The sequence below is a fragment of the Spirillospora albida genome (assembly GCF_000718255.1).
GTDB classification, from domain to species: Bacteria; Actinomycetota; Actinomycetes; order Streptosporangiales; family Streptosporangiaceae; genus Spirillospora; species Spirillospora albida.
Genome location: NZ_JOFJ01000008.1, coordinates 54946 through 112237 on the forward strand (window position 1 = coordinate 54946; position 57292 = coordinate 112237).

Consider the following 57292-nt stretch of genomic DNA (forward strand, 5'->3'; position numbering starts at 1 on the left):
GCGGCGACCCCGCACTGGCGTACGCGAGCCCCGCCTTCTACCAGGACGGGGACGTGATCGTCCCGCAGTTCATGGCGGGCCTGCCGCTCGTCCTCGCCCTCGGCGGCTGGCTCGGCGGCACGTACGGGCTTCTGCTGATGGCGCCGCTGCTCGGCGCCTGCTGCGTGCTCGCCTTCGGCGGCCTGGTCGCGCGCCTCGCCGGACCGCGCTGGGCACCCGCCGGCGCGCTGCTGCTCGCGCTGACGTTCCCGATGCTGTGGGCGTCGCGATCCACGTTCAGCGAGCTGCCCGCGCTCGTGCTGCTGCTCGGCGGGCTGTCACTGATGCACGACGTCCGGGAGGAGAAGGGACGCGCCGCCCCCCGTTCGACGATCGCGAAGGCGTTCCTGGCCGGGCTCGCGTTCGGGCTGATCGTCCTCGTCCGGATCGACGGGCTCCGCGACGTCCTGCCCGTGTTCGTCTTCGCCGGGTACCTCGTCGCGCGCGGACGCCCGACGGGGTACACGCTCGGCGGGGGGCTGCTGCTCGGCGCGGGCGCCGGCCTCGTCGAGGGCTACACGCTGTCGCGCCCCTACCTGGACTACCTCGGCGGCTCGCTCGTCCCGCTCCTCTACATCAGCGGCGCGGTCGTGGCGGCGACCGTCGTGACGGTGGCCCTGGTGCGCTGGGAGCCGACCGGGAGCAGGCTGCGGCGAGCCGCCGCGGCGGTCGCGCGGGGGCGCCTGCCGGACGCCGCGGCCGTCCTCACCGTCCTGGTCATGGCGGGGTTCACGGCGCGGCCGCTGTTCCAGACCGTTCGCCGCGTCCCGGACAACCCCGACGACGTGCTCAACGCGGGCTTCATCGAGCAGGTCCAGCGGATCAACGGCCTCGCGATCGACGGCACCCGGCAGTACACCGAACTGTCCCTCCACTGGGTGATCTGGTACATCGGCGTCCCCGCGCTGATCCTGGCCGTGCTCGGCGCCGCGCTGCTCGTCCGGCGGCTGATGCGCGGCCGCTCGCCCGAGTGGCTGCTCCCGTACGGCGTCGTCGTCTGGACGACCACCCAGGTGCTGCTGCGTCCCGGCATCACGCCCGACCACCCGTGGGCGGCGCGGCGGCTGATCGGGCTCGTCATCCCGGGCCTGCTGCTGCTCACCCTGTTCGCGGCGGCGTGGGCGGCGCGGCGCGTCCGGCGGTCCGGGTACGGGCCGCGCGTCGTGCGCCCGGCGGCGGTCGCGGCCGTCGCGCTGCTGGTGGCGCCGGTCGTGGTCGTGTCGGGGCCGTTCCTCGGCCGCGAGACCGAGCAGGGCGAGGTCGCGGCCGTCCGGAGGCTGTGCGCCGACCTCGGCCCCGGCCGCTCGGTGATCGTCGTCGAACGGGCCACCGCCGACCGGTTCCTCCAGGTGGTGCGGGGCATGTGCGGGCTGCCCGCGGCGCGGCTCGCCGACGGGGCCGGACCGGGCGACGTGCGCCGCGTCCTGCGCAAGGTCCACGACGCCGGCCGCCGTCCCGTGATCATGGGGGCGACGCGGGCGCAGGCCGAGCGCTACGGCGGCACTCCGGTGCACTCCGTCGAGCTGCGGACACGGCAGGACGGGCGCACCCTGACCCGCCCGCCCGGCGGCACGTGGGGCCTGTCCGTCGACGTGTGGATCGCGGAGCCGGCGAGGCCGTGACCTCCGGGTCAGCCACGATCACCGTCGAGGGCGAGTATTCTCGCCCTGCGTGAGCACCCAGCCAGCCGTCGAGTCCGCCGTCGTACCCGCCCCGAGCGAGGCCGACCCCGCCGAGGACAGCGTGCACGTCACGATCGTCCTGCCCTGCTACAACGAGCAGGACCACGTCATCGACGAGGTCGAGCGCATCAGCAAGGCGATGGACAACAGCGGCATGACGTACGAGCTGCTGGCCGTCGACGACTGCTCGACCGACGAGACCCTCGCCCGCCTTCGCGACGCGGCCCCCCGCTTCCCGGCGATGCGGGTCGTCGCGTTCCAGCACAACAGCGGCTCCGGGACGGTCCGGCGCATCGGCTCCCAGCAGGCGCGCGGCGACATCGTCGTGTGGACGGACGCCGACATGTCGTACCCGAACGAGCGCATCCCCGAACTCGTCCGGATGCTCGACGACGACCCGTCCATCGACCAGGTCGTCGGGGCCCGCACCAGCGAGGAGGGCACGCACAAGGCGCTGCGCGTGCCCGCCAAGTGGTTCATCCGCAAGGTCGCCGAGCGGCTCACCAACACGAAGATCCCCGACCTGAACTCGGGGCTGCGGGCGTTCCGCCGCGACGTGTCCGGGCCCTACCTGCGGCTGCTGCCGCCCGGGTTCTCCTGCGTCACGACGATCACGATCGCGTTCCTGTCGAACCAGCACCCCGTCCGGTACGTCCCGATCGACTACGCGAAGCGGGCCGGCAAGTCGAAGTTCCACTTCACCAAGGACGCCTACCGCTACATCCTCCAGGTGCTGCGGATGGTCATGTACTTCAACCCGCTCAAGGTGCTGATGCCGCCCGCGCTGTGGCTGATCGGGATCGGCCTGGCCAAGGGCGTGTTCGACATGGTCGTGCACCCCGTGCGGTTCGCCAACAACACCGTGATGATCTTCATTACCGGCTTGATCATCGCGTCGATGGCGCTGCTCGCCGACCTGATCGTCCGGTCCCGCGGCGACGTCTAGTGCGGATCTCCATCGTCGGGCCGGCGTTCCCGTACAAGGGCGGGGGCGCGCACCACACCACCGAGCTCGCCCACCGGTTCGCCGCGGCCGGGCACGACGTCGTCATCGAGTCGTGGCGGGCCCAGTACCCGGGGTTCCTGTACCCGGGGCAGCAGACGATCTCCGAGCCGGAGGGGGAGCCGTTCCCCGCGACGCGGCGCGTCCTCGACTGGCGGCGGCCCGACGGCTGGTTCCGGACGGGCCGCGCGCTGCGCGACCGCGACCTGGTCGTCCTGGCGGTGCTGAGCCCCGTGCAGGTCCCGGCCTACCTCGGGATCCTGCGCGGCGTCGGCCGCCGGACGCGGGTCGTCGCGCTGTGCCACAACGTGCTGCCGCACGAGCGCAAAACGTACGACGTGCCGCTGATGAAGGCGCTGCTGCGGAGGGTGGACGGCGTGCTCGTCCACACGGCGGCGCAGGCGGAACTGGCGCGGGGGCTGACGGGGAGCCCGGTCCGGGTCGCGGAGATGCCCGCGCACCTGCCGGTCCCGCACGCCGCGAGGGCGGACGACGCCCGGGTGCGCCGCCGGCTGCTGTTCTTCGGGATCGTCCGCCCGTACAAGGGGCTGGACGTCCTGCTCCGCGCCCTCGCCAAGGGGCCGGACGATGTCGCGCTGACCGTGGCGGGCGAGTTCTGGGGCGGCCTGGACGACACCCGCGCGCTCATCACCGAGCTGGGCCTGGACGGACGGGTGGACCTGCGTCCGGGCTACGTGCCCGCCGCCGACGTGCCCGGCCTGTTCGCCGACGCCGACGCGCTCGTCCTCCCGTACCGGACGGCCACCGCCTCGCAGAACGTGTGGATGGCCTACGAGTACGGCATCCCGGTCATCGCGACCGATGTCGGCGGCTTCGCGTCCCAGGTCCGCGACGGCGTCGACGGGCTCGTCTGCGCCCCGGACGACGTCGCGTCCCTCGCGGACGCCCTCACCCGCTTCTACGCGGACGGGACGCCGGAACGTCTCCGCTCCGGCGTCCGCCCGGTCGACCACACGCCCGTCTGGGACGCCTACCTGGACGAGCTCACAGGTGCGGCTCGATGACCTTCAGCAGGGCCCGCTTCGGCTTCGCGCCGGTGACCTGCTCGACGACCTCGCCGTTCTTGAACAGCAGCAGGGTCGGCAGGCCCATCACCCCGTACTTCTGCGGGGTCTGCGGGTTGGCGTCGTAGTCGAGCTTCGCGATCCGGATCCGGCCGTCCTCCTCCGCCGCGATCTGGTCCAGCACCGGCGCGATCATGCGGCAGGGGCCGCACCACGCCGCCCAGAAGTCGACCAGGACCGGGGTGTCGCTCTTGAGGACCTCGGCGTCGAACGTCGCGTCGGTCACGGTGATGGGGGCCGTCACGGTGTCTCCTTCGTCGGCTGCGTACCGGTGACAAGCTCCGGCTCGCCGTCTTCATTCCCGTCCGGCCGGGCCTCTTGCGCGGACCCGCGCCCCATGACCGCGGCCACGGCCGCGATCAGCAGGTCGGCGAGGGTGAGGATCACCCGGGACGCGATCGCCACGACGACGGGGGCGCCCGCCGGCAGCACCGGCGTCAGCACCACCGTCAGCGCCGCCTCGCGCCCCCCGACGCCCGCCGGCGCGACGAAGAACAGCAGGCCCGCCACGAACGCCAGCGCGTAGGCGCCGGTCGCGAGGAACGGCAGCCCGGCGCCGTCGCCGCCGACCGCCGCGCACAGCAGCCACGTGTGGACGCCGAACAGCGCCCAGCCGAGGACCGTCCAGCCGATCGCCCGCAGCGTCACCCCGATGCTCACCGGGCGCTCCAGCGGAGGCCGCCGGATGAGCCGCAGCATCGTGTCCAGCGCCCACGTCACCAGCCGGGGGTGCAACCCCACCAGCAGGACGGGCGCCAGCAGGAACGCCCACCAGTACTGCTCGCGCGCCGTCACGGACGTCAGCGGCAGCGTCACCGCGGCGACCGCCAGGCCGCACGCCGTCGAGCACGCCACCGCCAGCAGCGTCGAACCGAAGCTCCGCTCCGCCGGCACCTTGTGCTCGCGCGTCATCTCGATCTGCGTGACCAGCGCCCACACCTTGCCCGGGACGTACTTGCCGAGCTGCGAGATCGCCGAGATCCGGAACACCGTCCGCAGCGGCAGCGGGGAGCCCAGCCCCGCCAGGAACGCCCGCCAGCCGAGCATCCACGCGATCAGGCCCGCGACCCCGGCGGCCAGCGCCCCGGCGAGGGTCGCCCACGACATGTCCCGGAACGCGCGGGTCGTCGCGTCCCACTGCGAGGCCACGCTGTACGCGCAGAACCCGAGCGCGAGCAGCACGAGCAGGACCCGCAGGACGCGCATGGCGACGGTCTTGGATTTCACGCGCACAGCGTAGGCGAACAGCGCGGTACGGACGCCCCGGCCGCCGCGGCGCCCTATGGTTGGGGGCGATGAAACTCTCCGATGTGGTCGCCTTCATGGGCCACCAGGTGCACGTGTGCCGCTACCGCGAGGCCGGGACCCTCCTCGGCTGGATGGGGCGCGACCTGCGCGGCAGGCGCGTCCTCGACGTGGCCGGCGGCGACGGCTACTGGGCCGGGCAGGCGCGCAGGCGCGGCGCCGAGGCCGTGTCGATCGACCTCGCCCGCAAGAAGATGCTGTACGGGCGGACCCTCGCCCACCCGCCCGCGCTGATCGAATGCGACGCGCTCCGGCTCCCGTTCGGGGACGGCTCGTTCGACGCGGTCCTGTCCGTCTGCGCGATCGAGCACTTCGCCGACGGCGGGACGTCGCTGGACGAGATGGCGCGCGTGCTCAAGCCCGGCGGTGAGATCTTCATGTCCGCCGACGTGCTGTCGCGCGCCGACGCCTGGCCGAAGCTGCGGGACGCGCACAAGGCCAAGTACCACGTCCAGCACACCTACACCCATGACAGCCTCCGGCGGCTCATGGACGAGCGCGGCCTCGACCTGGTCCGGCATTCGTACCAGTTCCGGACCGCCGCGGCGGAACGCCTCTACCTGTCGCTTTCCACCTACGGCGGCAAGGTCGGCTTCAACGCCGCGGCGCCCCTCGCGCCGCTGGTCGCGCTGGGCGACCGGCGTGCCCCGAACGAGCGCGGCAGCATCGTCCTGATCCACGCGCGCAAGAGAGCGGCCTGAGGTCGCACGGATCACCCCCGTCCGGGCGTAGGCTCTCCCGTAAAGGGTGATCTACGCCACGTGCGGTCCGATGGGCCGGGATGGGGGAGTGGACCGTGGCGCCGCGGATACTGCTCGACGCGACGACCGTGCCCGCCGACCGGGGCGGGCTCGGCCGGTACGTCGACGGGCTCCTCGTCGCCCTGCACGCGCTGGGCGCCGACCTCGCCGTCGCGTGCCAGCGCGCCGACGAGGAGCGCTACGCGCTGCTCGTCCCGGGGGCCCGGGTCATCGCGGGCCCGGCCGCGCTCACGCACCGCGCCAGCCGGCTCGCCTGGGAGCAGTCCGGCCTGCCCTATGTCGCCGAGAGCGTCGGCGCGGACGTCATCCACCTGCCGACCTACACCATTCCGGTCAGCGCGCACCTGCCGACCGTGGTCACGATCCACGACGTCATCCACTTCGCCGAGCCGGAGCTGCACGACCCGGTCCGGACGACGTACATCAAGTCGGCGACCCGCACCGCGGCCCGCCGCGCGACCCGGCTGATCGCGCCGTCCAGGGCGACCCGCGACGAGCTCGTGCGGCTCCTGTCGGCCGACCCCGCGCACATCGACATCGCCTACCACGGCGTCGACCACGGCGTCTTCCGCCGTCCGGCCGAGGCGGACGTGCGGCGCGTCTCCGACCGCCTCGGCCTCCACGGCCACCCCTACGTCGCCTATCTGGGCGCCCTCGAGCCGCGCAAGAACGTCCCGAGCCTCATCCGCGGCTGGGTGAAGGCGTGCGCGGACCGCCCGGACCCGCCCGCGCTCGTCCTCGCCGGAGGCGGCGGCTGGGACGACGACGTCGACGCCGCCCTGGCGACCGTCCCGCTGTCGCTGCGCGTCGTCCGCCCCGGGTACCTGCCGTGGGCGTCGCTGCCCGGCTTCTTCGGCGGCGCGCTCGTCGTCGCGCTCCCCAGCCGCGGCGAGGGGTTCGGCCTGCCCGTCCTGGAGGCCATGGCGTGCGGGGCGCCCGTCCTCACGACCCGCCGGGGCGCCCTCCCCGAGGTCGGCGGCGACGCGGTCGCCTACACCGACCCCGACCCGTCGGGCATCGGCCGCATCCTGTCGTCGCTGTTCGACGACGACGGCCGCCGCGCCGCCCTCGCCGAGGCCGCCCACGCCCGCTCGCAGCAGTTCTCCTGGACGGTGTCCGCCGAGGCGCACATGGCGTCCTACCAGAAGGCCGTGGACCAGTACGAAAGCAGTCGAACCTCCCGCACCCACTAGGCTCCTGCCACGACGCCCGAGGTGGAGAAAGGAACCGAGTGGAAGCGATCCTGCTGGTCGGAGGCCAGGGCAGCCGCCTGCGCCCGCTGACCATCTCCACCCCCAAGCCGCTGCTTCCCACGGCCGGGGTGGCGTTCCTCGCGCACCAGCTCGCGCGCGCCCGCGCCGCCGGCGTCGAGCGCATCGTGTTCGCCACGTCCTACCGCGCCGAGATGTTCGAGGCCGCGTTCGGCTCGCACGCCCACGGCGTCGAGCTCGTCTACGTCAGCGAGGACGAGCCGCTCGGCACCGGAGGCGCCATCCGCAACGCCTCCCGCGAGCTGACCTGCGGCCCCGACGAGCCCGTCCTGATCCTGAACGGCGACATCCTGTCGGGCCACGACGTCCGGTCGCAGGTGAAGGTGCACGAGGAGGCGGGAGCCGCCGTCACCCTCCATCTCACGACGGTCGACGACCCGTCCCGCTTCGGCTGCGTCCCGACCGACGGCGCCGGCCGCGTCACCGCGTTCCTGGAGAAGACCTCCCACCCGGTCACGAACCAGATCAACGCGGGCTGCTACGTCTTCCGCCGCTCCGCGATCGACACGATCGCCGAGGGCGAGGTCGTGTCGGTGGAGCGGGAGACGTTCCCGTCCCTGATCGCGTCCGGCTCCGTCGTGATGGGCCATGTCGAGGCGGGCTACTGGCTGGACGTCGGCACGCCCGAGGCGTTCGTGCGCGGCTCCTGCGACCTCGTGCTGGGCAGGCTGGAGTCGGCGGCGATGCCGGGCGACCCGGGCGAGCGGCTGGCCCTGGACGGCTCCCGCGTCTCCCCGGGCGCCGTCGTCCGCGGCGGCACGGCCGTCGGCCGGGGCGCGACGGTCGAGGCGGGCGCCACCGTGATCGGCAGCGTCCTGCTGGACGACGCGTTCGTCGCCGAGGGCGCCACCGTCCGCGACTCGGTGCTGAGCCGGGGCGCCCGCGTCGGTCCCGGCGCCGTCCTGGACGGCGTCATCCTGGGCGACGGCGCGGTGGTCGGCCCCGGCAACGAGCTGCGCGGCGGCCTGCGCGTCTGGCCGGGCATCGAGCTGCCGCCGACGGCCGTCCGCTTCTCCACCGACACCTGATCGGCGGATATCGTCACTCTGTCCAGCAGGGCTGAGGAGCCGGTGGCGTGAGCGTGGTGCAGACGCGGGTGTGGCGGCCGCCGTGGCCGGTGGATCTGCTCGGTACGCTGCGGCCGCACCGGCGGGGCCACCACGATCCGGCGTTCCGGGCCGAGCCGGACGGGACCGTCTGGCGGGCGTCGTTCACGCCGGACGGGCCGGGCACGCTCCGGGTGCGGCTCGCCGCCGGCGCCGTCGAGGCCGCCGCCTGGGGGCCGGGGGCAGGATGGCTGCTGGCCGGCGTGCCGGACCTGCTCGGCGCCGCCGACTCGCCCGAGGGGTTCGAGGCGCGGCACGACGTCGTCCGGGAGCAGATGCGGAAGCGGCCGGGCCTGCGGATCGGGCGGACGAACAGGGTGTTCGAGGCGCTCGTGCCCGCGGTCATGGAGCAGAAGGTGCTCGCCGAGGAGGCGTGGCGCGGCTGGGGCTACCTGCTGCGGCGGTTCGGTGAGCCCGCGCCGGGCGCGCCCGAGGGGATGCGGGTGCCGCCGCCGCCCGCCGTCTGGATCCGGATCCCGTCATGGGAGTGGCACCGGTCGGGACTGGAGGCCGTCCGGGCCCGGACGATCATCGGGGCCGCCCGGGTGGCGGCGCGGCTGGAGGAGGACCCGGCCGAGCGGCGGCTGCGGTCGCTGCCCGGCATCGGCGTGTGGACGGCGGCGGAGGTCCGGCAGCGCGCGGCCGGTGATCCCGACGCCGTCTCCGTCGGCGACTACCACCTGCCCGGCCTGGTCGGCTGGGCGCTCGCCGGGCGGAAGGTCGACGACGCCGGGATGCTGGAGCTGCTGGAGCCCTACGCCGGGCACCGGCACCGGGTCACCCGGCTGCTGCTGGCGTCCGGCCGGCGTCCGCCGCGCCGCGGCCCCCGGCTGCCGGTGCGCGACTACCGGTCGTTCTGATCAGACCGCGCCGCCGATCACACCGCGCCGCCGATCAGGCCCAGGCCGCCGCACAGGGAGGCGCCGAGGACGGCGGTGCGCAGCACGCGGGCGGGCATCCGGCGGCCGAGGGACAGTCCGGCGGCGGTGCCCCCGGCCAGCGCGGCGAAATGGAAGGGCTCGGGCAGGACGAACCCCAGGAAGGCGAGCGTCACCGCGTTCTGCACCAGGAAGTACAGGCAGAGGTTGCCCCGGGTGGCGGCCGGGCCCCACTCCGCGTTGGCCGCGTACAGGCCGATCGGTGGGCCGCCCACGCCGCCGACGACGTTCAGCAGGGCGCTGCTCGCTCCGGCCGCCACGGCGCCCTCCGGGCGGCGCAGCCACGGCCAGCGGACGCCGGACGCCAGCAGTCCCACGGCGAGCACGACGCACCCGCCCGAGGCGAGAGCGAGCAGGTGGGCGTCCACCGACTTCAGGGCCAGGGCGTAGACGGGCGTGCACAGCAGCGTCGGGACGAGGAGGCGGGTCACCTGGCCCGCGTCCGCGTCCCGGCCGTCGCGCAGCAGCGCGACGGCCGAGCAGAGCACGGCGAGGACGAGCGTGACGGAGACCCCCTCGCGCGGGCCCAGATGCAGGACGAGGACGGGTGCCGCCAGGAGCGAGAACCCCATGCCCGTCGCCGACTGGGCCGTCGCCCCCAGCAGGATGCCGAGCAGCGCGAGGGCCTCGGTCAACGCGTGTTCCGGTCGAGACGGCAGCGCGCCTGGAACACCATGGCCACCAGCATGACGACCGCAGGGACGACGGTGAAGCCGACGAGCACGGCGGTGAGCGCGGCGTCCGACTGGGCCACCGACTCCCCGGCGGTCACGGACACGAAGCCCCCGGCGGCGAGGACGGCCGAGTAGATGTAGGGGCCGATCGCCGTGCCGGTGGCCTCCGTCGCCGTCCACACGCCGGTGTAGGCGCCGGCGCGGGCCCCGGCGGCGGCGACCGCGTCCGGGACCATCGAGAAGGCGAACAGCTGGAGCCCCGCGAAGGCCGTGCCGAGCAGGACGGTCACGCCGACGGACGCGGCCACGCCGAGCATCTCGCCGAGCAGCAGGGCCAGCGACCCCGCGACGAAGACCGCCTGGCAGAGCAGCAGGCCCTTCTGCTTGCCGATGCGCTTCGAGAACCACATCCATGCCGGGCCCGCGATGACGGCCGGGCCGAGGAAGGCGCCCATGAACACGGCGGTGAGCTTGCCGTCGTCGAAGACGTACTCGGTGTAGAACGGCACCGCCGCGAGGAACAGGTGCGTGGTCGTCCCCGTGAACAGGTACGACAGGACGAGGGCGCGGAAGTCGCGGTCCCGCATCGCGACGCGGACGTCCTCGACGAACGAGTGGCCCTCGCCGTCCGGCATCCGGAAGCCGAGGTGGCGGGTGAGGCCCCGCACCCCGGTGATGGCGACGGCCCCCGACACGACCATGACGACGGACAGGAGCAGCGCCATCCGGGCGTAGTCGCCGCGGCCGCCCGCCTCGACCAGCGCCGGTGCCGCGACGCCCGCGCCGAGGAGCCCGACGGTCAGGAACAGCATGCGGAACATGAACACGCGGGTGCGCTCGTGGTAGCCGACCTCCAGGTCGGACGGCGTGGTCAGGTACGGCACCTGGAAGCACGCGAAGAGCAGGTTGCCGACGATGAACCAGAAACCGACCCACAGCGCGGCCGTCCCGCCGGACAGGGCGGGCGGGACGCTGAACATCGCGGTCATGGCGATGCCGAGCAGCAGCCCGAAGGCGAGCATGCCGCGCCGGTGCCCGGTCCTGCGCGCCCGGCGGTCGGACAGTGTGCCGAGCCACGGGTGCACCACCGCGTCGACGATCTTGGGGAGGAGCAGGGTGAGCCCGGCCAGGAAGGACGGGACGCCCAGCGTGTGGGTGAGGAAGTAGAGCAGCAGCAGGCCGGGGACGGTGACCCACACGCCCATCCCGAGCGAGCCGGTGGCGTACCTGCCGAGGTCGCCGCCGCGCGCGCGGCCCGCGGCCGGTGCCGCCGCCGTGTCGAGCGCGCTCACTCGCCCGCCCCGTGCCGGCGCACGACGCCCGCGGCCAGCTCGGCGCCCTGGAAGGCGCCCGAGCGGACGCGTCCGGCGAGCGTCTTGGCGACGATCCGGTCGGTGACCCGGGGAAGGTGGCGGGCCAGGAAGAACTCGACGGCACCGCGCCGGGTGGTGGGCATGTCGCGGCGGGGCCGCCGGCCCAGCGCGGCGCGCAGGACGGTGTCGATCACGCCTTCGAGGGGCTCGTACTGGCTCATCCCCTCCAGGGACAGCCCGGCGGCCGCCGTGGAGTCGTGGATGGGGCTCCGCACCGCCGACGGGTAGACGCACGTGACGTCCACGTGGGTGCCGAGCTCCAGGCGGAGCGCGTCGGCGTACGCGACGAGCGCCCGCTTGGACGCGCCGTACGCGGCGGCGAGCGGCAGCTGCATGACGGCCATCCGGGATGTCAGCATGATCACCCGGCCGCGCCGCTCCGACGCGACGAGGGCGTCGACGCAGGCGGCGGTGACGCGCCAGGTGCCGAGCAGGTTGATGTCGAGCTGGCGGCGGACCTCCGCGCCCGGCGGCAGCTCGGCCGGGGCGGGACCGCCGATCCCCGCGTTGTTGACCAGCAGGTCCAGCCCGCCGAGCCGGGAGACCGCCTCGGCCACCGCGGCGGGGACGGCCGCGTCGTCGGTGATGTCGCAGGCGATGACCTCGACCGGGTCGTCCGCGCGGGGCGCCACGTCCAGCCCGACGACGCGGGCGCCGAGGCCGCTGAGCCGCTCGCACAGCGCCCGGCCGAAGGTGCCGGACGCTCCGGTGACGATGACGCGCAGGTCGCGGGCTTCTCGGCGGTTCACGGGGCGATCTCCTCGTGCTCGGCGGGGGTGAAGGGCAGGCCGGCGCCGCGGCGGCGCCGGGTGCGCCCGGCCGCGATCTCCGTGGGCAGGTCGGCCACGTACCGGTCGAAGTCGATGCGCATGTGGGGCCGCGCGTCCGGGCCCCACCGGTCGACGGCGTCCCGCAGGGCGCGGGCGACGGCGCGCCGCTGGTCGGCGGCGGGAGGCAGAGCATAGGCGCCGGAGAAGAACGCGGCGGCCAGCTTCGCCTGCGCCTCCACGACGGGGAGCGCCGCGCCGGTGGACTGCATCAGCCCGACGAAGGCGAGGCTCGGGTCGTCCAGGTGGAAGACGCGCTTGTAGAGCGGCAGCCTCTCCGGGTCGGGGCCCAGCCGGTCTTCGGGCAGGAACGGGATGGTCACGCGGTAGCCGGTGGCCCAGACGATCACGTCGACGGGGTCGGCGGTGCCGTCGGCGAAGACGACGCGCCCGCCGTCCAGGCGCTCGACGCCGGGACGCGCGGCGACCTCGCCGTGGGTGAGGCGGTGCAGGATCGTGTCGCTGATCGTCGGGTGGTTCTGGAAGAGGCCCCCCGCGGGCGCGGGCAGCCCGTAGCTCTGCGGCGTGCCGACCGCGAGGCGCAGCAGGGTCTGCGCGATCCGCTGGCGCAGCCGCCACGGCAGCGCGGCGAGGGCGCCGCCGGTCGCGTCCGCGGGCCGTCCGAACAGGTACTTCGGGACGATGTGGACGCCGCGCCGGGCCGACAGCAGGACGGGGCCGCGCGACACGTGGGAGGCGTCGACGGCGATGTCCATGGCGGAGTTGCCCATCCCGACCACCAGCACCCGCCTGCCCGCGAAGACGTCCGGTGTGCGGTAGTCGTGGGCGTGCATCTGGTCGCCGGAGAAGTCGCCGGGGTAGGCGGGGTCGGGCAGTCGGGGGTCCCAGTTGTGGCCGTTCGCGACGATCACGGCGTCGTACCGTCCGGTGTCGCCGGCCTCGGTCGTCACCGTCCACGTGTCGCCGGCCTTCTCCACGGAGCCGACGGCGCGGCCGTAGCGGATGTGCGGGACGACGCCGAACCGCTCGGCGTAGTCGGCGAGGTAGCCGGCGACGGCGTCGGCGGACGGGTAGTCCGGCCAGTGCGCGGGCATGGGGAGGTCGGCGAACTGCGTGCGGCCCTTGCTCGTGTTGAGGTGCAGCGAGGCGTAGGCGGGGGACAGGCCGCTCGCGTTGCCGCGGGCCCACAGGCCGCCGGGCCGGTCGCCCTTCTCGTACACGACGGTCTCGAGCCCCGCGTCGAGCAGCGCCTTGGCGGCGGCGAGCCCGGACGCCCCGGCGCCGATCACCGCGATCCGGCGGGTGGTGGTCATGCTTCACCTTCGGACGTGATTGTGTGGACGTCCAAAGAGTAGGGACAGGTCGCGGCGAAACAGGTGGCCTGGATCACCCGATTCGCGGCTTCGCTTGTTCATTCTCACAAGGACCGCCATGATGGCCGGATGCATGGCAGCGCCGCCTGGGGTCCGGTGACCGAACTGATCGAGCGGGTCGTCGCCGATCCCGACGTGCTGGCGTCGGCGGTGTCGGGTGTGCGGAGCACCGTGCCGGGGATCTCGGCGCTGCCGCCCGCCGACGTGGCCGGGCACACCCGCGCGCTGCTCGTCGCCGCGACCCGGGCGCTGGCGGACCGCCGCGGACCGACCGAGGCGGAGCTGTCGTTCGTCCAGGAACTGGCGATCACGCGGGCCCGGCAGGGAATCCCGATCGAGGCGGTGCTCGGCGCGATCCACGTCGCCGAGCGCGCGATCTGGTCGCGGGCGCGTGAGCTGGCGGGCGCCGAGGGCGTGGACCCCGGCCGCCTGCTGGACGCGCGGGAGCTCTACGACGACTGGGCCGACGCCGTCCGGGAGCGTCTGATCACCGCTCATCGCGACGCGGGCCTGGACCGCGATCCCCGGCCCGGCGGCCGGGACCAGGCGATCCTGCGGCGGCTGCTGGAAGGGGGGTCGGCCGCCGCGCTGGCCGCGGCCGAGGCGGGCCTGCCGTCGTCCGGCGGGCTGCGCGTGCTGGCCGCGCGGCCGGCGATGGCGGTGGCGCTGGAACGGACGCTGCGCGACCAGCCGCCGGTGGTGGTCGCGGTGGTGGACGATCTGCTCATCGGTGTCCTGGCGCGGCCCCCCGCCGCGCGCGTCACCGGTGGTGATGTGCCCGCCGGGCTGGCGGGACCGGCGGGGCCGGAGGACCTGGCGACCGCCCGCCGGCTGGCGGTCGCGGCCCTGGCCGCGGCGGAGTCCGCCGGGCGAACCGGCGTGGTCCACATCGCGGAGGTGGCCGCCCTCGCGGCGATGGCCGAGCGCGCGGACCTGTCGGCGGCCCTCTTCGACCACCATCGGGAGGCGTGGGAGGCGCTGGGGCCCGGTGCCGCGCCGCTGGCCCATGCGGTGCGGGCCTGGCTGGAGGGGGACAGGGACTACGCGTCGGCCGCGGCACGCCTCTTCGTGCACCCCAACACGGTGCGCAACCGCGTCCAGCGCTTCACCGACGTCACCGGGATCGATCCGATGGGCACCTTCGGCGCGGTGGACGCCTGGTGGCTGTGCCGTGCCTGGCAGGCGCGGGAACCGGGCTGACCGGCCCGCGCCCGCCGGAGATCAGCCCGCGGCCGGAATCGTCCGGCAGGCGTCGGCCTGGGCGCGGCCCGCGGGGGCCGGGACGGACGCGGCGGCCTTCGCGGCCTTCGACGGGCCGGCCGTCCGGCGGAGCCAGAAGTGGTGGCGTGCCCAGTCGAGGCCGTCCCGGCTGTCGGAGCCGAGCAGCGGGCCGAGCACGGCCAGCAGGACGAACAAAGCGAATACGTACAACATTGGAAGTGTCCTTCCGAAGAGAACCGGAGACCTTCCCGCGCGGGGCGATTCGGGCCGGCGGGGTGGCCGCCGTTTCCGTCGCATCTCCAGTGTGGAGTCCGAAATCGTTCAGGTCCAGCGACCATTACTGCAGGGATTGTGTAAGAATCGCTTCACGATGTTGGATCTCGGCCGGCTGCGCGTCCTGCGCGAACTCAAGCTGCGCGGGACGGTCGGCGCGGTCGCCGAGTCCCTCGGCTACAGCCCCTCGGCGGTGTCCCAGCAGCTCGCCCAGCTGCAGAGGGAGTCGGGCGTCCGGCTCGTCGAGCGGGTGGGTCGGCGGCTCCGCCTGACCGAGTCCGGCGAGGTCCTCGCCGAGCACGCCGAGCAGCTGCTGTCCGCGGCCCACCGCGCGCAGGAGGCGGCGGTCGCGGCGAGCGGGCGCGTCGCGGGCGTCGTGAAGGTCGTGGGGTTCCAGACCGCCCTGCTCCACGTTCTGGCGCCCGCCCTGCCCCGGCTCGCGGCCCAGTACCCGGAACTGGCCGTGGACGTCCTGGACGAGGAGTTCTCGCGCGTCCTGCAGGCGCTCGTGCTGCAGGAGATCGACGTCGTCCTGACGGACGAGTACTCCCATCTGCCGCGTCCGAAGCGCCCGGAGCTGAGGGCCGAGGTGCTGATCACCGAGAAGATGCGGCTGGCGCTGCCGGAGGCGCACCCGCGCGCGGCCGGCGACGGCCCGCTGCGCATGGCCGATCTCGCGGACTGCGCCTGGGCGACCGGTCATGTCGGCACGAACCACGCCGATCTCCTGGAGCGGACGTGCGTGGAGCTCGGCGGCTTCCGGCCCGATGTCCGCTACCGCACGAACGACCTCCTGGTCATCTTCGCGATGATCGCGCGCGGCGACGCGATCGGCGTCATCCCCGACCTGGCGCTGGCGGAGCAGCAGCAGGGCATCGTCGTCCGCGACATCGCGGAGGCGCGCGTGGACCGGCGGATGGTCCTGTGGACGCGGGTCGGCGCCGACGTGCGGCCCTCGGTCCGGGCCGTCCTGGAGGAGCTGCGCCGGTCGGCCGACGAGCTGGCCGCCCACCGTCCCAGCCTGACCCGCGGAATCCTCCAGCCCGGCGGGGAATAGAACCGGCCCGCGCGTCGCTGCGATCGATATCCCGGCCCCCGGCGCGGCACAAATTATGACGTTTGGCATAGAGTGCCCGCATGGAGGTCACCGAGAACTCGCTCCGCAGGGCCCTCGCCCGTGCGCGCGACGGTAAGACACTTGACCGTTCCGAGGCCGCCACGCTGCTGCACGCCCGGGGTGCGCGGCTCGACGAACTCCTCGCCCACGCCGCCCGCACCCGGGACGCCGGCCTCGACGCGGCCGGCCGCCCCGGCGTCATCACCTACAGCCGCAAGGTCTTCATCCCGCTGACCCGGCTCTGCCGCGACCGCTGCGGCTACTGCACCTTCGCGACCGTCCCCCACAAGCTGGACGCGCCCTACCTCAGCCCCGACGAGGTCCTGGAGATCGCGCGCCAGGGCGCCGCCATGGGCTGCAAGGAGGCCCTGTTCACGCTCGGCGACCGCCCCGAGGACCGCTGGAAGGCCGCCCGCGAGTGGCTGGACGCCCACGGCTACGACGACACCCTCTCCTACGTCCGCGCCATGGCCATCCGGGTGCTGGAGGAGACGGGCCTGCTTCCGCACCTCAACCCCGGCGTGCTCGGCTGGCGCGACTTCCAGCGGCTCAAGCCGGTCGCGCCGTCCATGGGCATGATGCTGGAGACCACCGCGACCCGCCTGTTCACCGAGCGCGGCGGCCCCCATTTCGGATCCCCGGACAAGGACCCCGCCGTCCGGCTCCGCGTCCTGGAGGACGCCGGACGCACGAACGTGCCGTTCACCACCGGCATCCTCATCGGCATCGGCGAGACGATCGAAGAGCGCGCCGACGCGATCTTCGAGATCCGCCGGACGATGCGGGAGTACGGGGCGATCCAGGAGGTGATCGTCCAGAACTTCCGCGCGAAGCCGGACACGAAGATGCGCGCCACCCCCGACGCGGAGCTCGAGGAGCTGGCCGCGACGATCGCGGTGACCCGGCTCGTCCTCGGCCCGAAGGCGCGCATCCAGGCGCCGCCGAACCTCGTCGCCGAGGAGTTCGCGCTCATGCTGCGCGCCGGGATCGACGACTGGGGCGGCGTGTCCCCGCTGACGCCCGACCACGTGAACCCCGAGCGGCCCTGGCCGCAGATCGACGAGCTGGCGGCGCGGACGGCCGAGTCCGGCTTCACCCTGCGCGAGCGCCTCACGATCTACCCCGAGTACGTCCGGCGCGGCGAGCCGTGGCTCGACCCCCGCCTGGTCGGCCACGTCTCCGCGCTGGCCGACCCGGCGACGGGCCTGGCCCGCGAGGACGCCGTCCTGGAGGGCCGCCCCTGGCAGGAGCCCGACGGCGGGTTCGCCGCCTCGGGACGCACCGACCTGCACACCGAGATCGACACCCTCGGACGCGCGAGCGACCGCCGCGACGACTTCGACGAGGTCTACGGCGACTGGGACGCCCTCAGGGAGCGCATGAGCGCCCCCCAGCGGTTCGACGCCGACGTCAAGGCCGCCCTGGCGAAGGCGGAGCGCGACCCCGCCGGACTCTCCGACGACGAGGCCCTCGCCCTCCTGCACGCGGACGGCCCCGAACTCGACGCGCTCACCGGACTGGCCGACGACCTGCGCCGCGACACCGTCGGCGACGACGTCACCTACGTCGTCACCCGCAACATCAACTTCACCAACGTCTGCTACACCGGCTGCCGGTTCTGCGCGTTCGCCCAGCGCCGGACCGACGCCGACGCCTACACCCTGTCGCTCCAGCAGGTCGGCGACCGCGTCGACGAGGCGTGGGCGGCCGGCGCCACCGAGATCTGCATGCAGGGCGGCATCCACCCCGACCTGCCCGGCACCGCCTACTTCGACCTCGCCCGCGAGGTGAAGCGCCGCGCCCCCGACATCCACCTGCACTCCTACAGCCCGATGGAGGTCGTGAACGGCGCGTCCCGGACGGACATGTCGATCCGCGAGTGGCTCCAGGCGGCCAAGGAGGCGGGCGTCGACTCGCTGCCCGGCACCGCCGCCGAGATCCTGGACGACGACGTCCGGTGGGTGCTGACCAAGGGCAAGCTGCCCACCGACCAGTGGGTGGAGGTCGTCACCACCGCGCACGAGATCGGCATCCCGACGACGTCCACGATGATGTACGGCCACGTCGACACCCCGTCGCACTGGGTCGCGCACATCAAGTTGCTGCGCTCGATCCAGGAGCGGACGGGCGGGTTCAGCGAGTTCGTGCTCCTCCCGTTCGTCCACCACAACTCGCCCATCTACCTGGCGGGTCTGGCGCGTCCGGGGCCGACCGTCCGGGAGAACGTCGCCGTGCACGCGCTCGCGCGCATCCTGCTGCACGGCGCGATCCGCAACATCCAGACGTCCTGGGTGAAGCTGGGGGACGAGCTCTGCACGCGCGTCCTGCGCGGCGGCGTCAACGACCTCGGCGGGACGCTCATGGAGGAGACCATCAGCCGCATGGCCGGGTCGGAGAACGGCTCCTTCAAGGCCATCAGCGAACTGGAGGCGATCGCGGCGCGCGCGGGCCGCCCCGCGAAGCAGCGCACCACCCTCTACGGCGAGGTCCCGGCGGAACGCCTGGAGGCGTCCCGCCGCACCGACGGCATCGGCCACTTCGGCCGCAAGGCCCTCCCCCTGCAGCCCGTCGTCTAGCGGTCCGCCTAGCGCACCTCGATGAACGCGTCCGGCCGCCGCGGCGGCCGGACGCGGGGCGGCGCCGCCGCGTGGCCGACGCCGACCGCGCCCATCGGGTCCCAGGCGTCCGGCAGGCCGAGCGTCCGGCGGACGACGTCGCGGCAGAACATCGTGCTCGACACCCAGCAGGACCCGAGGCCCTCGACCGCGAGCTGCACGAGGAGGTTCTGCACGCCCGCGCCCGTCGCGACGACGAACATCTCGCGCTCGGCACGGGACCGCCGCTCGTCCGGGTAGTCGTGCGAGCCCTCCATGACCAGGCACGGGACGACGAGGTAGGGCGCGCGGCGCAGCACGTCGCCGCGCCGCAGCCGCTTGGCGATCGACTCCTCGGAGAAGCCGTCACGGCGGAGGTCGGCCTCCCACGCGTCCCGCATCGCGTCCAGCAGCCGGACCCGCGACCCGGCGGACTCCAGCAGGACGAACCGCCACGGTGTGGTGTGGTGCGGAGCCGGAGCGGTGATCGCGGCGGCGACCGCGCGCCGGACCGCCTCCGGGTCGACGGGCTGGTCGGTGAACTCGCGGATCGTCCGGCGGGCGTGCAGGACGTCGGCGGAGCCGTACCGGAACATGTCCTCCTCGGGCGGGCGGACCAGCGCCCGCGCGCCCGGCCCGTCCTCCGGGGTGACGAGCGGCGCCAGGCCCCGGACGACCGCGATCGGGACGCCCTCCAGCTTGCCCTTGACCAGCTCGCCCGCCGCCGCGATCTCGTCCGCGACGGCCGTGATCGTGGCCTCGAGGCGGTTGCCGTGCGCGTCGTCCCGGCCGCGCAGGTCGGCGAGCGGCTCCAGGCCCGCGACACCGATGGCCGCGTCCGTCAGGCCGTTGCGCCAGGGCCGCCCGAGCGTGTCGGACACGATGACGGCGACGTCCGCGCCGAGCCGCTCGCGCAGGCCCGCGCGGATCCGCCGCGCCGACGCGTCGGGGTCCTCCGGGAGCAGCAGGACGGTTCCGGCCGCCGTGTTGGACGCGTCCACCCCGGCGGCGGCCAGGACGAGCCCCTGCCGGGTCTCCACGATCCGGGTCTCGCCGCGGGCGTGCGCCCGCCGCGCCACGACCCGGACGGTCTCGGCGTCGATGGCCTTCTCCCGGTCGGCCGCGACCAGGACCCGGCCCTCCGCCTTGCTGACGATCTTCGAGGTGACGACGAGGACGTCCCCGTCCCGCACCGCGTCCGCCGGCACCAGCGCCGCGATGTCGTCGCCCTCGGCGACCTCCGGCAGCCCGGTGATCCCGAAGATGTCCAGCCTCATCGCTTCAGCTCCAGGGCGAGGTCGAGCGCCGCGCGGGCGAGTTCCTCGGTGGCCTCCGGGTCGCTCATCAGCAGCGGCCGCGAGCGCACCTCGACGCCGTCGACGCGCACGTCCGCGTCCGCCTCCGCGACGAGCCAGCCGTCCAGCAGGCCCGGCCCGTAGAGCGCGCCGACCGCGGCGGCCGAGGTCTCCACGCCGATCGCGGTCAGGCACGCGTCGGCCATCCCGCGCACCGGCGCGCCGCCGATGATGGGGGAGACGCCGACGACGGTGTTGGCCGCGACGGCGTCCCGGATGCCGGGGACCGCCAGGATCGTCCCGATGCTCACCACGGGGTTCGACGGGGGGAACAGCACCACGTCCGCCTCGTCGAGGGCCGCGAGGACGCCCGGCGCGGGCTTCGCGTCGTCCGCGCCGACCGCCCCGATCGACTCCGCCGGCACCGACGCCCGCAGCCGCACCCACCACTCCTGGAAGTGGATCGCGCGCCGCCCCTTCTCCGGGTCGGTCACCACGACGTGCGTCTCGACCTGGTCGTCGGTCATCGGCAGCAGCCGGACGCCCGGCCTCCACCGGGCGCACAGCGCCTCCGTGACCGCCGACAGCTTGTAGCCCGCCGCGAGCATCTGCGTCCGGACGATGTGGGTCGCGAAGTCGCGGTCGCCCAGACCGAACCACGACGGCCCCACGCCGTACGCGGCGAGCTCGTCCTTCACGGCGAACGTCTCGCCGCTCCGGCCCCAGCCCTGCTCCTCGTCGATGCCGCCGCCGAGCGTGTACATGACGGTGTCCAGGTCGGGACAGACCCGAAGCCCGAAAAGGGAGATGTCATCGCCGGTGTTGCCGATGACGGTGATCTCGGCCTCAGGGGCCGCCGCGCGCAGTCCGCGCAGGAAGCGGGCACCTCCGATGCCGCCCGCCAGCGCCACGATCTTCATACTGCTCACCCTATGGCGCGCGGAGTGCCGGTCCCGACGGCGGTGCCGCGCCTCCGGCGGTATGGCGGAGCGGACGAGGACGGGCGGGATGTGCAAAGCTTTGCCGTAGAACCGATTGCCTTCGTCTGGAGAAGTCGCCGTGAACAAGGAAGCCGTCCAGCGCCTGCGGGAACCGGCCGCCTGGGTATTGCTCGCCGCGGCGGGCGTCCATCTGCTGGCAGGGCTCATCATGCTCCTGGGCGGCAAGGGAGAGTTCACCCAGCGCGCCCTCAGTGAGACCACCGACGGGTCGTTCACGCAGCTCTCCGTCATCGGCCTGCTCGTGGTCGCCGTCCTGCTGGCCGCGTGGGGCGACACCCCCACCGGGCAGGCGAAGACGATCACGATGGGGGCGCTCGGCGTCCTCGGCGGCGTCATGCTGTTCGGCGTCATCTGCTGGCTCGGCGGGATGCTCGCCGGCAACGAGGTGATCGACTACGGGATGGCCCTGAAGCTGGCGGCGTTCCTCGTCGGCGCGGCGAAGCTCGCGGTGGCCGCCGCGGCCGGCTGGTTCCTGTTCACCGTCTTCCAGAAGCTCCAGCCCGCCCGCCCGAAGCCGCAGCAGATGCAGCAGGGCTACCCGGACTACGGCTACCAGCAGGGCCAGGCCGGGCAGCAGTACGGCCAGCAGCCCGGCTACGAGCAGCAGCAGGGCCAGCAGCAGTACGGCCAGCAGCAGTTCGGCCAGCAGGACTACCAGCAGGGGCAGGCCGGGCAGCAGCAGTACGGCACCGGCCCGCAGGGCCAGCCGGGTCACCACCAGCAGCAGTTCGGCCAGCAGGACTACCAGCAGCAGGGCCAGGCCGGGCAGCAGTACGGCCAGCCGGGGTACGGCCAGCCCGGCTACGAGCAGCAGCAGGGCCAGCAGGGGCAGCAGCAGTACGGCCAGCAGCAGCCCGCCGAGAACGAGGAGATCGGCGAGTGGACGCGGGCGTACGGAGGCGGCGACCAGAACCCGCAGGGCACCCAGCCGCGGCAGGGCGAGCAGGGCGGGGACTGGTACCGCGACAACCGTCCGCCGCAGTGATCCCCGCCGTTTAACGGATCTTCAACCAAAGGTCATCCCGCGCATCACCACATAACCGTCCATGCCTCCCGGCAAACCCGTTCCGCTTGACGGAGCGCCCCTTACACCCGTGTAATTTCGTGGTTGTAGTTTCAGCGCCATCTCGGGGGAAGTAACACGAGAGAAGGTGCTGACCAGGGGGTTACACGGGCAGGAGGTGCGCTGTGAGCGAGGTGGTCATCCCGCTGGCGCACGGCACAGACGACGAAGAGCTGGGCTGGCAGGAACGCGCACTGTGCGCGCAGACCGACCCGGAGGCGTTCTTTCCGGAGAAGGGCGGATCCACGCGCGAGGCGAAGAAGGTGTGCCGGGCCTGCGAGGTCCGGACGGAGTGCCTCGAGTACGCGCTTCAGCACGACGAACGCTTCGGCATCTGGGGCGGCCTCTCCGAACGGGAGCGCCGCAAACTGAAGCGCCAGGCCGTCTAGACCGCGACGTCCGGGGGGATCGCGGGCGGCGGCGCCGCGTCGTACAGTGGTCAGCCGTGCCGGCCCGCGTGGTCGGCACGGCTGCCGAACGTCGTCCCACAGATCGAGGGACCCCCCTTGTCGCCCACTCTCGATCGCCACGTCGTCACGGCCGTCCTCGTCGCCCACGACGGCGCGCGGTGGCTGCCCGAGACGCTCAAGGCGCTGCTCACCCAGGCACGGCCGGTGCAGCGCCTCGTCGCCGTCGACACCGGGAGCCGCGACCGCGGCCCGGCCGTCCTCGCCGAGGTCGTCGGCACCGGCACCGTCCTCACCCTGCCGCGCACGACCGGGTACGGCGAGGCCGTCGCGGAGGCCCTCCGGCACGACGCGGCGCACCGCCCCGTCCCCGACGACGACCCCGGCGTGCCCCGCACCGAGTGGCTCTGGCTGCTGCACGACGACTCGATGCCCGCCCACGACGCCCTCGCGCACCTGCTGAGGGCCGCCGAGGGCGACCCGAGCATCGCCGTCCTCGGCCCCAAGGTCCGCGACTTCGGCGACCGGCGCGTCCTGCGCGAGGCGGGCGTCTCCATCGACGGCGCGGGCCGCCGCTGGACGGGCCTGGACCGCCTCGAGTTCGACCAGGGCCAGCACGACGGCGTCCGCGACGTCCTCGCCGTCGGCAGCGCCGGGATGCTCGTCCGCCGCGACGTGTGGGACCGGCTCGGCGGCTTCGACGTCACCTACGGCATGTTCCGCGAGGACGTCGACTTCTGCTGGCGGGCGCACGCCGCCGGCCACCGCGTCGTCGTCGCGACCGACGCCGTCGTCCACCACGCGGAGGCGGCCCGGCGCGGGCTCCGCGAGATCGGCATGACGGCGGACGCCCCGGCCCGCCTCGACCGCCGCAACGCGCTGCGCACCCTGCTCGCCAACCAGCCCTCCGGCGCCGCCGCGCGGACCCTGCTCCGCAACATCTGGTCGTCGCTCGTCCACGCGCTGCGCCTGCTGCTCGTCAAGCGGCCGGACGCGGCGCGCGAGGAGCTCCGCGCGCTCGCCGACGTGCTGCGCGACCCCGGCGGGCTGCGGCGGGCGCGTCAGGTCCGCGCGGCGGGGCGGGCGCGGGTGCACCGCAGCGTCCGCCGGTTCCAGCCGCGCCGGGTCGCGCTCCGCCGGCTCGCGGAGGCCGTCCACGAGTTCATCGCGGCCCGCGAACGCGACGACGGCGACGAACCGACCGCCGACGAGCCCGGCCCGGTCCGGCGGCTGCTCGCGCGGCCCGGCGTGCTGCTCGTCCTCGGCCTCACCGCCGTCGCCGTCGCCGCCGAACGCACCCTCGTCACCGCCGGCGGGCGGCTCGGCGGCGGCGCGCTCGTCCCCGCGTGGGGCGGGGCGAGCGACCTGTGGGAGCTGTACCTGTCCGGCTGGCAGCCCGTCGGGCTCGGCACGGACGCGGGCAGCCCCCCATACGTCGGCGTCCTCGCCGTGCTGTCCACGCTCCTGTTCGGGAAGCCGTGGCTGGTCGTGTCGCTGCTGCTGCTCGGCAGCGTCCCGCTCGCCGGGCTGACCGCGTACCGCGCCTCCCGGACGCTGATCCGCGAACCGGCCCGGACCGGGCGGCGGGCCGCCCGCGCGACGGGCCGCCGCGTCCCCGTCACCGCCGTCCGCGCCTGGTTCGCCGCGACGTACGCGCTGCTGCCCGCCGCCACCGGCGCGATCGCGGGCGGCCGGCTCGGCACCGCCGTCGTCCTGGTCCTGCTCCCGCTCATCGCGACGCGGGCCACCATCGTCTACCGGCCGACGGCCCCCGACGCCCGGACGCGCCGCAAGCGGGCGGGCTGCGCCGCGTGGGCGACCGGGCTGCTGCTGACGGTCGCGATGGCGTTCGTGCCGCTGGTGTGGCCGCTGGCCCTCGCGGGCGCCGGGGCCGCGTGGGCGCTGTATCACCGGCCCGCCCGCCGTGACCTCGCGGTCGCGCTCGCCGTCCCGCCGCTCCTGCTGCTCCCCTGGACGGTGGGGCTGCTGCTCCACCCGTCCCGTTTCCTGCTGGAGGCGGGCCTGCACCGCGCCACGGCGCCGCCGGACGCCGCCGAACTGATCGCGCTCGTCCCCGGCGGCCCCGGCACGCCCGCCTGGTGGGCGACGGCGGGGCTGCTCGGCGCCGCCGCCTGCGCGCTGGTGCTCCGCGCCCGCCGCGGCACCGTCCTCGCCGGCTGGCTGATCGCGGTCGGCGGCCTGCTCGTCGCGGTGCTGACGTCCGCGATGACCGTCCCGAAGGGCGCGGACGAGGCGCACGCCTGGCCCGGACCGGCGCTGCTCGTCGCGGGCGCCGGACTCCTGGTCGCCGCGTCCGCGGCCGTCCAGCGCGGCGCCGCCGCGCTCGCCGACCGGCACCTCGTCTACCGCGCGGGCGGGGCCGTCGTGGTCGCCGCCGCGCTGACCGCGCCCCTGGCCGCCGCCGGGTCCTGGGTGGCGCGCGGCGCGTCCGGGCCGCTCGACCGCCTCGACCCCGACGCGGTGCCCGCGTTCGTGCGGGGCGCCGAGGGGCCGCGGACGCTCGTCCTGCGCCGGGAGCCGTCCGGGCGCGTCGCCTACACGGTGCTGCGGGGCGACCGGCCCCGGCTGGGCGAGGCCGAGACGCCGGCCGACGGGCCCGTCCGCCGCCGCCTCGACGGCCTCGTCGCCGCGCTGGCCACCGGGCGCGAGGGCGACGACGGGCACGCGCTGACCCGTATGGGCGTCCAGTACGTGCTGGTTCCGAACCCCGCCTCCGACCCCGTCACGCGGGTGCTCGACGCCTCGCCCGAGCTGACCCGCCTCAGCCGCACCGGCACGTTCGCCGCGTGGCGCCTCCAGGCCCCCGCCGGACGCCTGCTGCTGCTCGACGGCGCCACCATGACGCCGCTCCCGGCCGGAGAGGTCGACGCCCGGGTCCTCATCCCGGCGGGCGGCGCGAACCGCACGCTGCTGCTCACCGAGCCGTCCGACGGCGGCTGGCGCGCCACCCTGAACGGCGCCGAGCTCAAGGGCCGGGTCGTGGACGGCTGGGCGCAGGGCTACGACGTGCCCGCCCAGGGCGGTGACCTGACCCTGTCCCGGGGCGAGCGGCTCCGCCATACCTGGCTGGTCGTCCAGGGCGCCGCGGCGGTGCTCGTCGCGATCCTCGCGCTGCCGGGGGCCCAGCCGGGCCATCTGATGCCGACGGGCGAGCGCGCCCCGTCACGCCGCCGCCGCGGGCCGAACCTTCTCCACCGCGCCCACCGCGCCCACCGCGCCCGGCGTGCCGGCCAGGAGACGCCGCCGGCGGAGACACCCGTCCTCACCGAGGAGCGCTCGTGACCATGGACCGGGTGATCAGGCTGCTGGGGACGCGGTACGCCGCCGCCGGGCTGATGGTCGTGGCGGTGGCGGCGCTCTACGGCGCCGCGACGTTCTCGCGCCCGGACGGGCGGGCGGCGGCGGTGGAGAGCCGGGTGCCGGTCACCGCGGCGGTCCTGGTGTGCCCCGGACGCGAGGACGCCCGCATCGGCGTCCAGACCCTCGAGCAGGACGGCCGCACCGGCGGGCGCGTCGACATCGCGGAGATCGGCGGCGGCGCGGTCGGCGCCATGAGCGGCCCCGGCCAGGCATGGGCGCGCGACGTCGGAGCGGCCGCGAAGGCGGTCGCCGTCCGGGCGGGCGGCACCCCCGCCGCCGGGCTCGCGGCCGAGCAGAGCGCCCACCGGCCCGACGGCGGCGACCGGGGCCTCGCCGCCGTCCGCTGCGCCGCGCCGGGCACCGACCACTGGTTCCTCGGCCACGGCCCCGTCGCCGCCGACGCCATCGACCTGCACCTGACGAACGTCGACGCGCAGCCCGCGTCCGTCGACCTCACCGCCCTGTCCGGGGAAGGGCCGCTCGACACGCCCGACGGGCGGGCCGTCCCCATCCCGCCGAACACGACCAAGGTCATCGCGATCGGCGAGTCGGCGGACGGCCTCGGCGACATCGTCGACACCGCCCACGACCTCGCCCTGCGCGTCCGCGCGACCAGCGGCCGGGTCGCCGCCTCCCTGCGGATCCGGCTCGGCGCGGGCAAGGGCGTGGACTGGGTGCCGCTCTCGCCCGCCCCCGCCCGCTCCGTGCTCGTCCCCGGCGTGGCGGGCGGGTCCGGGGAGCGGAGGCTGCTCGTCGCGGTCCCCGGCGACGCCGACGCCCGCATCGGGATCCAGGTCCTGACGGCGGACGGCGCGTTCGCCCCGCAGGGCCAGGACGTCCTGGACGCCCCCGCAAAGACCGTCACCGCGCTCGATCTGCACCCCGCCCTGACGGGCAAGGTGGCCGCCGTGCGGCTGACGTCCGACCGGCCGATCCTCGCGGGCTACGCGGCCAGGCGCGGCGCCGACGTCGCCTACGGCGCCGCCACCCCGCCGCTCGGCGACGAGGGGGGCGGCGTGATCGCCGCGAACCGGTTCGGCTCCTACCTCGCGCTGACGGCCCCGGCCGGCGCCGCGACCGTGCGGATCACCGGCGGGCAGGGCGCCCCGCAGGAGATCGCGATCCCGGCGGGCCGGACGATCGAGACGCGCCTGACCCCGCCGCCGGGCGGCGAGGACGGCTTCCCGGTCACGATCACCCCGCGGCCCGGCTCCGGCCCCGTCCACGCGGCCCGCACCATGGGGACGGGCAAGGGCGCCGACTTCCGGTTCACCGTGCTGCCCGTCGTCCCGGCGCCCACCACCCTGCGGCAGCCGGCCGTGGGCGACTCGCAGAGCGTCCTGATCCCTTAGTCGTCGGGGGAGTCGTAGCTGGGGTCGACCGACTCGGGGGACAGGCCCAGCAGGTCGGCGACCTCCTCCACGAGCAGGTCACGGATCAGCCGCCCGAGCTCCGCCTCGCCCGTCGCGCGCGCCTCCACCGGACGCCGGAACACCGTGATCCGCACCGGCCGCCCGTTCTCGCCGGGCAGCGTCTCGCCGAGCGGGACGGGGCCCTCGAACCACGGCTCGATCTCCGGGACGTCCTCCACCGTGAACTCGACCCGGGACAGCTCGCGCCCCCAGCGGCGCCCGAGCCGGCCGACCTCCTCGCGGACGAGGCCGTCGAACCGCTCCGCGCGGCTCCGGGACACCGGCGCCCGCGGCGGTGTCAGAGGCCCGCGGACCCCGCGACCGTGTCGATCGCGCCGCCGCCCACCTTCCACACGTGGCACATCCCTAGATTACTCCGTTCGCCGCGGCACCCTCGGCGTCAGGCGCCGCAGCGCGCTCCTTCGGCGGGCGCTGCGCGCGATCACCGCGTCGCCCGGCTCCGAGCGGGCTTGGTGACGTGGTGTCGCCCTCGGGTGTGCGATAAGTGACTGTTGTCTGGGAAATCTGGCGGTAACGGCGACACGTGCGGCGGGATGGTGGCGGAGTCGGCGGGACAGGGGTACGGTCGGCCATCGTGAGCCCCGTCCGCACCTGCTCTCGCACCGCCTGCAAGGCGCCCGCAGTCTTCACGCTCACGTACGTCTACCGTGACTCGACCGCGGTCCTGGGGCCGCTCGCCACGTACGCCGAGCCGCACTGCTACGACCTGTGCGCGGAGCACTCCGAGCGGCTCACCGCTCCCATGGGCTGGGAGCTCGTCCGGCTTCCGGTCGAGACGGAGTCCGAGCCGAGCAGCGACGACCTCGAGGCGCTCGCCGACGCCGTCCGGGAGGCCGCGAAGCCCGCGCCCGGCGGCGGGCAGGAGCCCGTCGGGCAGGGCACGGAGGTGGGCCGCCGCGGGCATCTGCGGGTGCTGCGCTCGGAGCCCGCCGCGACCCAGCCGGGGCAGGACTGAGCCTCGGCCGCCTGCGCGCCCCCGCCGTCCCGGTAGGCTCGGGTACCCCCGTGGGTTGATCGGACAGGGAGCAGGAGTGGGCGACCTCGCCAAGATCTTCAAGGCGTACGACATTCGCGGTGTCGTGCCGGACGAGCTGGACACCGCCGTCGCCGAGGCGGTCGGCGCGGCCTTCGTGCGGGTGACCGGCGCGAGCGCGGTCGTGACCGCCTACGACATGCGGTCGTCGTCCGGGCCGCTCGCCGAGGCGTTCGCGCGGGGCGCGACCGCCCAGGGCGCGGACGTGATCGAGGCCGGGCTGGGCTCCACCGACCTGCTCTACTACGCGAGCGGCAGCCTGGACGTCCCGGGCGCGATGTTCACCGCGAGCCACAACCCGGCCAGGTACAACGGGCTGAAGCTGTGCCGGGCGGGCGCCCGGCCCATCGGGCAGGACACGGGTCTCGGCGAGATCCGCGAGCTCGTCGAGAAGGGCGTCCCCGCCTACGACGGCGCGCCCGGCACCGTTTCCCGGCGCGACATGCTCCAGGGGTACGCCGACCATCTGAAGACGCTGGTCGACCTGTCCGGCATCCGTCCGCTGAAGGTGGCCGTGGACGCGGGCAACGGCATGGGCGGCCACACCGTCCCGTCGGTGTTCGAGGGCCTGCCGATCGACCTTGTCCCGCTGTACTTCGAGCTCGACGGCACGTTCCCCAACCACGAGGCCAACCCGATCGAGCCCGCGAACCTGCGCGACCTGCAGGCCAAGGTCCGCGAGACGGGCGCCGACATCGGCCTCGCGTTCGACGGCGACGCCGACCGCTGCTTCGTCGTGGACGAGCGCGGCGAGATCGTGTCCCCGTCCACGATCACCGCGCTGGTCGCCGCCCGGGAGCTGGCGAAGCACCCCGGCGCCTCGATCGTGCACAACCTCATCACGTCCCGGTCGGTGCCCGAGATCATCGCGGAGAACGGCGGGACGCCGATCCGCACGCGGGTGGGCCACTCGTTCATCAAGCAGACGATGGCCGAGACCGGCGCCGTGTTCGGCGGCGAGCACTCCGCGCACTTCTACTTCCGCGACTTCTGGTTCGCCGACTCCGGGATGCTCGCGGCGCTGCACGTCCTCGCCGCCCTCGGCGAGCAGGGCGGGCCGCTGTCGCCGCTGCTCGCCGAGTACACCCGGTACGCGGCGTCCGGCGAGATCAACAGCGAGGTCGCCGACCAGGGCGCCGCCGCCGAGCGGGTCCGGGCCGCGTTCGCCGGGCGCCCCGGCGTGACCATCGACGAGCTGGACGGCCTGACGGTCGCCGACACCGACGCCGGCTGGTGGTTCAACCTGCGGCCGTCCAACACCGAGCCGCTGCTGCGCCTGAACGCCGAGGCGGCCGACGAGCAGGCGATGGGCCGGATCCGCGACGAGGTCCTGTCCATCGTCAGGGAGAAGTGATCGCGATGACGATGAACCTGGACTCCTGGTTGCTGGAGATCCTCGCCTGCCCCAACTGCGGCGGCGGGCTGCGTCCGGACGAGGGCGCCGCCGAACTGGTCTGCACCGGTTCCTGTGGCTACGCCTACCCGGTGCGCGACGACATCCCCGTCCTCCTCGTGGACGAGGCGCGGACGCCGGCGCCGTGAGCGGCGGGCTCTTCCCCGGCGCGGCCCGGCTGGAGAGCGCCGCCGCGATCGAGGACGCCGACCCGGGCGGGATGCTCCGCCAGGTCGCCTCGTCCGCGGCGCAGATCAGGGAGGCGCGGCGCGCCGCCGAGGAGGCCGGCGTCGCGGCCGTCGCCGACGATGGACGGCCCCGCGCCATCGTCGTGACCGGCATGGGCGGATCAGGCATCTCCGGCGATGTGCTCGCCGCCGTCTGCGGCACCGGCTGCCCCGTGCCGATCATGACGGTGCGCGGGTACACGCTGCCCGGCTGGGTCGGCGCCGCCGACCTGGTCATCGCCGTGTCCTGCTCCGGCGGCACCGAGGAGACCCTCGCGGTGGCCGTCGAGGCCGCCCGGCGCGGCTGCCGGCTGCTGTTCGTCGGGTGCACCGACTCGCCGCTCGCCGCGTTCGCCGCGCAGAGCCGGGCGCCGTTCGTCCCGGTCCGGTCGGTGGGCCAGCCGCGGGCGACGCTGTGGGGCCTGACGGTGCCGCTGCTCGTCGCCGCCCGCTCCCTGGGTCTGTCGGACACGACCGACGACGTCCTGGAGTCGGCGGCCGCGCTGCTGGAGGACGTCGCGCACCGGTGCCGTCCGGCGAGCGAGCCGTTCGTGAACCCGGCGAAGCGGATCGCGATGGAGCTGGCCGGCGACCTTCCGTTCGTGTGGGGGACGTCGGCGTCCGCGGAGACGGCCGCGTACCGGATGTGCTGCCAGCTGAACGAGAACGCCAAGTACCCGGGCGTGTTCGGCGGGCTGCCGGAGGCGAACCACAACCAGGTGATGGCGTTCGACGGGTACTTCGCGTCCAGTGCGGTCGATCCGGACGACTTCTTCCGCGACCGCGAGGACGACGCCGAGCACGGCCTCCACCTCGTCGTCATGCGGGACGTGGAGGAGCATCCGCAGGTCGCGAAGCGCCGAGAGGCGTCGCTCGAACTGGCCCGCGGCCGGGGCGTGGCGGTCACCGAGATCATGGCCGAGGGGCGCCATCCGCTGGAGCGGATCGCGACCCTGATCGCCATGGCGGACTATGTCACGGTTTACTTGGCCATCGCACTCGGCGTCGATCCGACCCCGGTGCCAGCCATTCAAGAGCTCAAAGCGAGGATTGCCGAAAGATGAGTGCTTCGGGCGGGACAAAGGCCATCGTCGCCGCACTGGCCGCCAACCTCGGGATCGCCGCGTCGAAGTTCGTCGCGTTCGCCTTCACGGGTTCGTCGTCGATGCTGGCCGAGTCGATCCACTCACTGGCCGACTCGGGCAACCAGGGGCTGCTGCTGCTCGGCGGCAAGCGCGCCGCCCGCGAGCGGACCCCCAAGCACCCGTTCGGGTACGGACGGGAGCGCTACTTCTACGCGTTCGTCGTCGCGGTCGTCCTGTTCACCGTCGGCGCCGTGTTCTCCCTGTACGAGGGCTACCACAAGATCTCCCACCCGGAGGAGATCAAGGCGCCGGGCTGGGCGTTCGGCGTGCTGATCGTCGCGATCATCATGGAGACGTTCTCCTTCCGCACCGCGATCAAGGAGTCGAACCTGGTCCGCGGCGACAAGTCGTGGGTCTCGTTCATCCGGCACGCGAAGGCGCCCGAGCTGCCCGTCGTCCTGCTGGAGGACCTCGGCGCCCTCGTCGGCCTCATCCTCGCCCTGTTCGGCGTGACGATGGCCGTCGTCACCGGCGACGGCGTCTGGGACGGCATCGGCACCATCTCGATCGGCGTGCTGCTGGCCGTGATCGCCATCATCCTCGCGGTCGAGACCAAGAGCCTGCTCGTCGGCGAGGGCGCCGACCCCGAGCAGGAGGAGCGCATCATCGCCGCGCTGGAGTCGGTCGACCACGTCGACCACGTCATCCACATCCGGACCCAGTACGTCGGCCCGGAGGAACTGCTCATCGCCGCGAAGATCGCCGTCCGCCACGACGACACCGCCGCCGACGTGGCCCGCGCCATCGACGCCGCCGAGGCGAAGATCCGGGCCGAGTTCCCGGTGGCGCGCCTCATCTACCTGGAGCCGGCCCTGGACGAGGCGCACCGCAAGGACGCCGTGGCCACGGAGACCCCGGCGTCCTGACCTTCCGTACGGAGAAGGCCCGGCCGGAACCCACTCGGGTCCGCCGGGCCTGCCGTTGTCAGGGGCACGGGTTCCCTCGCCGGGCGGCCGCCGCGATCGGTCGACCCCAGCCCAGGTGAGACCGGTGCGTGCGTCCGCGGAGGCGGATGCCGCGGCCGTCCGGCGAGGTGCTCCCATGCTTCCCCGCCCGGACCCCTGAACCGGGCGGTTCTGGTGTGACCGCGGCGGCGCCACCGGACCCCCTTGCCGGCGGCGGCCGCCTTGCGGTCACAGGGAAGACACTACGTTCGCGCCGGTCCCCGGGACGTCCCCCGGAAGGAGGGACCCGGGGTCGTCCTCCAGGGGGATCCAGCCCGCCCGCATACCACCGCGAGGTGAGGCGGAACCCTGGTATCGGCGGCCAGTATGGAGGGGTGAGCAGTGACGACCGCCCCGGCCCGCCCCGTCCCGGACCCGACCCCGCGAGGTTCGGGCCCGCCGTCGCGCACCACGCGTGGAGGCTGTCCGGCCGCGTCGTCGCGGGGTTCGGGCAGCTGCTGCTGTGGGCGCTGACCGGCCTCGGCCGGCTGCTGCGCCCCCTGGCGGTCAGGCTCGGCGCCCGGCTGACCGGGGCCGGACCGGGCGGCGCGGGAGCGACCCGGACGGCGCCGCTGCCCCGCTGGTCCGGTGCCTGGCGGGAGTTCCGCGCGGCGTGGTACTTCGCGCCGCTGACCGGGTTCGCGCTCACGCTCGCGGCGGTCGCGGAGCTGTCCCGCAGCGTCGACACGCCGCTCAGCGTCCCGTTCGGGTTCGCGGTCGCGACGACGCTGCCGCTCGTCTGGCGGCGCGAGTTCGTCCGTCCGGTGTCGGCCATGGTGCTCGGCGCGTTCGCCGCGGCCCTCCTCACCGGCCAGGGCGTCCTCATCACCAGCACGTTCGCCGCCCTGTACGCGCTGTACGCGCTGGGGCGCCTGCTGCCCCGCCAGTCGACCGGCGTCCTCGCGGCGGGCAGCGCCGCGACCGTCGGCGTCGTGTACCTCGCCACCTCGACGCTGGACGACGTGCCGTGGCCGGCCGCGCTCATCGGCGTCCTCGCCGCCATCGGTCTCGGGGACGCCCGCCGCGCCGTGGAGAGCGCCGGGCGCACCGAGGCGGAGGCCGCCGAGCGGACCAGCGAGACCCTCACCCGCCTCAACACCGTCCAGCGGGAGCAGGCCGTCATGCGCGAGCGCGCCCGCATCGCGCGCGAGCTGCACGACGTCGTCGCGCACTCCGTCTCGATGATCGCGGTGCAGGCGGAGACCGCGCCGTACACCATGCAGGACCTGTCGCCCGAGGCCCGCGCCGGCTACACGGAGATCGCGAAGACGGCCCGCGATGCGCTCGTCGAGATGCGGCGGCTGCTCAGCGTGCTGCGCGCGGACGCTCAGCCGGAGCCCGAGTCGGCCCCCCAGCCCCGCCTCGACCGGCTGCCCGACCTCATCGAGCAGCACCGCGGCGCCGGCGGCCACGTCGACCTCGCCGTCCACGGCGACCCCCGGGAGCTGTCCACGACGGTCGAGCTGTCGGCCTACCGGATCGTCCAGGAGGCCCTGACGAACGCGCGGCGGCACGCGCCCGGCGCGGAGGTCCGCGTCGACCTGACGTTCCTGCCGGACCGGCTCGCCGTCCGGGTCCGGGACGACGGCGCCCACGCCCCGACGATGATCCTGAACCGGGACGGCGACCCCTCCCGTACCGCCGTACTGAACGGCGACCCCGCCGGGGCGACCCGGCTGGAGCAGCCCTCCGGCGGGCCCTCCGGCGGGCATGGTCTCGTGGGGATGCGGGAACGTGCGACCATGCTGGGCGGACGGTTCTCCGCCGGCCGCGCCGCCGAGGGCGGGTTCCTGGTGGAGGCCGAGCTTCCGCTCGACACAGAGGAGAGGCACGCCCGTGCATCCGGTTCCGAGGCGCCCCGCTGACACCCGGGGGCGGCGACGGTGATCAACGTCCTGATCGCGGACGACCAGACGATCGTCCGCGCCGGGTTCGCCGCCCTCCTCGGTGCGCAGGAGGACATCACCGTCGTCGGTGAGGCCGCCGACGGCCGCGAGGCGGTCGCGCTCGCCGAGCGCCGCCGCCCCGACGTCGTCGTGATGGACATCCGGATGCCGAACATGGACGGCATCGAGGCGACCCGCCGCATCCTCGACCTGCCCGGCGCCGACGACGTCCGGGTCCTCGTGCTCACCACCTTCGACGTGGACGAGTACGTCTACGAGGCGCTGTCCGTCGGCGCGAGCGGCTTCCTGCTGAAGGACGCGACCGCCGAGGACCTCGTCGCCGCCGTCCGCGTCGTCGCGCGCGGCGACTCGCTCCTCGCGCCCCAGGTGACCGGACGCCTCATCAGGGAGTTCAGCCGGCAGCGGCGCAACCGCCCGCAGCCCCCGCAGGCGCTCTCGACCCTGACCGCCCGCGAGACCGAGGTGCTCGTCCTGATCGCGGGCGGCCTGTCCAACGGCGAGATCGCGGCGCGCCTGTTCGTCAGCGAGCACACGGTGAAGACCCATGTCGCGCGCGTCTTCACCAAGCTGAGCCTCCGCGACCGCGCCCAGGCGGTCATGCTCGCCTACGAGGCGGGCGTCGTCGTCCCCGGCGACGGCGGCCCCGGCTGACGCCGCAGCAGGCGCAGCGCCTTCTCCTTCTCGAAGTCGAGCGCCCGCGCGGGCGGCGGCGACAGCCGTCCGATCCGCTCGCCCAGCTCACGGACGCGCGCCTGCACCTGCGGCTCGGCCAGCACCCGCAGCCCGAACGCCAGCTCCGCCGGACCGATGTCGTACCGCTTCTCCAGGGCGAGGCCCAGCGCGACGGCCCGCAGTTCCGCGTCCCCGAACCGGCGGTGGCCGCCCGGCTCCCGGGTCGCGGGCAGCAGCCCCAGCGCCTCCCGGTAGCGGAGCATGCGGGGTGAGGTGCCGAGCCGCCGGGCGGCCTCCGTGATGCGCATCCGCCAATTCTGACAAATCTGTGTAAGGAATACCCGTCCGGGTGCCCGGCCGCCCCTACACTCGATGCGGCGGGACACCCTTCCTCGCGGACACAAGGAGCAACGAGAGCATGGACTACAAGGTCGCCGACCTTTCGCTGGCCGACTTCGGGCGCCGGGAGATCCGGCTCGCCGAGCACGAGATGCCCGGCCTGATGGCGGTGCGCGAGGAGTACGCCGCCGCGCAGCCGCTGCGCGGAGCCAAGATCATGGGCTCGCTGCACATGACCATCCAGACGGCCGTGCTGATCGAGACGCTCGTCGCGCTCGGCGCCGACGTCCGCTGGGTGTCCTGCAACATCTTCTCCACCCAGGACCACGCCGCCGCCGCGGTCGTCGTCGGCAAGGACGGCACCGTCGAGGACCCGAAGGGCGTCCCGGTGTTCGCCTGGAAGGGCGAGACCCTCGAAGAGTACTGGTGGTGCACCGACCAGGCCCTCCAGTGGCCCGACGGCACCGGCCCCAACATGATCCTGGACGACGGCGGCGACGCCACCCTCCTCGTCCACAAGGGCGCCGAGTACGAGAAGGCGGGCGCCGTGCCCACCGCCTCCGCGGACGACCCCGAGGAGTGGGCCATCATCCTCGACACCCTCCGCCGCACCATCGCGGAGAAGCCCGGCCGCTGGACGGCCGCCGCCGCCGAGATCAAGGGCGTCACCGAGGAGACCACCACCGGCGTCCACCGCCTCTACGAGATGGCGAAGGCCGGCACCCTCGCCTTCCCGGCGATCAACGTCAACGACTCCGTCACCAAGTCGAAGTTCGACAACAAGTACGGCTGCCGCCACTCCGTCATCGACGGCCTCAACCGCGCCACCGACGTCCTCATCGGCGGCAAGGTCGCGGTCGTCGCGGGCTACGGCGACGTCGGCAAGGGCTGCGCCGACGCCCTCCGCGGCCAGGGCGCCCGCGTCATCGTCACGGAAATCGACCCCATCTGCGCGCTCCAGGCCGCGATGGACGGCTTCCAGGTCACCACCCTCGAGGACGTCGTCGAGACCGCCGACATCTTCGTCACCACCACCGGCAACTTCAACATCATCACGGCCGACCACATGGCCCGGATGAAGCACCAGGCGATCGTGTCCAACATCGGGCACTTCGACAACGAGATCGACATGGCCGGGCTCGCCAGGACCCCGGGCATCGAGAAGATCGAGATCAAGCCGCAGGTCCACGAGTGGCGCTTCGCCGACGGCCACTCCATCCTCGTCCTCGCCGAGGGCCGCCTGATGAACCTCGGCTGCGCCACCGGCCACCCGTCCTTCGTGATGTCCAACTCCTTCACGAACCAGGTCATCGCGCAGATCGAGCTCTTCACCAAGCCCGACGAGTACCCGATCGGCGTCTACGTCCTGCCGAAGCACCTCGACGAGAAGGTCGCCCGCCTCCACCTCGACGCCCTCGGCGTCAAGCTCACCGAGCTCACCAAGGAGCAGGCCGCCTACATCGGCGTCCACGTCGAAGGCCCCTACAAGCCCGACCACTACCGTTATTGATTGCGGCGCCCTTGGCGTCAGGCGCTAGAGCGCCTTCCTTCTACGGGCGCCGCGTGCGATCGCCGTGTCCATTGCACCGCCCTCGGCGTCAGGCGCTAGAGCGCCTTCCTTCAGCGGGCGCCGCGTGCGATCGCTGTATCGCTTCGACTCGCCTAGCGGCTCGCTGCGCGATCAGATTCTTGCTTCGCTCGAATCCGGCTTCGCTCGCGATCGCAACGGTTCGGGTCGTTGGGGGCCGAGGTGCCCGCTGAGACCGTGGGCTGTTCCAGATGGTCATCGATGCCGCCGGGCGGGTGTCCCGCCCGGCGGCTCGGCTTAGGGGTTGCATGAGTGACATCGCGGACGCCTCGCTCGCTTGGGACGGCGTCAAACGGATCGAGTGGGCCGACCGGGGCATGCCCGTCCTGCGGCAGATCCGGGAGCGGTTCGCCGCCGAACGCCCCCTGGACGGCCTCCGCGTCGCCGCGTGCATGCACATCACCACCGAGACCGCCGGGCTGATCCGCACGCTCCAGGCCGGCGGCGCGAGTGTGGCGCTCGCCGCGTCCAACCCCCTGTCCACACAGGACGACACCGCCGCCGCGCTCGTCGAGGAGTACGGGGCGGAGGTGTTCGCGCGGGCGGGCACCGACCGGGAGGGCTACTACGCCCACATCCACCAGGCCCTCGAAACGCAGCCCGACCTCGTCCTGGACGACGGCTGCGACCTGGTCAACACGCTGCACATCGACCGCCCCGACCTCCTGGGCACGGTCAGGGCGGGCTGCGAGCAGACGACGACGGGCGTGATCCGGCTGCACCAGATGGCGCGCGAGGGCGCGCTGCGCTTCCCGATGGTCGCGGTGAACGACACCGACACCAAGCACATGTTCGACAACCGGTACGGCACCGGCCAGTCGACGCTGGACGGCATCATCCGGGCCACGAACACCCTGCTCGCCGGCAAGACCATCGTCATCGCGGGCTTCGGCTACTGCGGCCGGGGACTGGCCGAACGCGCCCGCGGCCTTGGCGCCCGCGTCGTCATCACCGAGATCGACCCGGTGAAGGCCCTGGACGCCGCGTTGCAGGGCTACGCCGTCCAGCCCATGTCGGAGGCCGCCCCGCACGGCGACGTGTTCATCACCGTCACGGGCAACCGCGAGGTGGTGAACGGCTCCCATCTGGCCGTGATGAAGGACGGCGCGATCCTCGCGAACTCCGGTCATTTCGACGTGGAGATCGACGTCCGGGCCCTGGAAGAGATGGCCGTGGATGTGCATCGCGGCGTCCGCCCCCAGGCCGACGAGTACGTCCTCGCGGACGGCCGCCGCCTGGTCCTCCTGGCGGAGGGCCGTCTGGTCAACCTGGCCGCCGCGGAAGGCCACCCGGCCGCCGTCATGGACATGTCCTTCGCCGACCAGGCCCTCACCTGCGCCTGGCTCGCGAAGGCCGCCGAGACCCTGGCCCCGGCCGTCCACGACGTCCCCGAGGCCATCGACACCGAAGTGGCCCGCCTCAAGCTGGCCTCGATGTCGATAGCGATCGACACCCTGACCCCCGACCAAGAGGACTACCTCAGCTCCTGGCGCCTAGGCTCCTGACCCTGTCGTGCTTGCAAAAGTGTGCACTCTGTACGCTCTGCGCACTATGCTTTCGGTATGGATTCGTATCCGATCAAGGAAGCCCGCAACTGCCTCGGGGACCTGCACGCCTCGGTGGTTCACGGCCGGTCGCATCCGCGGATCACCAAGAACGGCAAGGATCCGGTGGTGCTGGTCAGAGAGGAGGAATGGCAGGAACTCCAGCAGCTTCGCCGTGAACGCGCCGCCAGGCATGCGGATGAGGAAGCCGGTCGGATCAAGGCCTACCTGGACGCCGGTGAGACCCCGCCGGGTTATGAGGTCTACACCCGTGAGCAGGTCATTTCAGGGGACTGGCTTGCCTGATCAACTCGTCGTCCCTCGAGCGATCCGCCTGCAGATCATGGGCATGGCGCCGCGCTATCGCACCGCGATGCGGTTGGTGATCATGTCGCTGCTGACGGACCCGATCCCGCCCGACGCGAAGCCGCTGGGAATCGAAGGCCTGGAGCATGCCCACTACGTCGTCGTCCGCGACGATGTCACCGTCTACTACCTGGTCATGGGAGAGACCGTTGTGATCAACAACGTGCATCCCGACAGCTGACGGGTGCCCGGGCGGGGGCGCCGGTGCAGGATGTCTCGCCGGCGTGGTGCTTAGGGCGGTACCGTCGCGGTCGTCGGGGACGGTGCGGTCGGCCTGTGCGGCGTGCTGGCGGCCGCCCGGCTCCACCCGCCCTGGCGGTCACGTGGGTCGTCGGTGTGGCCCACGACGTGCTGCTGCCGGTGGACGAACTGTTCTTCGCCCAGAAGCAGGCGGCCGAAGGCTGCAAGGCCATGGACGAGCGCCGCGCCATCAAGGTGCTGCTGCGCCCGTGATGCCGTCCCACCGGGGAGGTCAGGCTTCGGGTGGTGGGTTGTCGCTGACCTCCTTGAGCCTGGGCTCCTGACCGCGCGCCGATGGCAGTGGCCGCGTAGGCCGGCGCGACATCAGGGGCTTTTCTGGACGAAGCGATCCCGCCATGATGTCCGGGTGCGGATCATCTGGCGGGCCGTGCTGCTCCTTGTCGGCTACGCCGTCATCACTGTGTTCATCGGCGTGGTGTCCAGTGACCTCGGCGACCAGCGGGGCGCCGGACTCGTGCTCGTGCTGTCGTTCACCCTGGTCCTGACGACCCTCACGACGCTGCTCGGCTGGGCGCTGCAGCGGCAGCTGGATCGCATCGAGGGACGAGAACTCCGGGACTGGTGGGAGTCGGTTCGGGCGCTGGGGGCGGCGCTGCGCGACGGGGCCAGGTTGCGACGCGGGCGGCTGCTGGTCCCGCTGCTCGTCGGGACGCTCGTCGTCCAGTTGGGCGGACTCGCGGTCTACCTCGCGGCACTGTCCGCGGTGGACGACGAATGCGTAGGACGGAAGGTCACGATCCGCGTGGCGTCGTCCCAGGGCAAGGACCACGTGCTCCGCGAACTGGCACGGAAGTACGACGGGCGGCAGATCGGCGACCTGTGCGGACATGTCGTTATCGACACCCTCAACTCGGGCAAAGCCGTACAGGCGCTGGCGGATGGCTGGACCACGAGCTCGCACGGCGTCCGGCCGGACGTGTGGAGCCCGGTCTCGTCGATCTGGATCACTCTCTACCGGCAGCAGGTCTCCAAGCGCGGCGAGCCGGGTCCCGTCCCCGAGGGGAATCAACCCGCCATCGTCACCAGCCCCCTGTCGATCGCGATGCCCGAGCCGATGGCCCGTGCTCTGGGCTGGCCGGAGAAGGGCATCGGCTGGAAGGACGTCGCGGACCTGGCTCGCGACCCCCGAGGCTGGGGCGCTCGCGGCCACCCCGAGTGGGGGCGGTTCCAGCTCGGCAAGACCAATCCGAACTTCTCCACCTCCGGGCTGAACGCCACCCTCGCCGCCTACTTCGCTGCGACCGGCAACACCTCTGACATGACGGTCGCCGACATCGCCCGGCCGCAGGTGCGGGACTTCGTGAAGACCGTCGAACGATCCGTCGTGCACTACGGCAACATCGCCGAGACGTTCATGGAGAACCTGCGCCGTGCCGACGAGCGTGGCCAGGCCATGGCCTATATCTCCGCGGTGGCCGCCGAGGAACGGTCCGTCATCGACTACAACCGGGGCAATCCCGCCGGTGACCCCGCCGGCTACGGCAAGAGGCCCCGCCCCCGCACCCGGCTCATCGCCCTCTATCCGAACGAGGGGACGTACTCTTCCGACCATCCCTACGTCCAGCTCGGCTGGATGGACAACGACAGGAAGGCGGTCGCCGCCGACTTCCTCCGCTATCTGCGCTCGCCCGCCTCTCAGGCGGTGTTCCAGCGATATGGCTACCGTGATCACCAGGGTCGGCCGGGGCCGCTCTCCGTTCCGGAGTACGGTGTGTCCACCGACCGGCCGATCAGCATGCTCAACCAGTTCAGCCCCGCCGTCGTCGACGCCGTGCTGAAGAGCTGGTCGGAGCTGCGCAAACGCGCGAACGTCCTGCTGGTCATCGACAAGTCCGGCTCCATGGACGCCAATGTCGCGGGCACGGGCAAATCCCGGCTGATCCTCGCCAAGGAAGCAGCCCTCAATTCACTCGGCCAGTTCCGCCCGGACGACAGCGTCGGCCTGTGGTCCTTCTCCTCACACCTGGACGGAGACCGTGACCACCGCGAACTCGTGCCGCCCGGCCCCCTTTCCCGAACCGGTCCGAAGCTCCGCAAGGAGATCGACGCTCTCACCGCGGGCGGCGGAACCGGCCTCTACAACACCGCCGCCGCGGCCTTCGACCGCATGCGCACCACACAGTCCCCGGACGCCATCAACGCCGTCGTCTTCCTCACCGACGGCAAGAACGAGCGCAGCCAGCCCAGTCTCACACTTCCCAACCTTCTTGCGCGGCTCGACCGTCCGCGCTCCGAATCCGTCCGCGTCTTCACCGTCGGCTATGGGGAGGAAGCCGACCAGTCCGTCCTCACCCAGATCTCCGAACAGACCGAGGCCCGCTCCTACGACGCCCGCGACCCCCGCCATATCGACGACATCTTCGCCGACGTCATTTCCAACTTCTGAGGTCCGAGCGGTGGGAGACACGAACGGCTCCGCGAGCGCTCTAACGTTGATCCATGTCCGCCTTGCCGTCGCGTGTGCAGCTGTGTCCGCTCACCGTCGCCGACGAGGACGAGTTCTGCTCGCTCGTCCAGGAAAGCGCCGAGCTGCACGGACCATGGACGCAGTTGCCCGGCGCCGCGCAGGAATTCCAAGCCTGGATGCGCCGCTTCGATGACGGAACCAACCTGGGCTTCCTGATCCGGATCCGGGAGACGGGCGCCGCCGCCGGAATGGTCGCCATCAATTCGATCATCCGTGGCCGCTACCAGGGCGCCTCCCTCGGCTATGCCGCGTTCGCCTCGTCCGCGCGGCAGGGATACATGACCGAAGGGCTCACCGCCGCGCTGAGGTACGCGTTCACCGATCTCCGGCTGCACCGACTGGAGGCCGACATCCAGCCGGGAAACAGCGCATCGCTGGCTTTCATCGAGCGCCTGGGCTTCCGCTACGAGGGGCTTTCGCCCGCCTACCTCTACATCAACGGCGCCTGGCGTGACCACGAACGCTGGGCCATCACCGCCCCGAACCCGTGGACGCCCGACCCGTCCCTGCCCCATGTGTGAGCGATCGGATCTCTCTCAGTGCGTGCACACGAGCCGGAGTGCCTCCTGCGGGTACTCGCCAGTCGGTCACAGCGACGGCTGCGGTACCTTCCGGGGGTGCCGAAGGGGAGCTACCTGCACCTGGATGCGGGGGTCGAGGAGCGGTTCCAGTGTGCGCCGGGGCCGAGTGGGTGGCGGTATGTCGGGGAGCGCGCCGATGGCGTCCGGGTGGACCTTGTGGTGGACGCGCGGTGGCGGCAGATCCGGGTCGAGGTCGTCGCGCCGGAGTGGTGGGTACGCGGTGGACTGGCCGGACGTGAGGTTGTGTGGGTCCGGGGGAGCGGGGACGCGGGCACCGAGCATTCGGCGCCCGCCATGGGTTTCCTGGTGGAGTCGCCGGGTTTCCTCGTGGCGGTCGCGCGGTCCCTTGAGCTGGAGCCGGGGGAGGCGCGTGACGTCCGGCTCGTCCGGCTGGGCGGGGCGTCCCTGGCGCCGCTGACGGGCGACTGGCGGTGGCGGCATGCCGAGACATCCGTCCACGAAACGGACACAACACCGCTCCCCGTTACCCGCTACGACGTGACCGACCTGGCGACCGGCGAGGTGGAGGAGGTCCATCTCGCCGGGGACGTGGTCCTGGACGCCCCCGGCATCGAACTGACCGCACTGGAGTCGCCCCCCAACCTCGGCTGATTCTGAACCGCCCTCGCGGAGTCCGGGTCCCGTCCACGCGTCCGAAGCGGCTGAGAGTACCGACCCTCGCTGGTCACTCGGGGTTCGTTCACCGGTCGATCGCCGGATGCGGCCATTGCCTTCAGCGTCGACGGCGGGCGTGACGGCGCATTCCGTCGACCTTCTGCCGGAAGACGTCCGGGGTGACGATCGGAGTGCCGCGCCACGGCGACATGGAGATCAAATCGGCGTCGTTGCTCACGATCAGCAACGCACCCACCTCGGCTGCCAGATCGAGGATCAAATCGTCCTCATGGTCGGGACAGTCATGCACTGTGCGCGGGGGATCGACCGCCTGGCCTTCGCTGTGGTCGACGATCGCGAGCAAGGCATTCAGGTAGGCGTCGGCCATGGCCGCCTCCCACTTGAACAGCTCCACGAGGATTCGCTCGATGTTGCGAAGGATGTGAGGAGAGACCCACAGTGAGAACTCTGTCGCGTCGTTGGCGACGCCCAGGCAGTCCGCTGAGGCATTGCCGGAGGTGGGCGGAGGCGAGGGCCAGGACCGGAAGGGGCTGTTGCCGTAGACGGCGGCCGTGACCAGCACGTTGATGTCGTACACCACGGGCGTGGGCATGGTCAGCCGTCGCCCTTGCTCTTGAGGAACTCCCGGATGCGGTCGGGCACATCGGCCGGCTCGATCCCGAGTTCAGCGGTGCGCTGCTGACCGTACGCCTGCAACTCTCGCATCTGTTCGGCGAGCATGATCGATTTCATGACGCGGTACGTGGCCCGGAGGTACGCCGACCTGTTGCCGTGCCCGAAGTAGTCGACGAGCTCGTCCAGCAGTGGTCGCTCCTCGGCCTGTACGGCGAATCCCAGAGTCTGTGACTGGGGCTTGCCGTGATCACGCGATGCGTTCGTTCTGCGTTTCCGGGTCTCTGCAGCCATGGCGCCAGTGTACTTTGTTGCTCTCTACATGCAAGAAGTTGCATGCGCAATGCGGCTCAGCGCGGCGTTGAGTTCGGGCGTGAGGGTTAACGGGGGCGGGTTACCCGGGTCTCGTCCCAGACGGGTTCTGGGGATTCTCGGATCATGCCGTCGGAGCGGAAGAGCAGGAAGCGGTCGAAGGAGCGGGCGAACCAGCGGTCGTGGGTGACCGTGACGACGGTTCCCTTGTAGGACTCCAAGCCTTCCTGCAGGGCTTCGGCGCTGGCAAGGTCGAGGTTGTCGGTCGGCTCGTCCAGAAGCAGGAGGGTGGCGCCGCCCAGTTCGAGGAGGAGGATCTGCAGGCGGGCCTGCTGGCCTCCGGAAAGGGTGTCGAAGGGCTGCTCGGCGCAGACGGTGAGTTCGTAGCGGGCCAGGGCGGACATCGCGTCGCCGCGGAGGCGGGCGTGTTCCGTCATGACGATCTCGCAGGGGGTGCGCCCGGCGAGGTCGGGGCGGGCGTGGGTCTGGGCGAAAAGGCCCGGGACGACGCGGGCGCCGAGGCGGGCGACGCCGGTGTGGGCGACGGGTGCGGTCGGCGTCGCGCCTCGGGGGAGTTCTTCTGCGACGGACGCCAGAAGGCGCAGGAAATGTGATTTCCCGGAGCCGTTCGAGCCGACGACGGCGACGCGCTCGCCGTACCAGATCTCGTTGCTGAACGGCTTCATGAGGCCGGTGAGTTCGAGGTCCTCGCAGATGACGGCGCGTTTGCCGGTGCGGTCGCCGCGCAGCCGCATGGTGATGGACTGGTCGCGCGGGGGCACCTCCGGCGGGCCCGCTTCCTCGAATTTGCGGAGGCGGGTCTGGGCAGCCTGATAGCGGGACGCGAGGCCGTCGTTGAACGCCGCCTTGTTCTTCAGGGTGTTGACGAGTTGTTTCAGCTTCGCGTGTTCCTCGTCCCAGCGGCGGCGCAGCTCTTCGAGGCGCTCGTTGCGGTCGCGGCGGGCGGCGGCGTACGTCGCGAAACGGTCGCCGTGGACCCACACCTTGCCGGCCTCGACGGTCACGATGCGGTCGGCGGCGCGGTCGAGGAGTTCGCGGTCATGGGAGACCAGCAGCACGGTTTTCGGTGTTTCGCGGAGGCGTTCCTCCAGCCACTGCTTGCCGGGGACGTCCAGGTAGTTGTCCGGCTCGTCCAGGAGGAGGACCTCGTCGGGGCAGCGAAGGAGGGCTTCCAGGACGAGCCGTTTCTGCTCGCCGCCCGAGAGCGTCTTCACCTCGCGCCAGCGGCAGGAGTCGTGCGGGACGCCCAGGGCCGCGATGCAGCACGCGTCCCAGAGCACCTCGATCTCGTAGCCCCCGGCGTCGCCCCAGCCCGCGAGGGCGTTCGCGTAGCGGAGCTGGGTCGGCTCGTCCTCGCGTTCCATCATCGCCAGCTCGGCCGCCTCGAGTGCCGCGGCGGCCTCCCGGACGCGGAGCGGCGCGATCGACAGCAGCAGGTCGTGGACGGACGACTCGTCCCGCACATTGCCGATGAACTGCCGCATCACGCCCAGCCCGCCGCTGTGCGCGACCGTCCCCTCCTGGGGCGTCAGGTCACCGGAGACCAGGCGAAGGAGCGTCGTCTTCCCGGCCCCGTTCGGGCCGACGAGCGCGGCCGTGACACCCTCCCCGACGCGGAACGAGACGTCGTCGAGCAGTACCCGGCCGTCGGGCAATGTGTGCACCACATGCCCGACCTCGACGTGTCCCACCGATTCGCTCCCTCCGCCTGGATCCCGGCGTCGAGTCTCCGTGCGCACGCGACGCACCGTCAAATCGATTTCTGACCTGGACGGATAGGTTCTGGTGGAGAGCCGCGTCTCAGCAAGACGTTTCAGGGCACCGCGCAGTCGAGGATGCGGCCGTCTGTCGTTCCGAGGACGAGGCGGCTGGGGGACGGTGCGGCGAGCGACAGTGGAACCGCCGGGCAGGGCGCGGCGGACAACGAAGGCGTTGCCCGGCAGCAGGCCCTGACCGTTGTGTACCGCTCCGTCATGGATGAGCGCTTCGCCCGCGGCGTCGCGGACATAGGCGGCGGGGCCGCCGAACAGGTGGCCGTCGCGGGCGGTGTCCCATTCCAGCGGGAACAGGTCGGTGGCGGTGCGCGTCAGCGGATCGAGCCGGGCGATCCGCTTGCCCTCATCGTCCCAGCGCCTTCCGCCCCGCAGGAAGAACAGTTCAGGGCTGTGGCGGACGGCGAACGGGTGGTTGAACAGGTCGAACTTGCCCAGCCGTACCCGCCCGGTCTCCTGGCCTTCGGGTGAGACCAGCAGTGTTTCCTGGACGGTCGAGGTGTGATCGACGTTGCGCAGCGCCAGCCAGCCGTCCGCCCGGGCGGTGAGCGTGACGGAAAAGCCCGGTGCGAGGCCGGCCGTGCGGGCGCCGTCGGTGAGGGAGAACCGGACGGCCGATCCGGGGCTGCGCTTCCAGCGGTCGTCGATGCGGCGGGTCTCGGAGTTCAGTACGACCCACGCCGAACCACCGTCGGGCGTCACCTGGATCTGCCGACCGCCCGCCGCGTCCGGCACGGTGAACGCGCGCCGCCCCGATGGCTCCCAGCACTCCAGGGCGATCCCCTCGGATGCCGTCAGGATCCGGCCGTCCGGCAACGGCGCCACGGCCCAGACCTGGCGCCGCGGCTCCCGTCGTCCGCCCGACAGGTCGCCGAGGACCTCCTCGGGCGGACGACCGGCCGGCGTGGGCGAGAACGGCGCAGCCGGGGTCGCGGTCTCCTTCAGGCGCAGCGCCTCCGGCGCCATCCAGTTGGTGCGAGTGACGGTGCAGAGGTGCCCTTGGGTATGGGCCGCTGGGCTCTCCCAGCCGCCCCGCGAACCCGCCCACGACCGTGATCCCGAGCCGTTCGTCGACTGCGACCACCTGGGCGTCACCCGTCTCGGCGAACGGTGCATCGCCGAACACACCCTGGATCGTCAGCACCGATTCACCGTAAACGGCCCTTCCACCCGTCTCATCCAGTCGCGTAGCCGGACCTGAGGACGGCGCTTCTGGAGGAGCGTCCTGAGCTGGCAGAACGGGACACTGCAGAAGACCACACTCAAATCACTTGTGGCCCCGGGCTCAGAACCGGCGGAGGAGGGCCTGTTTCGCGGTGGCGAACTCGTCGTCGGTGAGGATGCCCTGCTTGTGGAGGTCGCCCAGTTCGCGGAGGCGCCGCAGGAGGACGTCGTGGTCGGTCTCCGGAGACTCAGGCGCGGTGATGGCCGGGACCTCGGCCGGCTCGGCGGGGTGGGGCAGGCGCGCGACGACGGCGGCGGCCAGGGCGATGGCGGCGGCGCTCTCCTTTTTGAAACCCCACAGCGTCAGGCAGTACGGGTCGTGTTTGGGTTCCGGCGGCTCGTCCTGGCCCTTCGGCCGGAACCGCAGATGGCCCTCGTCCAGGCCGACCGCCGGGTGCAGTTCCACGTGTGCCACATCCGCGAGGGCGAGCCGACGCGGACCCGCCTTCTGTTTGGCGGAGTCGGCCATCCAGTTCCATTCGAAGCGGATCGACTCGCCATCGAAGGTGACGGAACCGTCGCCACCCGACGCCCGGATCGGCACGCTCGGGCCGGGCAGCAGATATCGACTTACCGGCGCCGTGTCGACCTGTTCGATCTGGAGGTGGTTCCGCACCTCGTCCACCATGTACTCGGCCAGCGAGGAACGGTCTTTCGCCACGTTCAATCGGTACGGGTCGGACGAGTCGTTCAGCGCTCCCGCCGCGGCCTGGAGCACGGGGTCGGCGTTCTCCCGCAACTTGACCTGGAGGACGCCGCCCTTGCGGCCGGGCTGGTACGCGATCCCGGCAATGGCCTCCAGCGGCACGGCCAGCTCGCCGAGCAGCCGCCGCAACCGGTGCACGTCCCGTCCGGTCCCTGGGACGATCCGTAATAGGTCGCCGTCGAACGTCCAGGTGCCGTCACTTCCGATGACCTCTGCCATGACCTTCCCGATCGCCCTGTTTCGGTAGGTCCACCCTAAAGGCGATCAGAGTGAACGAGCCGAAGGACCAGTCCACCGTGAGGCCGCCGACCGTGAACCGTGTGCTCAGCCTGTTGGCCGGACTCGTGCCGGTCAGTCGTCCGCCCGGTCCTCGTCGGGTGCGATGACGAAGGTGCCGCGACCGTGTCGGGCGGCGTCGCGGCGCGAAGTGTTCGTCAGGCGTCTGCGGTGGGTGGAGGGGCGACGAAGGTGCCGCGGCCGGGGACGGTGATGACGGCCCCGCGTGCGACCAGTTCCTGCACGGACCTGTTAGCGGTGGCGTGGGCCACGCCGTAGGTCTCGGCGATGACGCGGACACCGGGTAGACGCCGTCCGATTTCGCCTGCGGCGATGCGCCGCTGTAGATCGTCCGCGATCTGGAGATACAGCGGGGTCGGGCCGTCCAGGTCGATCGGCATGTCTCCAACCTAGAACGGTCTCGGACGTGCTAGAACGCTAGATACGGCTCGACCGGACTAGCACAGACTAGAACGGTATGGAACGCTGTGCTCAGCATGACGATGACCCGCCGGATGGTGACCGGCCGGCGGGCGACGGACCGTCGCTGGGAGGCGAACGACCTATGAGCCCTGATGCCAGGGTGCGACTGGAAGCGCTGGGAACCGTTCTGCGTGTGCACGGGTTGCGGGCGTGGATGTCGCCCGACGGGCTCCACGTGGAGAACCCGGAGGCGGCCGGGTGCTGCAGTCTGCACCCGTGTGTGGTGCTGACCGTGGGGGCGCGTCAGGACGACGGTGGCCAGACGTGGTTCTTCACCACGTGGGGACATCCCCTCGCGGAGGCGGAACACATCGCGGACACCTTGACCGCCGTCAAGGCGATGCTCCACGGCAGGCCGGGGGTGGCGCTGTGACCGCGCTCATGATGGCCGCGGCGGCGGTCGGGGTGGTGATGGGCGGCGCGGCGGTCTTCACAGTGGGGCGGCGACCCCGGTACGTCGGCCGACATCGCATGACCTGGTGAAATGGCCCCGGGACGTCCGGCATGTCCACGCGGGCGGACGGCGTGTATGTCGGGAGAAGTCGTGCGACGCGTTGATGGCGTTGCGCGCTCGGCTGCTGATCAGAGAAGGGCGCGGATGTGGAGGAGTGCCTCGTCCGGTGTGAGCTTCTGGGTCTCGCCCGTGGCGCGTGATGTCAGCTCCACGGTGCCTTCGGCCAGGCCACGGCGGCCGATCGTGATGCGGAAGGGGATGCCGGTGAGTTCGGCGTCGCGGAACTTCACGCCGGCGCGTTCGGCTCGGTCGTCGATGACCGTTTCGATGCCCGCGTTTCGGAGGGACGTGTAGATGTCCTCGGCGGCCTTGCCCACGTCCGGGTCGTCAGGCTGGGCGCTCACTACGACTACCTGGAACGGGGCGACGGCCACGGGCCAGACGATGCCCTTGTCGTCGTGGTGGACTTCCACGATCGCGGCAATGGCGCGCTCCACGCCGATGCCGTAGCTGCCCATGATGACGGGCACGCGCTTGCCGTCCGGGTCGAGGACCTCGACGCCGAGGGCGCGGGCGTAGCGGTCGCCGAGCTTGAAGATGTGGCCGACTTCGATCGCGGGCTCGACGCTCAGCGGCTCGCCGCAGCGGGGGCAGGGCTCGCCCGCCTTCACTTCACGCAGGTCGGCCCAGGTGCCGACGGTGATGTCCCGGTCGACGTCGACGCCGCGCAGGTGGACGTCGTCGGTGTTGGCGCCGGTGAACATGGCGCGGCGGCCGTGGAGGGCCTCGTCCGCGATGACCGGGTGCGCGGTGACGCCTACCGCGCCTAGGCTGCCGGGGAGCGCACCCAGAGCCTCCTGGATCTCGTCCGGACGCGCCGCGCGCAGCTCCGACGCCCCTGTCGTGTCGGCGAGCTTCTGCTCGTTCAGCGCGTGGTCGCCGCGCAGCAGGACGAGGGTGAGCCGGCCGTCCAGGACGTAGACGAGCGTCTTGACCTGCCGTTCCGCAGGAGCGTCGTAAGCCAGGAGGTCCTCGATGGTCCGGACGCCAGGTGTGTCGAAGCGTTCCGGTGCGGGCAGCCCCGAGCCGTCCGTGACAGCAGGCAGGGACGACGTCGCGCGCTCGATGTTCGCCGCGTACCCGCAACCGCACCGGACGATCAGGTCTTCGCCGACCTCCGCCGGGCACATGAACTCCGTCGAGCCGGAGCCGCCCATCGTGCCGCTGGACGCGTCGACCGCGACCACCGGGAGGCCGAGCCGCGCGAAGATCCGCGTGTACGCGTCCCGGTACGCCTCGAAGGACGTGTCGAGCCCCGCCTGGTCGAGGTCGAAGCTGTAGGCGTCCTTCATGGTGAACTCGCGTGTCCGCATGAGGCCGCTCTTGGGCCGCGGCTCGTCCCGGAACTTCGTCTGGAACTGGTACCACTGCTGCGGCAGGCGCTTGTAGGAGCCGAGTTCGCGGGCGACGGTCGCGAAGATCTCCTCGTGGGTCATGCCGAGGGCGTGGTCGGCGCCGCGCCGGTCCGTGAGCCGGAACATCTCGGCGCCCATGAGGTCCCAGCGGCCGGAGCGCTTCCACGGCTCGGCCGGATGCAGGGCGGGCAGCAGCATCTCCTGGGCGCCGATGCGCTCCATCTCGTCCCGGATGATCCCGATCACCTTGGTCCGGACGCGGACCGCCAGCGGGAGCAGCGAGTAGTGCCCGGCGGTGAGCTGCCGGATGTACCCGGCGCGCAGCAGGAGGCGGTGGCTCGCGGCGTCGGCCTCGGCGGGATCGTCCCGCAGGGTCGGCGCGAACATCTGGGACCAGCGCATCCGGCGAGGCTAACAGCGGAGCGCCGAACGGATATTGCGTGCGTGGGGCGCGCCGCCAGTCAGTACCCTATTTTCCGTGAGTCGAGAAGGTGTGACACCGCAGAGCGAGGATTTCTCCGCCTGGTACAACGAGCTCGTCGTCCAGGCGCAGCTGGTCGACCGGGGGCCGGTGCGCGGCACGATGGTCATCCGGCCGTACGGGTACCGGGTGTGGGAGCTGCTCCAGGCCGACCTGGACCGGCGGATCAAGGACGCGGGGCACGACAACGCGTGCTTCCCGATGTTCATCCCGGAGTCCTACCTCAAGCGCGAGGCCGAGCACGTCGAGGGGTTCTCGCCGGAGCTCGCGGTCGTCACCCACGCGGGCGGCAAGCAGCTGGAGGAGCCGCTGGTCGTGCGGCCGACGTCCGAGACGGTCATCGGCGAGTACATGGCCAAGTGGATCGACTCGCACCGCGACCTGCCGCTGCTGCTGAACCAGTGGGCGAACGTGGTGCGCTGGGAGATGCGCCCGCGCATGTTCCTGCGGACGACGGAGTTCCTCTGGCAGGAGGGCCACACCGCGCACATCGACGAGGACGACGCGATGCGCGAGACGATGTGGGCGCTGGACGCGTACGCGGGCGTCGCGCGCGAGCTGGCCGCGATGCCGGTCGTGCCGGGGGAGAAGACGCCGGGCGAGCGGTTCGCGGGCGCGGTCCGCACGTACACGATCGAGGGCATGATGCGCGACGGCCGGGCGCTGCAGGCCGGCACGTCCCACTACCTCGGGACGAACTTCGCCAAGGCGTTCGAGATCCAGTACCAGGACGAGGCGGGCAAGCTGACGCTGGCCCACACCACGTCCTGGGGCATGAGCACCCGCATGATCGGCGGCGTGATCATGACGCACGGCGACGACAAGGGGCTCGTGCTGCCGCCGCGGCTCGCCCCCTACCAGGTCGTGATCGTCCCGATCGGGCGCAAGGAGCAGGGCGAGCAGGCCGCCGCCGAGGCCCGCCGGCTGGGCGCGGCGATCAAGTCGATGGGCATACGGGTGCACGTGGACGACAACCGTCCGCAGCTGTCGCCGGGCTTCAAGTTCAACGAGTGGGAGATGCGCGGCGTCCCGGTCCGGATCGAGCTGGGCAAGCGCGACATCGAGGGCGGTGTCGCGACCGTCGTCCGGCGCCTGCCGACGGTGGAGGGGCAGGGTAAGGAGCAGATCCCGCTCGACAAGGTGCCGGAGCTGCTGCCGGGGATGCTCGCCGACTTCCAGTCGTTCCTGCTGGCGCGGGCGGAGACGTTCCGCGAGGAGCACACCGCCGAGGTCGACGGCTGGGACGCGTTCGGCGCCCAGGTCGGCGGCGGCTGGGCGCGCGCGTTCCACTGCGGCCGCACCGCGTGCGAGGACGACATCAAGGCCGAGACCGCCGCGACCCCGCGCGTGATCGCGGCGGACGCGCCGGAGGAGACGGGCGTCTGCGTCCGGTGCGGGGAGCCGTCGGCGTACGGCAAGCGCGTCATCTTCGGCAAGGCCTACTGAGCCGCGGGAGCGGCCGCGCGGTCAGGACGGGTCGTCCTCCGCGCGGTCGTTCTCCCGCTTGCGGATCAGGTAGGGCTGGAGGAACCACACCCACGAGCACAGCGCGAGGACGATCAGTGCCGTGGCGACCGCCGCCGCGTCCGGGGCGAGCGTGTCGATGATCAGGGTGGTGGAGGCGGTGATGGACGCCGCGAGCGCCAAGCCGCCGACGATCCCGTACCGGTTGGCGCGCCGGATCAGCAGCGCCTTCTGCCCGAGCTGGAACAGGATCCGGTGCTGGAACACCGGGGCGATGAAGCAGATGGACGCGAGCGCCGCCCCGAACAGCGCGATGTAGAACAGCGCCCGGCCGGTGGAGTCGACCTCGTCGAACCCGACCGAGAACGGGACGGTGAGCAGGAACGCGAACAGTACCTGGACGCCGGTGACGGCCACGCGGAAGCCCTGCAGCAGCTCCATCAGCTGCCGGTCGAGGCGCTCGTGTTCGGTCTCGTTGCGCGGCTTGTTCTCCGGGGGAACGGTCATGTACGCCCATTACCCCGCAAATCGCAGGTCACGCCAGGGTTGGGATCTCCACTCGCAACGCCAAGATCGATACATCGTCGCGCAGATCGCTGTCGCAGAAGGCCAGCAGGGTGCGCTCGACCCCGGCGAGCATCTCCTCCGGCGGCGCGCCGGCGTACTCCGCCAGGGTCTCCAGCACCCGCTCCTGCCCGAACTCCTGCCGCTGCAGGTCGCAGGCCTCCAGCAGGCCGTCGGAGTACAGGAACAGCGTGTCGCCGGGGTGCAGCTCGATCGCGTCGACGCCGGCCTCGAAGTCCTCGAACAGGCCGAGCGGGACGCCGCCCCGCGACGCCGACCGGATCACCCCGTCGGCGCGGACCACGATCGCCGGGGGGTGCCCCGCGGTCGCGAGCTGCACCGCGATCCCGTCGGCCCGGATGTCCAGCCCGGCCAGCACCGCCGTGACGAACCGGTCCTCGTCCAGAAGCGCCTCGTTCACGACGCGGAGGACGTCGCCGGGGCCGCTCTCCCAGCGGGACGCCAGCCGCACGCAGTGCCGGGCCGTCGCGGTGACCGCCGCGGCGTCCTCGCCCTTGCCGCAGACGTCGCCGAGGACGAGGCCCCAGCCGTCCCGCGTCCGGAACACGTCGTAGAAGTCGCCGCCGACCTCGGACCCGTGCGTCGCCGTCATGTACCGCGCCGCGACCGACACGCCCGGGATGGCCGGCAGTGTCTTCGGCAGCAGCCCCGCCTGGAGGGTGTCGGCGACCTCGGCGCGGCGCCGGTACAGCCGCGCCGCGCGGATCACGAGCCCCAGGTAGCGGCCGAGCCGCTGGACGACGCCGAGGTCCATCAGGTCGAACTGGCCGTACTCGCCGCTGGCCGCGAGCGTGATCGTTCCGATGCAGCGGTCGCCGTCCTCGACGGGCACGGACAGCACGGACGTGACGCCGATCTTGGCGCAGACGGAATGGCCGTCCGGGCAGAGGCCGAGCAGGTCGAGCTCCTCCACATGGGGGCGCAGGGCGCTCTGCCGGGTCGTGAACACCGTGTGCGGCAGCGTGCCGGGCACGGGGTGCAAATCCTCCAGCATCCCGATGGCCTCGCGGGAGTATTCGTCCGCGGGGCCCATCACCACCTGGCGGCGCAGCTCCGGGACGGTCCCGGCGGCCGTGGTGCCGCCGTTCGGGCCGGTCAGGTCGATGAACGCCCAGTCGGCGAGCTCCGCCGCGAGCAGCCGGGCGCACCGCCGCACCGCCACCGTCTCGTTGAAGACGGGCTCGTCCAGCAGGAGTTCGCTGGCGGTGGCGAGGACGTCCATCCGGTGGACGATCGTCGCGACGGCCTCGTCGTCGCCCTGCCCCGCCTGGGGCGCCCGCGCCGGGCGCGGCACCTCCTTCAGCGCGGCGCCGGCCGGCTGGGCGGGGCCCTCCTCGCGGCCGGGCGGTTCCTCGGCGGGCGTGCCGGTCGAGCCCGCCGCCGCGACGACCATCGGGTCGGGCTCGCCGCGGATCCAGACCCGCGCGAGCGTCACCACGGCGTCCACCGGCCGTTCGCGGCCGAGGAACCGCACCCGGACGCGCCGCCGCCGGCCCGTCCGGACGACCGCCGCCAGCTGCGACCGGACGGCGGCCCGGGTGGCGAGATCGCAGAACGCGGTGAACTGCTTGCCGGACACGTAACCGGACGAGGTGCCGAGCATCCCCGCGGCGTGCCGGTTCACCCGCCGGACGCTGCCGTTGCGGTCCAGCAGGAACAGCGGGACGGGCGCGTCCTGGAACACGGTGCGCAGCACCCGGCGCTCGTTCTCCGCCGCCGCCGACCCCGCGGACTCGGTGTCCGGCTCCGTCCCGATCGTCCGCAGCGCCGTGACGGCGAGCTCCAGTTCGACGAGGGCGGCGTCGAGGGTGGCGCGCAGGTCGGGTTCGGGCATGCCCGCGGCCTGGCGGAGTTCCCCGACGCGTCCTTCCAGATCGGAGATCTCCCGCAGCAGGGTCTCGGGTTCCAGCTGGTCCGGCTGGTCGTGCATCTGGCTCCCTCTCTCCGCGGGCACGGTGAAACCAGATCGGTTCGTGCTCTGCTCGGGCCGCTCGGCGATCATGCGATCGTTGTGCGCAGCCTATGCCGTTCGCCGTACGGGGCCTAGCTGCGCCGTGAAGACGTCCCCCGGAGCACCGCTCCGGGGCGCGTCCTAAAAGACGTCGGCGCCCCCGACGATGCGCTGGGCCAGTGCGGTGAGCTTCACGTGCCGCGTCTGCGAGATCCGCCGCATCTCGGCGAACGCCGCGTCCGCATCGCAGCCGAGCGCGTGCATCAGGATGCCCTTCGCCTGGTCGACGACGGCGCGCGCCTCGACCGCCGCCTGCAATTGTACGGCGGTCCGGTGGACGTCGTCGTACTGCTGGGTGTTGGACACGGCCGCGCTGCCCTGCGCCATCAGCAGCGCCGCCAGCGCGTGCTGGCCCTTGCCGAGCGCCTTCGGCGTCACCCCGTACAGGGTCAGCGTGACCAGCACCCCCTGGTTCAGGTGCGGGGACGTCGTGAAGCACCGGACGCCGCGCCGCAGCATGTCCGACACCGCGGCGGGCCAGCGGGTCTCGGCGAGGATGTCGTCGCAGCTCACCGAGCGCCGGTCGAAGGCCACATCGAAGATCGGGCCGCGTCCCCGGGACAGCTGCCGATCGATGACCTCGGCGAGGTCGGGATGGCTGGCGGCGGCCGCGAGGGGGTCCGGCCGGGCGGGCTCGGCGGGCCCGTCCCCGTCCCCGGCGGGCTCCGCCTCGGCCGGCTCGGCCACGGACGCCTGGGGCAGCGCCCACCGCACGGCCGCGGCCCCGGCGCAGCCGGGCACCGCACGGGTCGCCAGCTCCGAGACCCGGTGCAGGGTCCCCACGTCGGACGATTCGCCGACCGTGCCGAGCCGGGCGATCTCCACGGCGAGCTGATCGGTCAGAACCGCTTCGGTGAAAGCCACGCCTCCGACGTTATCCGGCGCGGTCCCGCCTGCGAACCCGTTCATGGCGGCCTCAGTTGTTCGGTGGGGCTTTGCTGATCTCCGGCAGCGGCGCGGAGTCGCCCTCCGCCACCGCGAGGTCGCCCAGGGAGACGATCCCCACCGGGCGGTGCATCGCGTCCACGACGGGGAGCCGCCGGACGGCCTGCTCGCTCATCAGGCGGGCCGCCGTGTCGGTGTCGTCGTCGGGGCGGAGGGTGACGAGGTCGGCGGTGCACACATCGCCCAGCGAGGTCAGGTCGGTGGCGCGGCTGTCGGCGACCGCGCGGACCACGATGTCGCGGTCGGTGAGCATGCCGCAGAGGCGGCCGCCGTAGGTGACCAGCACGTTCCCGATCGCCTCGTCCCGCATGATCCGCGCGGCCTCGTAGAGGGTCGCGTCGAGCGGCAGCGCCTGGGGGGCCGCGGTCATCACATCGCTGACTCTGCGTGGCATGCGCGCACATCCTCCCGATAGGCCCGCGGTTGGCGTGAGCTTGTGTGCCGCGCCCTACCCCAGCGCGCCCGCCCTATTCGCCGGACGGCCGATCGCGCGCTTTTCCCGGCCGGCGGTCAGAAATCGAAGATCGCGCCGGTACGGGAGTGCAGGACGCACGAATTCCCGTACTCGCCCCGGAACCGGATCTGTCGCCCGTGCCATTGCCCGTGCGCACGGGCGACGACGGGAGTGTAGACGGCGGCGCACATCCGGTCGTCCGGCTCGTGGTCGATCAGGCCCTGCCCGCGCTCGAGATCGGCGCAGGCGCTGGCCGCGCGGGGGTGCGGGCCGTGCGGCGGATCGCAGAACAGCGTGATCGTCCGGGGAGCGGACGTGTCACTTTCCGGATAGGTCAGGGTGAGCCGCATCCGATCATGTCGCGTATGGGCGGCCTGGGCGGAGTGCGCCGCGATCGGGACGATCAGGCAGGTCGCGAGAACAGCGGCAATGGTGGCGAGGAAACGCATCGCCGGACACCTCCAGTGATCAACAAGAGTCACCAAGAGTAGTCAGAGCGATGCATTCCGTGTGGCGTTTCGGCGGGATCAGGCGGCCAGGGTGTGCGTGCGCCGGTGCCCGGCGAGCGCCTCCCGGAGCTGCTTGCGGCCGCGGTGCAGGCGCGACATCACGGTGCCGATCGGGGTGCCCATCAGCTCCGCGATCTCCTTGTAGGCGTAGCCCTCGACGTCCGCGAGGTACACCGCGTCCCGGAACTCCCGGGGCAGCGCCCGCAGCGCCGCGACGATCTCCGCGTCCGGGATGCGGTCGAGGGCCTCGGCCTCGGCGGACCGGAACCCGGCGGACCGCGCCTCCTGGTGCGAGAGGTGCCACTCCTCCAGCTCCTCGTGCCCGGCGCGCTGGGGCTCGCGCTGCCGCTTGCGGTAGCCGCTGATGAAGTTGTTGGTCAGGATCCGGTGCAGCCACGCCTTGAGGTTCGTGCCCTCCTGGAACTGGTGGAAGTTCACGTACGCCTTGGTCAGGGTCTCCTGGACGAGGTCCTCGGCGTCGGCGCTGTTGCGGGTCATCCGCACGGCGCTCGCGTAGAGGGGGTCGGCGAGAGGGAGGACGTCGCGCTCGTAGCGGCCGGTGCGGTCGGTGGACTCGGGCTGGTCGGTGTACTGGACGGTGGCGGTCATCGAATCGCTCCCCCGTGGTTCATGACCCTTGCGGGGCCTTCCTGGCGCGCGTCCCGGGAGGTCTCGGGGGGTACGCGCGGACCGGGCGGACGGGCCGCCCCCTTCGTCGGTACGACCACCGTTCCCGACGGGTTCGTGATCATCCCGGCCGGTCTGGGTTCCGGCCGGTTCGGATCAGTGGATCGGGCCCCGGCGCGCGGCCGGGGATCTCTCGCGCGGGTCGGCGGTGCCAGGGCGACCCCGATGGAAACGGGACGTCGCGGGCATGACGGGCGCTCTTCGCGGTGGGCTTCCGGTATATAGGACGCCCGGTAAGGAGTAAAGGGTTGCGTGGCGTCTATCACACCGGATGGCCGGGGGAGACGGACGGACCCCGGCCGCCGTGGGCGACCGGGGTCCGCGCGGGACGGGGGCTGCTCAGCGCAGCAGCGCCCGCAGGGCCCGCGCCATGAGGGCCCTCTGCTCGGCCGGGGTCTTCGCCTGCTCGATGCCGAAGCCGAACAGGATCGAGTCCCGGGTCCCGACCGACGACACGGAGTCGATCAGGGCCGGCGACCGGGCGAACTCGGACGAGTTGCCGGGGCTCCCGGCGGGGGCGCCCTGGGCGGCCCACGGCCCGAGGCCGGACTCGAAGCCCTCGGCGTCCAGCGTGCCGCCGGACGTCGTGACCTTC

The 57292-nt window shown here is 72.8% G+C and carries 55 protein-coding genes (2 of these 55 running past the window's edge); 31 read left to right on the forward strand and 24 right to left on the reverse strand.

The genetic code is table 11. The features are described 5' to 3' along the window. The 3 genes from IE99_RS0112915 to IE99_RS0112925 all read left to right on the forward strand — a co-directional run. On the forward strand, window positions 1-1661 hold the 3' portion of the coding sequence (locus IE99_RS0112915; RefSeq protein ID WP_030168876.1) for a hypothetical protein. The gene continues 394 nt to the left of window position 1, outside the view; the window shows 1661 of its 2055 coding nt (coding positions 395-2055); its start codon lies off the left edge, out of view; it ends in the stop codon at window positions 1659-1661. A 121-nt stretch (window positions 1662-1782) separates the two neighbouring features. Next, window positions 1783-2667, forward strand: coding sequence for a glycosyltransferase family 2 protein (locus IE99_RS0112920; RefSeq protein WP_037559334.1), 885 nt, complete (start codon window positions 1783-1785; stop codon window positions 2665-2667). Further along, entirely contained in the window at window positions 2667-3749 is a 1083-nt protein-coding gene (locus tag IE99_RS0112925; RefSeq protein ID WP_030168883.1) for a glycosyltransferase family 4 protein, read from the forward strand. The genes IE99_RS0112920 and IE99_RS0112925 overlap by 1 nt, the downstream gene beginning before the upstream one ends. Here the strand turns inward: IE99_RS0112925 and trxA are convergent. Together trxA and IE99_RS0112935 are read right to left on the reverse strand one after the other, a co-directional pair. Further along, window positions 3730-4053, reverse strand: a complete 324-nt coding sequence (gene trxA / locus IE99_RS0112930; RefSeq protein ID WP_030168886.1) for a thioredoxin — start codon at window positions 4051-4053, stop codon at window positions 3730-3732. The two genes, IE99_RS0112925 and trxA, sit on opposite strands and share 20 nt — an antisense overlap. Continuing rightward, entirely contained in the window at window positions 4050-5036 is a 987-nt protein-coding gene (locus IE99_RS0112935) for a lysylphosphatidylglycerol synthase transmembrane domain-containing protein (protein WP_030168887.1), read from the reverse strand. Before IE99_RS0112935 ends, trxA begins: the two co-directional genes overlap by 4 nt. 68 nt (window positions 5037-5104) lie before the next feature. On the opposite strand from IE99_RS0112935, the gene IE99_RS0112940 reads away from it, so the two are divergent. The 4 genes from IE99_RS0112940 (at window position 5105) to IE99_RS0112955 (ending at window position 9112) form a co-directional block, all read left to right on the forward strand. After that, window positions 5105-5815: a class I SAM-dependent methyltransferase gene (locus IE99_RS0112940; protein ID WP_030168890.1), complete on the forward strand. Its 711-nt coding sequence runs from the start codon at window positions 5105-5107 to the stop codon at window positions 5813-5815. 95 nt (window positions 5816-5910) lie between these two features. Further along, window positions 5911-7068: a glycosyltransferase family 4 protein gene (locus IE99_RS0112945; RefSeq protein ID WP_030168893.1), complete on the forward strand. Its 1158-nt coding sequence runs from the start codon at window positions 5911-5913 to the stop codon at window positions 7066-7068. Window positions 7069-7106: 38 nt separating this feature from the next. Beyond that, on the forward strand, window positions 7107-8174 hold the full coding sequence (manB, locus tag IE99_RS0112950) for a mannose-1-phosphate guanylyltransferase (RefSeq protein ID WP_030168896.1): 1068 nt from the start codon (window positions 7107-7109) through the stop codon (window positions 8172-8174). Between the two features lie 47 nt (window positions 8175-8221). Next, entirely contained in the window at window positions 8222-9112 is an 891-nt protein-coding gene (locus tag IE99_RS0112955) for a DNA-3-methyladenine glycosylase family protein (RefSeq protein WP_030168899.1), read from the forward strand. A gap of 17 nt (window positions 9113-9129) precedes the next feature. On the opposite strand, the gene IE99_RS0112960 is transcribed toward IE99_RS0112955, so the two are convergent. From IE99_RS0112960 to IE99_RS0112975, 4 genes are read right to left on the reverse strand one after another with little or no spacing between them, the layout of a single operon-like run. Continuing rightward, complete coding sequence (locus IE99_RS0112960; protein WP_051712453.1) at window positions 9130-9825, reverse strand: TSUP family transporter; 696 nt, start codon at window positions 9823-9825, stop codon at window positions 9130-9132. Next, window positions 9822-11156 (reverse strand): MFS transporter, encoded by a 1335-nt coding sequence (locus IE99_RS0112965; RefSeq protein ID WP_030168909.1) that lies wholly within the window; start codon window positions 11154-11156, stop codon window positions 9822-9824. Before IE99_RS0112965 ends, IE99_RS0112960 begins: the two co-directional genes overlap by 4 nt. Then, complete coding sequence (locus tag IE99_RS0112970; RefSeq protein WP_211258801.1) at window positions 11153-11986, reverse strand: SDR family NAD(P)-dependent oxidoreductase; 834 nt, start codon at window positions 11984-11986, stop codon at window positions 11153-11155. Before IE99_RS0112970 ends, IE99_RS0112965 begins: the two co-directional genes overlap by 4 nt. Beyond that, window positions 11983-13338: a flavin-containing monooxygenase gene (locus tag IE99_RS0112975; RefSeq protein WP_030168915.1), complete on the reverse strand. Its 1356-nt coding sequence runs from the start codon at window positions 13336-13338 to the stop codon at window positions 11983-11985. Before IE99_RS0112975 ends, IE99_RS0112970 begins: the two co-directional genes overlap by 4 nt. Window positions 13339-13467: 129 nt before the next feature. Here IE99_RS0112975 and IE99_RS0112980 point away from each other — a divergent pair, with 129 nt between their 5' ends. Further along, on the forward strand, window positions 13468-14598 hold the full coding sequence (locus IE99_RS0112980) for a helix-turn-helix domain-containing protein (RefSeq protein ID WP_030168918.1): 1131 nt from the start codon (window positions 13468-13470) through the stop codon (window positions 14596-14598). A gap of 21 nt (window positions 14599-14619) precedes the next feature. On the opposite strand, the gene IE99_RS0112985 is transcribed toward IE99_RS0112980, so the two are convergent. Then, entirely contained in the window at window positions 14620-14832 is a 213-nt protein-coding gene (locus IE99_RS0112985; RefSeq protein ID WP_157610251.1) for a hypothetical protein, read from the reverse strand. Window positions 14833-14989: 157 nt separating this feature from the next. Between IE99_RS0112985 and IE99_RS0112990 the strand changes: the two genes are divergently transcribed. Together IE99_RS0112990 and IE99_RS0112995 are read left to right on the forward strand one after the other, a co-directional pair. After that, entirely contained in the window at window positions 14990-15949 is a 960-nt protein-coding gene (locus IE99_RS0112990; RefSeq protein ID WP_030168923.1) for a LysR family transcriptional regulator, read from the forward strand. 80 nt (window positions 15950-16029) lie between these two features. After that, the gene (locus IE99_RS0112995; protein ID WP_030168926.1) at window positions 16030-18585 is read left to right on the forward strand and encodes a bifunctional FO biosynthesis protein CofGH; all 2556 of its coding nucleotides are present in this window, start codon (window positions 16030-16032) and stop codon (window positions 18583-18585) included. Between the two features lie 8 nt (window positions 18586-18593). On the opposite strand, the gene IE99_RS0113000 is transcribed toward IE99_RS0112995, so the two are convergent. Together IE99_RS0113000 and cofD are read right to left on the reverse strand one after the other, a co-directional pair. Beyond that, a complete protein-coding gene (locus tag IE99_RS0113000) occupies window positions 18594-19880 on the reverse strand; it encodes a coenzyme F420-0:L-glutamate ligase (protein WP_030168927.1) in 1287 nt (428 codons plus the stop codon). Beyond that, complete coding sequence (cofD, locus tag IE99_RS0113005) at window positions 19877-20818, reverse strand: 2-phospho-L-lactate transferase (RefSeq protein WP_030168930.1); 942 nt, start codon at window positions 20816-20818, stop codon at window positions 19877-19879. The genes IE99_RS0113000 and cofD overlap by 4 nt, the downstream gene beginning before the upstream one ends. A gap of 139 nt (window positions 20819-20957) precedes the next feature. Between cofD and IE99_RS32650 the strand changes: the two genes are divergently transcribed. From IE99_RS32650 to IE99_RS0113025, 4 genes are all read left to right on the forward strand, one after another. Continuing rightward, a complete protein-coding gene (locus tag IE99_RS32650) occupies window positions 20958-21884 on the forward strand; it encodes a hypothetical protein (RefSeq protein WP_030168933.1) in 927 nt (308 codons plus the stop codon). Between the two features lie 203 nt (window positions 21885-22087). Continuing rightward, complete coding sequence (locus tag IE99_RS0113015) at window positions 22088-22351, forward strand: WhiB family transcriptional regulator (RefSeq protein ID WP_030168936.1); 264 nt, start codon at window positions 22088-22090, stop codon at window positions 22349-22351. Between the two features lie 117 nt (window positions 22352-22468). After that, on the forward strand, window positions 22469-25672 hold the full coding sequence (locus IE99_RS0113020) for a glycosyltransferase family 2 protein (RefSeq protein ID WP_030168938.1): 3204 nt from the start codon (window positions 22469-22471) through the stop codon (window positions 25670-25672). 2 nt (window positions 25673-25674) lie between these two features. Then, a complete protein-coding gene (locus tag IE99_RS0113025) occupies window positions 25675-27102 on the forward strand; it encodes a DUF5719 family protein (protein WP_030168941.1) in 1428 nt (475 codons plus the stop codon). Here the strand turns inward: IE99_RS0113025 and IE99_RS0113030 are convergent. Further along, window positions 27099-27515: a metallopeptidase family protein gene (locus IE99_RS0113030; protein WP_030168944.1), complete on the reverse strand. Its 417-nt coding sequence runs from the start codon at window positions 27513-27515 to the stop codon at window positions 27099-27101. The two genes, IE99_RS0113025 and IE99_RS0113030, sit on opposite strands and share 4 nt — an antisense overlap. Before the next feature lie 242 nt (window positions 27516-27757). Here IE99_RS0113030 and IE99_RS0113035 point away from each other — a divergent pair, with 242 nt between their 5' ends. From IE99_RS0113035 to IE99_RS0113065, 7 genes are all read left to right on the forward strand, one after another. Continuing rightward, window positions 27758-28138: a DUF3499 domain-containing protein gene (locus IE99_RS0113035; RefSeq protein WP_030168947.1), complete on the forward strand. Its 381-nt coding sequence runs from the start codon at window positions 27758-27760 to the stop codon at window positions 28136-28138. Between the two features lie 76 nt (window positions 28139-28214). Then, window positions 28215-29570: a phosphomannomutase/phosphoglucomutase gene (locus IE99_RS0113040; protein ID WP_030168950.1), complete on the forward strand. Its 1356-nt coding sequence runs from the start codon at window positions 28215-28217 to the stop codon at window positions 29568-29570. A gap of 5 nt (window positions 29571-29575) precedes the next feature. Continuing rightward, window positions 29576-29758 (forward strand): Trm112 family protein, encoded by a 183-nt coding sequence (locus IE99_RS29105; RefSeq protein ID WP_037559337.1) that lies wholly within the window; start codon window positions 29576-29578, stop codon window positions 29756-29758. Continuing rightward, window positions 29755-30900: an SIS domain-containing protein gene (locus IE99_RS0113050; protein ID WP_030168953.1), complete on the forward strand. Its 1146-nt coding sequence runs from the start codon at window positions 29755-29757 to the stop codon at window positions 30898-30900. Before IE99_RS29105 ends, IE99_RS0113050 begins: the two co-directional genes overlap by 4 nt. Continuing rightward, the gene (locus IE99_RS0113055; protein WP_030168956.1) at window positions 30897-31847 is read left to right on the forward strand and encodes a cation diffusion facilitator family transporter; all 951 of its coding nucleotides are present in this window, start codon (window positions 30897-30899) and stop codon (window positions 31845-31847) included. Before IE99_RS0113050 ends, IE99_RS0113055 begins: the two co-directional genes overlap by 4 nt. A 413-nt stretch (window positions 31848-32260) precedes the next feature. Continuing rightward, a complete protein-coding gene (locus tag IE99_RS29110; protein ID WP_030168959.1) occupies window positions 32261-33790 on the forward strand; it encodes a sensor histidine kinase in 1530 nt (509 codons plus the stop codon). A gap of 18 nt (window positions 33791-33808) precedes the next feature. Next, the gene (locus IE99_RS0113065; RefSeq protein WP_030168962.1) at window positions 33809-34483 is read left to right on the forward strand and encodes a response regulator; all 675 of its coding nucleotides are present in this window, start codon (window positions 33809-33811) and stop codon (window positions 34481-34483) included. On the opposite strand, the gene IE99_RS0113070 is transcribed toward IE99_RS0113065, so the two are convergent. Beyond that, the gene (locus tag IE99_RS0113070) at window positions 34438-34812 is read right to left on the reverse strand and encodes a MerR family DNA-binding transcriptional regulator (protein WP_051712454.1); all 375 of its coding nucleotides are present in this window, start codon (window positions 34810-34812) and stop codon (window positions 34438-34440) included. The genes IE99_RS0113065 and IE99_RS0113070 overlap by 46 nt on opposite strands. 110 nt (window positions 34813-34922) lie before the next feature. On the opposite strand from IE99_RS0113070, the gene ahcY (IE99_RS0113075) reads away from it, so the two are divergent. From ahcY (IE99_RS0113075) to IE99_RS0113110, 8 genes are all read left to right on the forward strand, one after another. Further along, window positions 34923-36353, forward strand: a complete 1431-nt coding sequence (gene ahcY, locus IE99_RS0113075) for an adenosylhomocysteinase (RefSeq protein ID WP_030168968.1) — start codon at window positions 34923-34925, stop codon at window positions 36351-36353. Between the two features lie 326 nt (window positions 36354-36679). Next, a complete protein-coding gene (gene ahcY / locus IE99_RS0113080; RefSeq protein ID WP_030168971.1) occupies window positions 36680-37936 on the forward strand; it encodes an adenosylhomocysteinase in 1257 nt (418 codons plus the stop codon). Window positions 37937-37993: 57 nt separating this feature from the next. Next, a complete protein-coding gene (locus IE99_RS31140; protein WP_084219469.1) occupies window positions 37994-38281 on the forward strand; it encodes a type II toxin-antitoxin system Phd/YefM family antitoxin in 288 nt (95 codons plus the stop codon). Then, window positions 38274-38522 carry a hypothetical protein gene (locus IE99_RS0113090; protein WP_157610255.1) on the forward strand — a complete coding sequence of 83 codons (249 nt, stop codon included), beginning with the start codon at window positions 38274-38276 and terminating at the stop codon, window positions 38520-38522. Before IE99_RS31140 ends, IE99_RS0113090 begins: the two co-directional genes overlap by 8 nt. A 95-nt stretch (window positions 38523-38617) precedes the next feature. Beyond that, window positions 38618-38794 (forward strand): hypothetical protein, encoded by a 177-nt coding sequence (locus tag IE99_RS31840; protein WP_157610257.1) that lies wholly within the window; start codon window positions 38618-38620, stop codon window positions 38792-38794. A 154-nt stretch (window positions 38795-38948) separates the two neighbouring features. Beyond that, window positions 38949-40988 carry a substrate-binding and VWA domain-containing protein gene (locus IE99_RS0113100; protein WP_245623182.1) on the forward strand — a complete coding sequence of 680 codons (2040 nt, stop codon included), beginning with the start codon at window positions 38949-38951 and terminating at the stop codon, window positions 40986-40988. A gap of 53 nt (window positions 40989-41041) precedes the next feature. Continuing rightward, on the forward strand, window positions 41042-41590 hold the full coding sequence (locus IE99_RS0113105; protein WP_030168980.1) for a GNAT family N-acetyltransferase: 549 nt from the start codon (window positions 41042-41044) through the stop codon (window positions 41588-41590). Window positions 41591-41686: 96 nt separating this feature from the next. Continuing rightward, window positions 41687-42262, forward strand: coding sequence for a hypothetical protein (locus IE99_RS0113110; protein ID WP_030168982.1), 576 nt, complete (start codon window positions 41687-41689; stop codon window positions 42260-42262). A 121-nt stretch (window positions 42263-42383) separates the two neighbouring features. On the opposite strand, the gene IE99_RS30255 is transcribed toward IE99_RS0113110, so the two are convergent. From IE99_RS30255 to IE99_RS0113135, 5 genes are all read right to left on the reverse strand, one after another. Beyond that, window positions 42384-42866, reverse strand: coding sequence for a PIN domain-containing protein (locus IE99_RS30255; RefSeq protein WP_169744420.1), 483 nt, complete (start codon window positions 42864-42866; stop codon window positions 42384-42386). A gap of 14 nt (window positions 42867-42880) precedes the next feature. Beyond that, entirely contained in the window at window positions 42881-43192 is a 312-nt protein-coding gene (locus tag IE99_RS0113120) for a hypothetical protein (protein ID WP_030168989.1), read from the reverse strand. An 86-nt stretch (window positions 43193-43278) separates the two neighbouring features. Next, window positions 43279-44922 carry an ABC-F family ATP-binding cassette domain-containing protein gene (locus IE99_RS0113125; RefSeq protein ID WP_030168992.1) on the reverse strand — a complete coding sequence of 548 codons (1644 nt, stop codon included), beginning with the start codon at window positions 44920-44922 and terminating at the stop codon, window positions 43279-43281. A 1366-nt stretch (window positions 44923-46288) separates the two neighbouring features. Further along, window positions 46289-47152 (reverse strand): DUF4429 domain-containing protein, encoded by an 864-nt coding sequence (locus IE99_RS0113130; protein ID WP_030168995.1) that lies wholly within the window; start codon window positions 47150-47152, stop codon window positions 46289-46291. Between the two features lie 215 nt (window positions 47153-47367). After that, the gene (locus IE99_RS0113135) at window positions 47368-47610 is read right to left on the reverse strand and encodes a GntR family transcriptional regulator (RefSeq protein ID WP_030168997.1); all 243 of its coding nucleotides are present in this window, start codon (window positions 47608-47610) and stop codon (window positions 47368-47370) included. Between the two features lie 215 nt (window positions 47611-47825). Between IE99_RS0113135 and IE99_RS0113145 the strand changes: the two genes are divergently transcribed. Then, window positions 47826-48065, forward strand: coding sequence for a hypothetical protein (locus IE99_RS0113145; RefSeq protein ID WP_030169001.1), 240 nt, complete (start codon window positions 47826-47828; stop codon window positions 48063-48065). A 209-nt stretch (window positions 48066-48274) separates the two neighbouring features. On the opposite strand, the gene IE99_RS0113155 is transcribed toward IE99_RS0113145, so the two are convergent. Beyond that, window positions 48275-49963 (reverse strand): proline--tRNA ligase, encoded by a 1689-nt coding sequence (locus IE99_RS0113155; protein ID WP_030169005.1) that lies wholly within the window; start codon window positions 49961-49963, stop codon window positions 48275-48277. Between the two features lie 76 nt (window positions 49964-50039). Between IE99_RS0113155 and proS the strand changes: the two genes are divergently transcribed. Further along, window positions 50040-51488 carry a proline--tRNA ligase gene (gene proS / locus IE99_RS0113160; RefSeq protein ID WP_245623183.1) on the forward strand — a complete coding sequence of 483 codons (1449 nt, stop codon included), beginning with the start codon at window positions 50040-50042 and terminating at the stop codon, window positions 51486-51488. Between the two features lie 21 nt (window positions 51489-51509). Here proS and IE99_RS0113165 read toward each other — a convergent pair whose 3' ends face one another. From IE99_RS0113165 to IE99_RS0113195, 7 genes are all read right to left on the reverse strand, one after another. Continuing rightward, complete coding sequence (locus IE99_RS0113165) at window positions 51510-52013, reverse strand: DUF6328 family protein (protein ID WP_030169012.1); 504 nt, start codon at window positions 52011-52013, stop codon at window positions 51510-51512. A 28-nt stretch (window positions 52014-52041) separates the two neighbouring features. Further along, window positions 52042-54021, reverse strand: a complete 1980-nt coding sequence (locus IE99_RS0113170) for a SpoIIE family protein phosphatase (protein WP_030169015.1) — start codon at window positions 54019-54021, stop codon at window positions 52042-52044. A 162-nt stretch (window positions 54022-54183) separates the two neighbouring features. Continuing rightward, the gene (locus IE99_RS0113175; RefSeq protein ID WP_051712482.1) at window positions 54184-54966 is read right to left on the reverse strand and encodes an ANTAR domain-containing response regulator; all 783 of its coding nucleotides are present in this window, start codon (window positions 54964-54966) and stop codon (window positions 54184-54186) included. A 52-nt stretch (window positions 54967-55018) separates the two neighbouring features. Continuing rightward, on the reverse strand, window positions 55019-55441 hold the full coding sequence (locus IE99_RS0113180; RefSeq protein WP_030169029.1) for a CBS domain-containing protein: 423 nt from the start codon (window positions 55439-55441) through the stop codon (window positions 55019-55021). A 116-nt stretch (window positions 55442-55557) separates the two neighbouring features. Then, the gene (locus IE99_RS0113185; protein ID WP_030169032.1) at window positions 55558-55950 is read right to left on the reverse strand and encodes an SSI family serine proteinase inhibitor; all 393 of its coding nucleotides are present in this window, start codon (window positions 55948-55950) and stop codon (window positions 55558-55560) included. A 78-nt stretch (window positions 55951-56028) separates the two neighbouring features. Then, the gene (locus IE99_RS0113190) at window positions 56029-56619 is read right to left on the reverse strand and encodes a sigma-70 family RNA polymerase sigma factor (RefSeq protein WP_030169035.1); all 591 of its coding nucleotides are present in this window, start codon (window positions 56617-56619) and stop codon (window positions 56029-56031) included. Window positions 56620-57036: 417 nt separating this feature from the next. After that, window positions 57037-57292 carry the 3' portion of a M14 family metallopeptidase gene (locus tag IE99_RS0113195; protein WP_030169038.1) on the reverse strand. The gene runs 2897 nt beyond the window's last position, so 256 of the gene's 3153 nt are visible here — the last part of the coding sequence; its start codon lies beyond the right edge, outside the window; its stop codon occupies window positions 57037-57039.

Bases quoted from the DNA above. Each gene is read 5' to 3' on its own strand.
- IE99_RS0113135 (WP_030168997.1), bottom strand. From the start codon at position 47,610: ATGCCGATCGACCTGGACGGCCCGACCCCGCTGTATCTCCAGATCGCG.
- IE99_RS0113155 (WP_030169005.1), bottom strand. From the start codon at position 49,963: ATGCGCTGGTCCCAGATGTTCGCGCCGACCCTGCGGGACGATCCCGCC.
- IE99_RS0113055 (WP_030168956.1), top strand. From the start codon at position 30,897: ATGAGTGCTTCGGGCGGGACAAAGGCCATCGTCGCCGCACTGGCCGCC.
- IE99_RS0112940 (WP_030168890.1), top strand. From the start codon at position 5,105: ATGAAACTCTCCGATGTGGTCGCCTTCATGGGCCACCAGGTGCACGTG.
- IE99_RS0112985 (WP_157610251.1), bottom strand. From the start codon at position 14,832: ATGTTGTACGTATTCGCTTTGTTCGTCCTGCTGGCCGTGCTCGGCCCG.
- IE99_RS0113130 (WP_030168995.1), bottom strand. From the start codon at position 47,152: ATGGCAGAGGTCATCGGAAGTGACGGCACCTGGACGTTCGACGGCGAC.
- IE99_RS0113180 (WP_030169029.1), bottom strand. From the start codon at position 55,441: ATGCCACGCAGAGTCAGCGATGTGATGACCGCGGCCCCCCAGGCGCTG.
- IE99_RS0113025 (WP_030168941.1), top strand. From the start codon at position 25,675: ATGGACCGGGTGATCAGGCTGCTGGGGACGCGGTACGCCGCCGCCGGG.
- IE99_RS0112990 (WP_030168923.1), top strand. From the start codon at position 14,990: ATGTTGGATCTCGGCCGGCTGCGCGTCCTGCGCGAACTCAAGCTGCGC.
- IE99_RS0113165 (WP_030169012.1), bottom strand. From the start codon at position 52,013: ATGACCGTTCCCCCGGAGAACAAGCCGCGCAACGAGACCGAACACGAG.
- IE99_RS0113190 (WP_030169035.1), bottom strand. From the start codon at position 56,619: ATGACCGCCACCGTCCAGTACACCGACCAGCCCGAGTCCACCGACCGC.
- ahcY (WP_030168968.1), top strand. From the start codon at position 34,923: ATGGACTACAAGGTCGCCGACCTTTCGCTGGCCGACTTCGGGCGCCGG.
- IE99_RS0113185 (WP_030169032.1), bottom strand. From the start codon at position 55,950: ATGCGTTTCCTCGCCACCATTGCCGCTGTTCTCGCGACCTGCCTGATC.
- IE99_RS31140 (WP_084219469.1), top strand. From the start codon at position 37,994: ATGGATTCGTATCCGATCAAGGAAGCCCGCAACTGCCTCGGGGACCTG.
- cofD (WP_030168930.1), bottom strand. From the start codon at position 20,818: ATGAAGATCGTGGCGCTGGCGGGCGGCATCGGAGGTGCCCGCTTCCTG.
- IE99_RS0112995 (WP_030168926.1), top strand. From the start codon at position 16,030: ATGGAGGTCACCGAGAACTCGCTCCGCAGGGCCCTCGCCCGTGCGCGC.
- IE99_RS0113000 (WP_030168927.1), bottom strand. From the start codon at position 19,880: ATGAGGCTGGACATCTTCGGGATCACCGGGCTGCCGGAGGTCGCCGAG.
- ahcY (WP_030168971.1), top strand. From the start codon at position 36,680: ATGAGTGACATCGCGGACGCCTCGCTCGCTTGGGACGGCGTCAAACGG.
- IE99_RS0112980 (WP_030168918.1), top strand. From the start codon at position 13,468: ATGCATGGCAGCGCCGCCTGGGGTCCGGTGACCGAACTGATCGAGCGG.
- IE99_RS0113170 (WP_030169015.1), bottom strand. From the start codon at position 54,021: ATGCACGACCAGCCGGACCAGCTGGAACCCGAGACCCTGCTGCGGGAG.
- IE99_RS0113105 (WP_030168980.1), top strand. From the start codon at position 41,042: ATGTCCGCCTTGCCGTCGCGTGTGCAGCTGTGTCCGCTCACCGTCGCC.
- IE99_RS0113070 (WP_051712454.1), bottom strand. From the start codon at position 34,812: ATGCGCATCACGGAGGCCGCCCGGCGGCTCGGCACCTCACCCCGCATG.
- IE99_RS0112975 (WP_030168915.1), bottom strand. From the start codon at position 13,338: ATGACCACCACCCGCCGGATCGCGGTGATCGGCGCCGGGGCGTCCGGG.
- IE99_RS29105 (WP_037559337.1), top strand. From the start codon at position 29,576: ATGACGATGAACCTGGACTCCTGGTTGCTGGAGATCCTCGCCTGCCCC.
- IE99_RS0113120 (WP_030168989.1), bottom strand. From the start codon at position 43,192: ATGGCTGCAGAGACCCGGAAACGCAGAACGAACGCATCGCGTGATCAC.